This window comes from Gilvibacter sp., from assembly GCF_965601605.1.
Taxonomy (GTDB): domain Bacteria; phylum Bacteroidota; class Bacteroidia; order Flavobacteriales; family Flavobacteriaceae; genus Gilvibacter.
The window spans coordinates 1-57671 of the sequence record NZ_CBFCWJ010000038.1; the positions used below are offsets into that span (position 1 = coordinate 1).

At 44.0% G+C, this 57671-nt stretch carries 56 protein-coding genes, 1 tRNA gene and 1 pseudogene (1 of these 58 running past the window's edge); 14 read left to right on the top strand and 44 right to left on the bottom strand.

Features of this window, described 5'->3' with window-relative positions; all coding sequences use genetic code 11:
* Both ACSLP7_RS10755 and ACSLP7_RS10760 read left to right on the top strand, forming a co-directional pair.
* Positions 1–1283, top strand: a pseudogene (locus tag ACSLP7_RS10755) (hypothetical protein); the annotation flags it as partial.
* 123 nt (positions 1284–1406) lie between these two features.
* Positions 1407–4592, top strand: coding sequence for a T9SS type A sorting domain-containing protein (locus tag ACSLP7_RS10760; RefSeq protein ID WP_435579302.1), 3186 nt, complete (start codon positions 1407–1409; stop codon positions 4590–4592).
* Between the two features lie 51 nt (positions 4593–4643).
* Here the strand turns inward: ACSLP7_RS10760 and ACSLP7_RS10765 are convergent, their stop codons facing one another.
* Together ACSLP7_RS10765 and ACSLP7_RS10770 are read right to left on the bottom strand one after the other, a co-directional pair.
* The gene (locus ACSLP7_RS10765) at positions 4644–5228 is read right to left on the bottom strand and encodes a hypothetical protein (protein ID WP_435579303.1); all 585 of its coding nucleotides are present in this window, start codon (positions 5226–5228) and stop codon (positions 4644–4646) included.
* Positions 5229–5239: 11 nt separating this feature from the next.
* Positions 5240–5998, bottom strand: coding sequence for a hypothetical protein (locus ACSLP7_RS10770; protein WP_435579304.1), 759 nt, complete (start codon positions 5996–5998; stop codon positions 5240–5242).
* A 159-nt stretch (positions 5999–6157) separates the two neighbouring features.
* On the opposite strand from ACSLP7_RS10770, the gene ACSLP7_RS10775 reads away from it, so the two are divergent.
* From ACSLP7_RS10775 to rpe, 6 genes are all read left to right on the top strand, one after another.
* Positions 6158–7171 (top strand): hypothetical protein, encoded by a 1014-nt coding sequence (locus tag ACSLP7_RS10775; protein ID WP_435579305.1) that lies wholly within the window; start codon positions 6158–6160, stop codon positions 7169–7171.
* A 144-nt stretch (positions 7172–7315) separates the two neighbouring features.
* A complete protein-coding gene (locus ACSLP7_RS10780) occupies positions 7316–8179 on the top strand; it encodes a sigma-70 family RNA polymerase sigma factor (protein WP_034261238.1) in 864 nt (287 codons plus the stop codon).
* Between the two features lie 152 nt (positions 8180–8331).
* Entirely contained in the window at positions 8332–8877 is a 546-nt protein-coding gene (locus tag ACSLP7_RS10785) for an RNA polymerase sigma factor (protein WP_435579306.1), read from the top strand.
* 10 nt (positions 8878–8887) lie between these two features.
* Positions 8888–9421, top strand: coding sequence for a hypothetical protein (locus ACSLP7_RS10790; RefSeq protein WP_435579307.1), 534 nt, complete (start codon positions 8888–8890; stop codon positions 9419–9421).
* A 591-nt stretch (positions 9422–10012) separates the two neighbouring features.
* A complete protein-coding gene (locus ACSLP7_RS10795; RefSeq protein ID WP_435579308.1) occupies positions 10013–10423 on the top strand; it encodes a BLUF domain-containing protein in 411 nt (136 codons plus the stop codon).
* A gap of 27 nt (positions 10424–10450) precedes the next feature.
* A complete protein-coding gene (gene rpe, locus ACSLP7_RS10800) occupies positions 10451–11119 on the top strand; it encodes a ribulose-phosphate 3-epimerase (RefSeq protein ID WP_435579309.1) in 669 nt (222 codons plus the stop codon).
* Here rpe and ACSLP7_RS10805 read toward each other — a convergent pair.
* From ACSLP7_RS10805 to ACSLP7_RS10815, 3 genes are all read right to left on the bottom strand, one after another.
* Positions 11116–11949 (bottom strand): zinc-dependent peptidase, encoded by an 834-nt coding sequence (locus ACSLP7_RS10805; RefSeq protein WP_435579310.1) that lies wholly within the window; start codon positions 11947–11949, stop codon positions 11116–11118. The two genes, rpe and ACSLP7_RS10805, sit on opposite strands and share 4 nt — an antisense overlap.
* Positions 11950–12057: 108 nt before the next feature.
* On the bottom strand, positions 12058–12780 hold the full coding sequence (locus tag ACSLP7_RS10810) for a Bax inhibitor-1/YccA family protein (RefSeq protein ID WP_435579311.1): 723 nt from the start codon (positions 12778–12780) through the stop codon (positions 12058–12060).
* Positions 12781–12795: 15 nt separating this feature from the next.
* Complete coding sequence (locus tag ACSLP7_RS10815; RefSeq protein ID WP_435579312.1) at positions 12796–13329, bottom strand: hypothetical protein; 534 nt, start codon at positions 13327–13329, stop codon at positions 12796–12798.
* A 143-nt stretch (positions 13330–13472) separates the two neighbouring features.
* Here ACSLP7_RS10815 and ACSLP7_RS10820 point away from each other — a divergent pair, with 143 nt between their 5' ends.
* Entirely contained in the window at positions 13473–13787 is a 315-nt protein-coding gene (locus tag ACSLP7_RS10820) for a heavy-metal-associated domain-containing protein (protein WP_435579313.1), read from the top strand.
* Between the two features lie 567 nt (positions 13788–14354).
* Here the strand turns inward: ACSLP7_RS10820 and ACSLP7_RS10825 are convergent.
* The 15 genes from ACSLP7_RS10825 to mraZ form a co-directional block, all read right to left on the bottom strand.
* Positions 14355–14428, bottom strand: a tRNA-Arg gene (locus tag ACSLP7_RS10825).
* 97 nt (positions 14429–14525) lie between these two features.
* Positions 14526–14975: a GatB/YqeY domain-containing protein gene (locus ACSLP7_RS10830; protein WP_435579314.1), complete on the bottom strand. Its 450-nt coding sequence runs from the start codon at positions 14973–14975 to the stop codon at positions 14526–14528.
* A gap of 100 nt (positions 14976–15075) precedes the next feature.
* Positions 15076–17049, bottom strand: coding sequence for a cell division protein FtsZ (gene ftsZ, locus ACSLP7_RS10835; protein WP_435579315.1), 1974 nt, complete (start codon positions 17047–17049; stop codon positions 15076–15078).
* Between the two features lie 24 nt (positions 17050–17073).
* Positions 17074–18399 (bottom strand): cell division protein FtsA, encoded by a 1326-nt coding sequence (gene ftsA / locus ACSLP7_RS10840; RefSeq protein ID WP_435579316.1) that lies wholly within the window; start codon positions 18397–18399, stop codon positions 17074–17076.
* A gap of 3 nt (positions 18400–18402) precedes the next feature.
* Positions 18403–18966, bottom strand: a complete 564-nt coding sequence (locus ACSLP7_RS10845; protein ID WP_435579317.1) for a cell division protein FtsQ/DivIB — start codon at positions 18964–18966, stop codon at positions 18403–18405.
* 145 nt (positions 18967–19111) lie between these two features.
* Positions 19112–20464, bottom strand: a complete 1353-nt coding sequence (murC, locus tag ACSLP7_RS10850) for a UDP-N-acetylmuramate--L-alanine ligase (protein ID WP_435579318.1) — start codon at positions 20462–20464, stop codon at positions 19112–19114.
* Complete coding sequence (gene murG, locus ACSLP7_RS10855) at positions 20461–21561, bottom strand: undecaprenyldiphospho-muramoylpentapeptide beta-N-acetylglucosaminyltransferase (protein WP_435579319.1); 1101 nt, start codon at positions 21559–21561, stop codon at positions 20461–20463. The genes murC and murG overlap by 4 nt, the downstream gene beginning before the upstream one ends.
* Entirely contained in the window at positions 21548–22750 is a 1203-nt protein-coding gene (locus ACSLP7_RS10860; protein ID WP_435579320.1) for an FtsW/RodA/SpoVE family cell cycle protein, read from the bottom strand. The genes murG and ACSLP7_RS10860 overlap by 14 nt, the downstream gene beginning before the upstream one ends.
* Positions 22751–22753: 3 nt before the next feature.
* Positions 22754–24085, bottom strand: a complete 1332-nt coding sequence (gene murD / locus ACSLP7_RS10865) for a UDP-N-acetylmuramoyl-L-alanine--D-glutamate ligase (protein WP_435579321.1) — start codon at positions 24083–24085, stop codon at positions 22754–22756.
* Entirely contained in the window at positions 24085–25305 is a 1221-nt protein-coding gene (mraY, locus tag ACSLP7_RS10870; RefSeq protein ID WP_435579322.1) for a phospho-N-acetylmuramoyl-pentapeptide-transferase, read from the bottom strand. Before mraY ends, murD begins: the two co-directional genes overlap by 1 nt.
* A gap of 12 nt (positions 25306–25317) precedes the next feature.
* Positions 25318–26772, bottom strand: coding sequence for a UDP-N-acetylmuramoyl-L-alanyl-D-glutamate--2,6-diaminopimelate ligase (locus tag ACSLP7_RS10875; RefSeq protein WP_435579323.1), 1455 nt, complete (start codon positions 26770–26772; stop codon positions 25318–25320).
* A complete protein-coding gene (locus ACSLP7_RS10880) occupies positions 26769–28772 on the bottom strand; it encodes a penicillin-binding protein (protein ID WP_435579324.1) in 2004 nt (667 codons plus the stop codon). Before ACSLP7_RS10880 ends, ACSLP7_RS10875 begins: the two co-directional genes overlap by 4 nt.
* Positions 28762–29082 carry an FtsL-like putative cell division protein gene (locus ACSLP7_RS10885; RefSeq protein WP_435579325.1) on the bottom strand — a complete coding sequence of 107 codons (321 nt, stop codon included), beginning with the start codon at positions 29080–29082 and terminating at the stop codon, positions 28762–28764. Before ACSLP7_RS10885 ends, ACSLP7_RS10880 begins: the two co-directional genes overlap by 11 nt.
* Positions 29083–29084: 2 nt before the next feature.
* Complete coding sequence (rsmH, locus tag ACSLP7_RS10890; RefSeq protein WP_435579326.1) at positions 29085–29981, bottom strand: 16S rRNA (cytosine(1402)-N(4))-methyltransferase RsmH; 897 nt, start codon at positions 29979–29981, stop codon at positions 29085–29087.
* On the bottom strand, positions 29968–30441 hold the full coding sequence (gene mraZ, locus ACSLP7_RS10895) for a division/cell wall cluster transcriptional repressor MraZ (protein ID WP_291187976.1): 474 nt from the start codon (positions 30439–30441) through the stop codon (positions 29968–29970). The genes rsmH and mraZ overlap by 14 nt, the downstream gene beginning before the upstream one ends.
* Positions 30442–30721: 280 nt before the next feature.
* Here mraZ and ACSLP7_RS10900 point away from each other — a divergent pair, with 280 nt between their 5' ends.
* Both ACSLP7_RS10900 and yihA read left to right on the top strand, forming a co-directional pair.
* Positions 30722–31486 (top strand): alpha/beta fold hydrolase, encoded by a 765-nt coding sequence (locus ACSLP7_RS10900; protein ID WP_435579327.1) that lies wholly within the window; start codon positions 30722–30724, stop codon positions 31484–31486.
* A gap of 9 nt (positions 31487–31495) precedes the next feature.
* Positions 31496–32110: a ribosome biogenesis GTP-binding protein YihA/YsxC gene (gene yihA / locus ACSLP7_RS10905; protein WP_435579328.1), complete on the top strand. Its 615-nt coding sequence runs from the start codon at positions 31496–31498 to the stop codon at positions 32108–32110.
* Here the strand turns inward: yihA and ACSLP7_RS10910 are convergent.
* The 3 genes from ACSLP7_RS10910 to gldB are packed head-to-tail and all read right to left on the bottom strand — an operon-like array spanning position 32101 to position 33784.
* On the bottom strand, positions 32101–32481 hold the full coding sequence (locus tag ACSLP7_RS10910; RefSeq protein WP_435579329.1) for a GTPase: 381 nt from the start codon (positions 32479–32481) through the stop codon (positions 32101–32103). The two genes, yihA and ACSLP7_RS10910, sit on opposite strands and share 10 nt — an antisense overlap.
* Before the next feature lie 5 nt (positions 32482–32486).
* Positions 32487–32819, bottom strand: a complete 333-nt coding sequence (gene gldC, locus ACSLP7_RS10915; protein WP_435579330.1) for a gliding motility protein GldC — start codon at positions 32817–32819, stop codon at positions 32487–32489.
* Positions 32819–33784, bottom strand: coding sequence for a gliding motility lipoprotein GldB (gene gldB / locus ACSLP7_RS10920; protein ID WP_435579331.1), 966 nt, complete (start codon positions 33782–33784; stop codon positions 32819–32821). Before gldB ends, gldC begins: the two co-directional genes overlap by 1 nt.
* Positions 33785–33896: 112 nt before the next feature.
* Between gldB and nadE the strand changes: the two genes are divergently transcribed.
* Both nadE and ACSLP7_RS10930 read left to right on the top strand, forming a co-directional pair.
* Complete coding sequence (nadE, locus tag ACSLP7_RS10925) at positions 33897–34685, top strand: NAD(+) synthase (RefSeq protein ID WP_435579332.1); 789 nt, start codon at positions 33897–33899, stop codon at positions 34683–34685.
* A gap of 143 nt (positions 34686–34828) precedes the next feature.
* Positions 34829–35461, top strand: coding sequence for a response regulator (locus tag ACSLP7_RS10930; protein ID WP_087523289.1), 633 nt, complete (start codon positions 34829–34831; stop codon positions 35459–35461).
* Positions 35462–35464: 3 nt separating this feature from the next.
* Here the strand turns inward: ACSLP7_RS10930 and dnaG are convergent, their stop codons facing one another.
* The 18 genes from dnaG to ACSLP7_RS11020 form a co-directional block, all read right to left on the bottom strand.
* A complete protein-coding gene (gene dnaG / locus ACSLP7_RS10935; protein WP_435579333.1) occupies positions 35465–37426 on the bottom strand; it encodes a DNA primase in 1962 nt (653 codons plus the stop codon).
* A gap of 96 nt (positions 37427–37522) precedes the next feature.
* Positions 37523–38575, bottom strand: a complete 1053-nt coding sequence (locus tag ACSLP7_RS10940) for a coiled-coil domain-containing protein (protein ID WP_435579334.1) — start codon at positions 38573–38575, stop codon at positions 37523–37525.
* 85 nt (positions 38576–38660) lie between these two features.
* The gene (locus ACSLP7_RS10945) at positions 38661–39476 is read right to left on the bottom strand and encodes a hypothetical protein (RefSeq protein WP_435579335.1); all 816 of its coding nucleotides are present in this window, start codon (positions 39474–39476) and stop codon (positions 38661–38663) included.
* Positions 39463–40029 (bottom strand): RNA polymerase sigma factor, encoded by a 567-nt coding sequence (locus ACSLP7_RS10950; protein ID WP_435579336.1) that lies wholly within the window; start codon positions 40027–40029, stop codon positions 39463–39465. Before ACSLP7_RS10950 ends, ACSLP7_RS10945 begins: the two co-directional genes overlap by 14 nt.
* A 71-nt stretch (positions 40030–40100) precedes the next feature.
* The gene (locus ACSLP7_RS10955) at positions 40101–41081 is read right to left on the bottom strand and encodes a polyprenyl synthetase family protein (RefSeq protein ID WP_435579337.1); all 981 of its coding nucleotides are present in this window, start codon (positions 41079–41081) and stop codon (positions 40101–40103) included.
* A gap of 30 nt (positions 41082–41111) precedes the next feature.
* Positions 41112–42152 carry a 23S rRNA (adenine(2503)-C(2))-methyltransferase RlmN gene (rlmN, locus tag ACSLP7_RS10960; RefSeq protein WP_435579338.1) on the bottom strand — a complete coding sequence of 347 codons (1041 nt, stop codon included), beginning with the start codon at positions 42150–42152 and terminating at the stop codon, positions 41112–41114.
* Positions 42153–42231: 79 nt separating this feature from the next.
* A complete protein-coding gene (locus ACSLP7_RS10965) occupies positions 42232–43890 on the bottom strand; it encodes a T9SS type A sorting domain-containing protein (RefSeq protein WP_435579339.1) in 1659 nt (552 codons plus the stop codon).
* A 169-nt stretch (positions 43891–44059) separates the two neighbouring features.
* Positions 44060–45109, bottom strand: a complete 1050-nt coding sequence (queA, locus tag ACSLP7_RS10970) for a tRNA preQ1(34) S-adenosylmethionine ribosyltransferase-isomerase QueA (protein WP_291185552.1) — start codon at positions 45107–45109, stop codon at positions 44060–44062.
* A 78-nt stretch (positions 45110–45187) separates the two neighbouring features.
* Positions 45188–46417, bottom strand: coding sequence for a 3-phosphoshikimate 1-carboxyvinyltransferase (locus tag ACSLP7_RS10975; RefSeq protein ID WP_435579340.1), 1230 nt, complete (start codon positions 46415–46417; stop codon positions 45188–45190).
* A complete protein-coding gene (locus ACSLP7_RS10980; RefSeq protein ID WP_291185556.1) occupies positions 46414–46650 on the bottom strand; it encodes a hypothetical protein in 237 nt (78 codons plus the stop codon). The genes ACSLP7_RS10975 and ACSLP7_RS10980 overlap by 4 nt, the downstream gene beginning before the upstream one ends.
* Position 46651: 1 nt before the next feature.
* Entirely contained in the window at positions 46652–46978 is a 327-nt protein-coding gene (locus ACSLP7_RS10985; protein WP_435579341.1) for a nucleotide pyrophosphohydrolase, read from the bottom strand.
* A gap of 3 nt (positions 46979–46981) precedes the next feature.
* The gene (locus tag ACSLP7_RS10990; protein WP_435579342.1) at positions 46982–48997 is read right to left on the bottom strand and encodes a transglutaminase; all 2016 of its coding nucleotides are present in this window, start codon (positions 48995–48997) and stop codon (positions 46982–46984) included.
* 19 nt (positions 48998–49016) lie between these two features.
* Positions 49017–49469 carry a D-aminoacyl-tRNA deacylase gene (gene dtd, locus ACSLP7_RS10995; protein ID WP_435579343.1) on the bottom strand — a complete coding sequence of 151 codons (453 nt, stop codon included), beginning with the start codon at positions 49467–49469 and terminating at the stop codon, positions 49017–49019.
* A complete protein-coding gene (gene rsgA / locus ACSLP7_RS11000) occupies positions 49466–50419 on the bottom strand; it encodes a ribosome small subunit-dependent GTPase A (protein WP_435579344.1) in 954 nt (317 codons plus the stop codon). Before rsgA ends, dtd begins: the two co-directional genes overlap by 4 nt.
* Positions 50420–50505: 86 nt before the next feature.
* On the bottom strand, positions 50506–51588 hold the full coding sequence (locus tag ACSLP7_RS11005; RefSeq protein ID WP_435579345.1) for a chorismate mutase: 1083 nt from the start codon (positions 51586–51588) through the stop codon (positions 50506–50508).
* A 7-nt stretch (positions 51589–51595) separates the two neighbouring features.
* Positions 51596–52453, bottom strand: a complete 858-nt coding sequence (locus ACSLP7_RS11010) for a prephenate dehydrogenase (RefSeq protein ID WP_435579346.1) — start codon at positions 52451–52453, stop codon at positions 51596–51598.
* Complete coding sequence (locus tag ACSLP7_RS11015; protein ID WP_435579347.1) at positions 52450–53610, bottom strand: pyridoxal phosphate-dependent aminotransferase; 1161 nt, start codon at positions 53608–53610, stop codon at positions 52450–52452. Before ACSLP7_RS11015 ends, ACSLP7_RS11010 begins: the two co-directional genes overlap by 4 nt.
* A complete protein-coding gene (locus ACSLP7_RS11020; protein ID WP_435579348.1) occupies positions 53607–54482 on the bottom strand; it encodes a prephenate dehydratase in 876 nt (291 codons plus the stop codon). Before ACSLP7_RS11020 ends, ACSLP7_RS11015 begins: the two co-directional genes overlap by 4 nt.
* Positions 54483–54706: 224 nt before the next feature.
* Here ACSLP7_RS11020 and gldA point away from each other — a divergent pair, with 224 nt between their 5' ends.
* A complete protein-coding gene (gene gldA, locus ACSLP7_RS11025; protein WP_435579349.1) occupies positions 54707–55609 on the top strand; it encodes a gliding motility-associated ABC transporter ATP-binding subunit GldA in 903 nt (300 codons plus the stop codon).
* Here gldA and ACSLP7_RS11030 read toward each other — a convergent pair.
* The 3 genes in view from ACSLP7_RS11030 to ACSLP7_RS11040 are tightly spaced (at most 33 nt apart) and all read right to left on the bottom strand, a layout consistent with a single transcriptional unit that may run on beyond the window.
* Positions 55593–56342 (bottom strand): head GIN domain-containing protein, encoded by a 750-nt coding sequence (locus ACSLP7_RS11030; RefSeq protein ID WP_435579350.1) that lies wholly within the window; start codon positions 56340–56342, stop codon positions 55593–55595. The genes gldA and ACSLP7_RS11030 overlap by 17 nt on opposite strands.
* A 1-nt stretch (position 56343) precedes the next feature.
* Positions 56344–57471, bottom strand: coding sequence for an acyloxyacyl hydrolase (locus tag ACSLP7_RS11035; RefSeq protein WP_435579351.1), 1128 nt, complete (start codon positions 57469–57471; stop codon positions 56344–56346).
* A 33-nt stretch (positions 57472–57504) separates the two neighbouring features.
* Positions 57505–57671: the final stretch of a head GIN domain-containing protein gene (locus tag ACSLP7_RS11040; RefSeq protein ID WP_435579352.1), read on the bottom strand. It continues 589 nt past the right edge of the window; 167 of the gene's 756 nt are visible here — the last part of the coding sequence; its start codon lies beyond the right edge, outside the window; it ends in the stop codon at positions 57505–57507.

Consider the following 57671-nt stretch of genomic DNA (forward strand, 5'->3'; position numbering starts at 1 on the left):
CTGAAACCTCCGTTGCTACAACAGGTACTACATCCACTCGTGCATCGAAAGATACTAAGACCAGTACCGCTGTAAAACAAGGAACCAATTCGCAATCGACTACTACCTCAACAGGTATTAGTACCAGCACTGTAGCTTCAACAAGGACTTCAGGCAATACTTCTACTGTGACTGGCTCTACAAATAGTACTGAATCAAATAATAGTACGGGGACCAGTAATACCACAACAGGAATTACAAGCTCTGGGGTGAGTTCAGACACACCTAACAATACCAGCACTGCGAATTCATCTACAGCAACTACTACTTCCTCATCAACAACAAGAGGCACTTCCGCAGCAAATAGAAACACCACAAGCGGTCAAAGTGGACAATATCCAGCAAGAGGATATTATGTGCTTCCAAAAAATACTGTAGGTGCAGCAGGCATTGATGCCACCAGTTTTGCCGCAGATGTTGAGATCACAGCGACTGGAGAAGCCACTCCACTTCCAGTGATTAAGTATGAGGAGCAAAAGGTTAAAAAGACCAAAGAATTCAAGGCATTTGAACGAATGCTTCGCCGAGAAGAACTGACCAACTACAGCTGGTCTGTAGGCGCCGTGATCGCTCCAACTACTTATGGCTCGTTAACACGTGCCTCTATGTTGGATGCTCGTTTGGAAGGCAACACCCGTGAAGGGGAAACCAATTTGAGCTACGGTTTACAGATCAAAAACCAGGTCAATGAAAAATCAGCTTTGCGTTTTGGCCTCAACCGTGTCAACCTGGGTTACAACACTCAGAACTTCCAAGTCAATATCATTGATAATGTAGTGAACATCTATCAATTGACCGGTATTGATGCAGGGGCTGAGATCACTGATGGTGGAATTCCTTTGGACCCGAGTGCAACTGCATTCTTTGAATCTAATGATGTGGTGACTATAGACCAGGATATTTCCTATTTAGAAATACCTGTGGAATATCAGTATTCGTTCATCAACAATCGTTTTGGTGCTAATTTGATCGGAGGAGCCAGCCTTATGGTTCTAGATGACAACCGCATTTTTGCCGTTAATGATAACGGACAAAGCGTTCGCGTTGGAAAATCGAACAATTTGACCAACCTGGGATACACCTTAAATCTTGGACTTGGTTTTAAATACGAGATCACCAAACACTTCCAGCTGAACTTAGATCCTATGTTTAAGATTCAAATGAACAAACCAGAAAACACAACGGTGAATAATTTTAGACCCTTTTTCTTCGGAGTTTTTAGTGGTCTTCACTTCAAATTTTAACATTTTATCATTGAACCACACCCCTGATTGTGGTTTAAGATCGTTTTTTCTGCAGTTCGTCGAAAAGTAATCTTTTTCCTACTTTTTCTATCTACATTCGTGGTCAACTTAAACGAACCACCTATGAAGAAATTCTACCTTTGGGTAGTGGCACTCCTATGCAGTGCAACTGCCTTCCCCCAAGATGGTGCCATGCAGGCAACCTCTTTTTCAACTGCCACTTACGTGCGTGAAATCCCAGCCCTCAGCAGCATGGACAACATTATTGCTGCTGCAGGATTTGAGGACGTTGCGCCGCCAAAACGCCGTGGAACCAATACCTTTGTTGAAGGTAAAGGTCTCCCTGCTGGAGCTGATCCATTAGCCCGTAACCAACAGCTTGTTCCTAGAGCTGCTGCCCGTGCTCCGATCACCTCTTTTGACGCTCACGTGGGAACCGTACTCAATGACCCTACCGGAGCCATTGGACCGAACCACTATGTTTATGCATTTAACAGCGGATTCGGAATTCTGGATCGCGCCGGAAATGTACTATTACCTGAAGCGTCTTTAGGAACTATTTTCCCTGGAGAAACTCTGGGTGACCCCGTAGTGCTTTATGACCGCTATGCAGACCGTTTCATCATTATGGAATTTAGTGATACCCCTAACGGTTTCTTAGTAGCTATAGGGCAAGGACCAGACCCGATCAATGACGGTTGGTACACCTACAGATTCAACACAGGAAGTTTCCCTGATTATGAAAAAATGTCCATTTGGGCAGACGGATATTATATCACGGCTAATAAGGATGCTAATAATCCTACAGCCAATGATGTGATCTTTGCTTTGGAGCGCGATGAGATGCTCGTGGGTAATCCTTCTGCACAAGTGATTGGATTCCCTTTACCAGGAGTGACCACTAGCGGCTTTTACAGCCCAGGTGGATTCAATGTTGTTGGACCCAATCTTCCCCCACTGGGTACACCGCATCCTTTAGTCTATATGCAAGACGACGGCTGGGCTGGCGTTTCTTCAGATCACTTGAAGATCTGGAACGTGAGCGTTGACTGGACAAATCCTTCTGCATCATCAATTTCAACACCACAGGAGATCACAACGGCTCCTTTTGATGCTGTTTTTGATGGAGGTTCTTTCCAAAACTTGGAGGAACCGGGATCTGGACCAGATATCGATGCCATCCAAGCAACCATGATGTATATGACCAACTACCGCCGTTTTGGAACGCATAATTCTGCGGTGATGAATTTTGTAGTCGATGTGACCGGGACTGATTCTCAAGCGGGAATCCGTTGGTATGAACTGCGCCAAACTGCAGACGGTGCTCCTTGGACCATTTACCAAGAAGGAACTTATGTGCAACCTGATGGACACAGTGCATTCTGTGGTAGTATTGGAATCGACGCTGCTGGAAACATCGGAATGGGATACACCATTGTAAGTCCAACAGTATATACGTCCTTAAGATACACTGGGCGTCAAGCGGGAGATCCACTAGGAACCATGACTCTAAATGAACAATTTATTGTAGACGGTGATCAACCGACTGCTTTTAGACCTGATGGTCGATACGGAGACTATGCTCACCTTACTGTGGATCCACTTGATGATATGACCTTCTGGCATATTGCCGAATACATGAAAGGAACCACAAACACGCGTAAGAGTCATGTGGCAGCCTTCAAAATCAACAGCGGACCAACCGACACAGAAGCGCCTTCAGCGCCTTCAGCTTTAGCGGCTTCAAATGAAACTGCCGTGAGCGTAGATTTAACCTGGACAGCTTCTACAGATAATGTTGCTGTAGTTGGCTACGACATTTACCAAGACGGAGTTAGTGTTGGTACTGTTGGTACGCCAGGATTTACTGTAACTGGATTGAGTCCGGAGACCAGCTATGATTTTTACGTTGTCGCTAAAGACGCTGCTGGAAATCAGTCTGGGCAAAGTAACACAGTGAACGCCACTACCCTAACCGCAAGCGGTTGTACTGGTGGTGTAACTAGCTACCCTTATACAGAGAGTTTTGAAAATACAATCGGAGCTTGGACGCAAAGCACAACTGACGATCTGAATTGGACTGTGCTTTCTGGAAGTACAGGATCTTCAAACACAGGACCTGCTGGAGCTCAAGATGGTAACTACTATATCTATGTAGAAGCCTCTGGAAACGGAACCGGATATCCAAATAAAACTGCCGTGATCACTTCACCTTGTTTTGATTTGAGTAGCCTTTCAACGCCGAGTTTTAACTTTAGAGTGCACCAATTCGGATCCTCTGATATGGGAACCATTTTGCTTCAAATTTCCAATGATGATGGAATTAATTGGACCACTTTATGGTCGCAGTCCGGAAATCAAGGTAATGCTTGGAGTGCTCAAAATATTGATCTGACCACCTATGCTGGACAAAGTGTTCAATTACGATTCAGCCGTACAACGGGAAGTACTTGGCAAGCAGATATCGCCTTAGATAACATTTCATTGACTGATGGCGTACCTACCACCACAAGTTGTTCTGGAGGTATTGACAGCTATCCGTATAACGAAGGATATGAGAACACCATTGGAGCTTGGTCTCAAAGTGGTGCCGATGATTTAGATTGGCGCGTTCAAACCGGAAGAACGCCTTCTGGTAATACTGGGCCTTCATCGGCCAACCAAGGCAGCTACTATATTTACGTAGAAGCTTCTGGAAATGGAACGGGATATCCTAACAAACAAGCAGTGATCACTTCCCCTTGTTTTGATCTTAGTGGAGCGACTTCTGCCAGCTTTGAATTCGATTACCACATGTATGGTTCATCGAATATGGGTACCTTTTTACTAGAGGCCTCTGCCGATAACGGAGACTCTTGGAATGCCATCTGGAGTCAATCTGGAAACCAAGGCAACCAATGGAACAGTGTAAGCGTTGATCTTGCTGACTACTTGGGCAGCGGGCTTCAATTGCGATTCAACCGAACTACCGGAAGCACTTGGCGTGCCGATATCGCTGTGGATGCTGTTTCACTCATCAGCACTTCTAGCCGATCTCAAGATGATGGACCGTTGCGCACCTACGCTTTGGATAAGGCAGATATCTTTAGTCTTTATCCAAACCCGACAAAAGATGTGTTGCATTTGGAGACTTCTGGGATTCAAGTAAATGAATTGCAAGTATTCTCTGCCCTTGGAAGACAAGTAATGAGTCTAAAACAACTTAACAGCGGCATGACGATCAACGTATCTCACCTGCCTGCTGGAACTTATTTTGTACGTTTTGTTGCCAACGAACAAGTAGTGACAAAACAGTTCATCAAAGAGTAACTATTTCATTGACTACCTAAAACAGAAAAGGCCGCTTGAAGCGGCCTTTTTTTATTGACGTCTTTTGTTCCATTGCAGCACAATGCCCCAATGGGCAAAGTTGACTAACTTATTGAAGTGATATCCACCTTGCAAGCCCAGAGAGAATCGCGGCCCTGTTGGGATTCTAATTTTTACCAATAAAGGCACACCTAGCAAATACTTTCCTACTAAACCTGCATCGGAAACCTGAGTGCTTTTTGGCGCTTGAACAAAGAACGTATCCAATCCAGAAAACAAATCAGTTCCATTACTTTCAAATCGTATGACAGACAAACCAATTTGCAAATCAAGTTCTACTCGGGGAATCGGTTTAAAACTGTAACCATAGAGTCCTTCAAAACTCACAAATTCCCCACTTGCGCTAAGAAAATTTGCCTCAGAACCGGCATGTGCCGCCAAAGAGATTCGCTTTTTTCCAGTTCTAAAATTCAAATCAACACGACCGGAAATTCCCTCTTGATTCAATTGTCCTTTGTACAAACCCAGCGGCTGAATAGAGAAAGAATCGTACTGAAAACGTTGGTCTTCCTGAGCTACTAAGAAAGTGGTAGCCATTAGTGGAACCACCAATAAATATTTATAGATCGATTTCATAAGTTCTGTTTTTAGTATTCAATGACGACCCGATTTAGGCCCGTTGTGTTCACCGGAGTTAAGTCCGTACTGTTCTCTGTCCACACCCCGTTCTTTCTAACATTCCATATCACCTTGTACTCCGTGGCTTCTTGGAGTCTACCAAAAAGGGTAGTATCAATGGAATCTCCCAACCATTCGGGTCGTAAGCCGTCGTCATCTGCAGGGGGATCCCAAGGCAAATTGACACCCGATCTGTTCTCAAAGGCATAGAACACATTGTGGAAATAGCGGGCATTGACCTCGTTATTATTCTGTTGGACCGTAAAAAAGACGGACACCCCTATAAAGTCGTTTTCATCAAAAGGGGTAGTGTTTTTAATTTCAATTTCTAGCGGATGAAATTCACGCACGTATAGCAAAACTGGACCTTCTTCTAAATCATCCATATCAAAACGCGGTATCAAATTGAGAATGGCTGTGCTTTGATCTTCATCGGGTTTCACAAACCACACCCAGTCCTTTCTGGATTCGTAACCGACGTTGAATTCAAATTCCCCGTTGGCATCTGTGACAATTTCTGCTCGGCCTAAATCTACAGTATTACTAAAAAAACCACTTCCACTTGATTTTTGTACCATTCCATCCACGCGGGTATTGGGTATCCCCTCCCCGCTCACCTCACTTACTAGTTTTCCGCGAACGCGCTGAGAGTTTTCTTCTTCTAAGGCGCAATTGGAGAAAACGCCAAAGAAGAGGGCTGTGACTAAAACTAATTTTAAATATCTCATAATTCAACTGTTTTTAAGAGCTCAATGACACTGGGGAAAAGCCAATCAAACTCAAAATTCCAATCGAAAATACAAGCGAATTACACAAACTAAATGTGATATTCAGGCTTTGAAGCCTCAATTTTTTGCATATATTGAAAATAAATAGATGATTTAGCTATGAGTTTGCATATTTCACAAGAAGCGCTTTGGGCCAATCTCAAAACCCATATTCCGGCAGAAAGATCCTTTGTGGACGAGGTGGCCAACGTTTTAGACATTAGCTACGACGCGGCCTACAGACGCATCAACCTGAAATCACAACTGAGCTTAGATGAAGCAGTAACCTTAGCGCGACACTACAAGATCTCCTTGAATAGGCTCTTTGAGGTGGGACAACAAAACACTTTGCTGGTAGAAAAGTCACCGCCTATAACCAGTCTTGAGGGTTTAGAACAGTACTTCCTGGTCTCCATGAAAAGTATTGAACCACTCATCAATGCCAAAGGGGTTGAGATCATCTATTCTGCCAAAGACATTCCCATATTCTTTACCCTGACCAACACTTATATCACTAAATACAAGTTTTACGTTTGGCTTAAGTTTTTGGATGAAGACGGCAGCATGGCCAAGATGAGCTTTGAAGAGTTTCTACCTACCATCCCGGCAAGCCTCATAGAAACCACCATGCAATTGGCGGAAACTTATAATTATTTAGACATCACCGAATTTTGGAATGACAATACCATCAACGGAACCTTGCAACAGGTTTACTATTATTTTGAGTCCGGTCATTTGAGTAAGACCTTGGCAGAACACCTTTGTAAAGACCTGCATGAGATCATCGATCGCGTGGAACAACAAACCATTCAACAGGCCATCATCAATTCCAAAAACAATGCGCGTTACCTACTCTACAAAAGTGATCTTCTCACTATGAGTAATACCGTGATGTTCAGAACACCTAAACAGAGTCTGTTCTTTACCCCATTCACTGTATTGACCTATTTAAAAGTGGTAAACCCGGCCACCTGCGGAGAAATGCTCAAATTTTTCAACAAGCAAAAAAGCAACTCAAAATTACTGGCCAGTGCCGGTGAAAAGGATCGTGGAATATTCTTCAACAAAATGCGCCAAAAAGTGGATTTGCTTTTGGCCAATATTCAAGCGGACAGAGATTTAAACCTTTTTTAAAAGACTCGAAATCAAAATGGTAGAAAATCAGGCCACACAAATATTAAAAAATGATCAACTATTTGTAACATTTTTGGGTATATTTACGTATAACTAGGTACAGCGTGCAATTAAGCACGTGAGTTAGAAGAGAGGATTTATTAGATGAGACAACTCAAAATTACCAAGCAGGTCACCAATAGAGAGACCGCTTCCTTAGACAAGTACCTACAAGAAATTGGAAAAGTCGACCTTATTACCGCTGACGAAGAGGTAGAATTGGCACAACGAATCAAAGCCGGAGACCAACGCGCTTTAGAGAAGTTGACCAAAGCTAACCTGCGTTTCGTTGTATCGGTAGCTAAGCAATATCAAAACCAGGGACTCACATTGCCGGATTTGATCAACGAAGGAAACTTAGGATTGATCAAGGCTGCGCAGCGTTTTGATGAGACTCGTGGTTTTAAATTTATTTCATACGCCGTATGGTGGATCCGTCAATCGATTCTTCAAGCTCTTGCAGAGCAGTCTCGTATTGTACGTTTGCCACTGAATAAGATCGGATCGATCAATAAGATCAACAAAACCTTTGCTTTCTTGGAGCAAGCGCATGAGCGCCCACCAAGTGCAGAGGAGATCGCCAAAGAGCTAGACATGACCATCAATGATGTGAAGGAGTCTATGAAGAACTCCGGACGTCATGTATCCATGGATGCTCCTTTGGTAGAGGGTGAAGATTCTAACCTTTACGATGTACTTCGTTCTGGAGAATCTCCAAACCCAGACCGTTCTTTATTGCATGAGTCTTTGCGCACTGAGATTGAGCGCGCACTGGAAACTCTGACTCCTCGTGAAGCAGATGTTATTCGTTTGTACTTCGGATTGGGAGATCAGCATCCAATGACTCTAGAAGAGATCGGCGAGACCTTTGACCTGACACGTGAACGTGTGCGTCAAATCAAAGAAAAAGCAATTCGCAGGCTAAAACACACCTCGCGAAGCAAAATATTGAAAACTTATCTAGGTTAATACGACTTAGATTACAGTAACAAACAGTTAAACTAACTGTTCGTTTTTTGATTGATGAATGAAACCCCTGCCACTGGCGGGGGTTTTGCTTTTTTACCTCCGCCACGCAACCTTTCTATTATTTCTGTACATTACAGCAAAGAACAATCTAGATGTCTTCTTCCTTAACGGAGCTTATTGCAGCTTGTAAAAAAGGCGACCCTAAGGCTCAGGAACAACTATTCCTGGAGCATAGAGATGCCATTTACACTACTTCACTGAAGTATTGCAGGAATGTGGAGGAAGCACAGGACAATGTACACGATGCCTTTGTGATCGTGTTTGAAACCATTAAAAAGTATAAAGGACAAGGTTCCTTTGCGGGTTGGATGCAACGCATTGCCATTAACCAAGCAGTGAAGAAATACCGTAACAAACGCAAGGAGCATTTGACAGAGGACCCAAGTTGGTTTGCCGTTCAAGAAGAAGACGACCATTGGGCACAAAGTTGCGATCTGGACCAACTTCTAGAAGCAATTCAGCAGTTGCCCGATCAGTATCGCCTTGTTTTTAGCCTTTATGTTTTGGACGACCACAGCCATCAGGAGATCGCGGATAAACTGAAGATCAGTGTTGGCACTTCCAAATCAAACCTACACCGCGCGAAAGTACTTTTAAAAAAAAGCTTGACCGTACAACTAATGACTAAACCAGCCTAATTAGCTACTTATGAAAACGCAAGATCCCTTAGAAAGTACTATCAAAGATCGCCTGAAAGATCTTCAGAAGAGCACCGAAGTCCCCAATTGGAATGATGTGGCACAGAGTTTGGAGCGCAAAAAACGCAAGCGCTATGTTATTTGGATTTGGAGCTCGGCAGGATTGATGGCCCTTTTAGCACTTGCTTTATGGACTGGTAGTGGTCAATCAGAAGCAGAAGAGACAAATACAACAAGTATTGAGGTCCAATCAGAAGCTGTTCAAGCGCAAGAAATACCACAAACAGAAACTACAGAAACCGCAGCAAATCTAGAGGAAAACACAGAATCGACAGAAACCACAGCCGTAGAAACTACTCCTACGACCACAACTGCCACTCCAAAAACGCAAAAAACTGCAGAAAGTGACTTTACAGAAGGAGCAGAACCTGTACCTACGTACTACTATTACGACTCCAAAACGGGGAAACAAATGAGCACTAAGGACAAAAAAGTGATCGATTCCATCCTCAAAGCACGGTCTGATGGAAATAATTTACATTAAATATTATTATGTATTACATAAGCTAAATTTATGCATTACAAGCAACTATAAGCTACCATCACTCCTCATTTGACTTGAACAAATAGCTTAGTTTAAGCGTTTTATTCGCAACTTTGTTGCAATAACGAAAATTTCAAAACTACTAATGTGTACTTAGTACACATAAATATTCATTTATACTTCAACTTAAGTCGAGCTCCGAAATTTACCTTGTACGGACAAGCCCTCGTTTTTATGTGGATTCCTCGTAATTACTTGATAGATAAGGATTTTGAGTCAATCGTTCCAATAAACAGGAGGATCAACACCATTCTATTGAGAAATGGTCTAAATAAAAACAGTTGAGATATCCAGAATTTCAACTAAAATATTGTAGGAAACCTCGAAGCGCTTTCAATCAATTAATGATGTAAAAAGAAGATATTATTTGTTTAACATTTATCCGAGTCATGAGTCTTTCAATAAATGACTAACATCTGTTAGCATTTTGACTATCAGATAGTTAGATTGTAATTTCTTTAACATTTCTATAACAATCTTACTTGTAGAACTGATGGTCATTCAGTAACTTTATTACAAATCATCCCCACGATGAAAACGCAATTACATACTATCTGTTATGTAAGTACCGCGGTTTCAACAATTACCCAACATAATGTTAGCGATGTCTTTGAAGGCATCGTTGAAAATAACTTGAGTTTAGGTATCACGGGTGTATTGTTGTATTCTCACGGTAACTTCATGCAAATTCTGGAAGGTCCTTCAGAGGCTATGGCGTCTGTATATGATTCGATCAAAAGAGATCGGCGTCATCATCATATCATAGAGATCATGAATCAGCCTGCAGAAGAACGCATGTTTGAAAACTACATGTCTGGTTTCACTATTATTGATTCTCCTAAAGAAATCTTCCATCTTCAAAAGTATGTCCGCTTCTTAGAAGACAATTTTGACGAAGCGGTTAAAAATCGCGCGGAAATGGTTAGACCCTTCATTTATTGATTATTTTTGTCGGAAATAAAACTTCCGATGAGCACCCTAATTGCACCTTCTATTTTAGCTGCCGATTTTGGCAACCTCCACCGCGACGTTCGCATGGTCAATGACAGCCAAGCAGACTGGTTCCATTTAGACGTTATGGACGGCGTTTTTGTGCCGAATATCTCCTTCGGTATGCCTGTGATCAAATCGATCGCTCAGGAGGCTAAAAAGACCTTAGACGTGCACTTAATGATCGTTGACCCGGATCGTTATATTCAAACCTTTGCAGACCTCGGCACTGACGTACTAACGGTGCACTATGAAGCCTGTACGCACTTGCACCGCACCATCCAAGCCATTAAATCCGCCGGCATGAAAGCTGGTGTAGCGCTTAACCCGCATACACCCGTTCACTTATTGAGCGACATCATTGCAGATCTTGACCTGGTTTGTATCATGAGCGTGAATCCTGGGTTTGGAGGACAGTCTTTCATTGAAAACACCTATGATAAGGTGCGCACCTTACGCGGAATGATCAATGACAAAGGAGCTTCTACCCTTATTGAGATCGATGGTGGCGTAAAGGATAACAATGCTGCTGCCTTAGTAGAAGCTGGAGCAGATGTTTTAGTGGCCGGAAGCTTTGTGTTCCGATCTGAAGATCCAACGGCAACCATCAGCAATTTAAAGTCTACCACAGCGGCGGTCTCTTATTAATAGCCCAAAAATTTAAAATTGAGTAGTTTCCGCGTGTAGTCATACAGCTGCGGAAAGTTGGCTTTAAAAGTACCCGGAGATTCCATGAAATACTCGGACAATACCGCCATGAATTCATATTCATTAGTAAAAGCGTATTCTCTAAAGTAACGCGTTTGATCCAAGCGATCTTTAACTTCCTGATGAGTGAGGCGTTTTAAGATATTTTGAAACTGCAACTGAAAGCGTGCAGAATCGGTATCTCCTCCCCGTTTGGCCTCCAACTGCATGGCATGCATAAATTCATGAATACCCAAATTGATGTTGTCATGTCCATCTGCTAAACCCGCTTCAAAGTCCTTCCAAGACAAGACCAATGCACGACCACCAGGATTAATTTCTCCTTTGTGGTAGGCCTCGTTGATATTGCTGTAGAATTCCTCTGGATAGATCAGAATAAAGTGAATTAGACTATAGGTATAATTCTTCCGTCCGAAGCTTAACATACAACCCACGGCTGCAACTAAGACCTTCATCCTGTCGGTCAATTCAAGATCTTCCCGAGGGATAAATTCTTTGTCTTTTATAAAGGTAACCACCCGATGCTGAAACTGCCTGCGGTGTTTTCGATTGAGTTTGCGGTAGAAAGGAAACTCTGTCTCTAAGATCCGCAATTGTTCCCGCGGCAACTTTCTATAGGAAAAATACTGTCTAACTAAAGGCCTGCCGAAGTGCTCGGCATAGAAGTTTTCAAAGACGCGAAAGAGAAACAAGAGAATCCCCAACACAACTATACCATAGGCATAGGGCGCCAGCCAAGCTATATTTTCATCAGGTTGTTGCAGTAGCATGGGGGATTGTTTGGGAGGTGTAAGATATGTAAATTCCTTTTAATCAATGAAAAAGCAGGCTCCAACAAAGAACCTGCTTTTTATAAATACGTTTAATCAAGCTTTTTACTAGTCGCTGGAAAGGATGCTCAATACATACCAGAACAACAACATCAAAGCACCGAACAGTCCTAAAGAAGCAGCCACATATTGCTCTTGCTTGTACTTGTGAACCATTTGAGAGGTCTGGTATAAAATGGAACCAGCAGCCAAAACGATCATTCCCACACTGAACCACAATCCTAAGTCAAAACCAAAGAGCGTACCGGCAATGATTAGCCCTAAGGCAATAAAAAACCCAATGGTCAATCCAGTCTTTAAAAAGGAGAAGTCTTTCTTTGTAAGCAATACAGCAGCCGTAAGCCCAGAGAATAAAGACAGCGTTATAATAGCAGCTTGGTTCAGCAGCTCTGCCGCACCTTCCCCAGCAACGTAAAGCGCTATTCCAATCAGCGGAATAAAAATAAAGGCCTCTGCAACCACATAAAGCACCAATGCGGCGTACTGCGTGTTTCTGTCTGTAGTACCCATGGCCATAGATTCTGCCTTAGAGGTAGCAAACATAAAACCTCCTAAAAGCAACAGCCACGTCCATCCTTCTGCTAAGGAAAAGGCAAAGTTCACGATTGCCGGAATCTGAAAAAAGATAGCCTCTACTGCAATGAAAAGCAGTACGGCTCCTGCAACGTGCCCGTAGGTTTTTCTGTAAAAAGCAACCTGCTCTTCTTGAGCAAGGTCCGCCACCATAGGCTCTTGCACCTGAGGTTCATTAAATTGTCGAATTTCTTCCATATTGTTTAGTCTTAATTATCGTTTGGATGATTCACCAACAAACTGCTGGCTTTTATTTTTAAACAACACATTAAAGGTTGTAAGACTCCCGTAACAGCGGGTAATGTATTGCTGAATGTCAATCTTTTCTTCTTCGTCCAAGCTCTTGTTGGAGTTGATCTTTTGCTCCAAAACGCGCAGACGGTCGCGCAGCATCACTATCTTATTAAAAAAGGTTTTAACCGGGATTTCTTTAGCCGCAAGATTGGGGTCAGCAGGCTGCAGGGTCATGGTCCCTCCGTTCCATTTATCGCCCAAAGGAACGATCTCAGTGATATCACTCCACTTTTGCAAAATCTCTCGCAGGCTTTTCTCGATCTCGTAGAAACTTACCGTGTCCACTTCATCGTCTACTGCTTCAATCACCTCAAATTCGTCATTGACACCAATGGTTTCCAAACCGCCATCAATAAAAGTGACCCAATACATTTTAGCTGTCACGTTAGTCACTACTCCTTTTCCGTGATCGGAGTGTTCAATTCTAGAGCCTATCCCTAAGATTCTGTTCATGCGTTATTGTTTTCTTCTAAATTAATCACTTTCTACTTACTTGCCAACCCCTAATTCAAATTCGCAAGTTACACTTCAACTGACCGTTGTCATAGATTCCTACGCAATCGCCACCTAATTTTACCCAATAAAACCCCAAGGTTATGAAAACAGTCTTTAAAGTTCAGAATTTGCGATGCCACGGCTGCGCCAAAACTATCAGTAATCGCCTAAAACGCATTCACGGGGTTTTGGGTGTACAAGTAACTCCCGAGGCAGATGAGATCAGTATTACTCACAACAACAATTCCACGCTCAATGCTGCTATTTACAAGTTGAGCAAAATGGGCTATCCCTTAGAGACTGCAACCAACTCTTTTGGTAAGAAAGCAAATGCACTGGTGAGCTGCGCCAAAGGCAGATCTTCTGGACTTGTGGATATGCTGTATCATGTGCAGAAGCAGAAGCAGGGGGTTTAATCTGGGTGGTTTTTGGGCGCCTGCTGCTTCGCAGCACCACGCTCTTCACTAAATCTTTTTGTGAGCCAAAAAGTATGCCGTTGCGATCGCTGGCGCAGAGTTGCTAAAATGCTCCGCGACAAATGAGGATTACTCGCTTCGCGAATATCCCCCAACGCTCCGTGACAAATAAGGATTGTTCGCTTCGCAAACATCCTTCAACGCTCCGCGTTGAGAATCAAAAAAACATATTTTTCGCTTCGTCCAAAAAAAGAAGCGAGCTAATAAAGGATTCTTTGCTTCGCAAAGTTCCTTACAACGCTCCGCGACTAATGAGGATTGTTCGCTTCGCGAACATCCTTCAACGCTCCGCGTTGAGAATCAAAAAAACATATTTTTCGCTTCGTCCAAAAAAAGAAGCGAGCTAATAAAGGATTCTTTGCTTCGCAAAGTTCCTTACAACGCTCCGCGACTAATGAGGATTGTTCGCTTCGCGAACATCCTTCAACACTCCGTGTTGAAAGTGCAAAAAGCCGCAAAAAAGAAAAAGCAAGCTATTCTTTTTTGCTTGCTTTTTCCACTTATTCGTGACCGCGGAAGGATTCGAACCCTCAACCCTCAGAGCCGAAATCTGATATTCTATCCAGTTGAACTACGCGGCCGGTATGCTAATTCGGGCGAGTAGGTCAACTGAAATCGCCCAAAGGGCAGTTGAACTACGCGGCCTAAAACTCCTGTGTGAACAGGCGCCTAATATCTTTACGCCAACTTGGCTTTTACGAGTTTGGCAATGGTGCTTCCGTCGGCTTTACCGGCGAGTTTGCCGTTAGCCATGCCCATTACTTTCCCCATGTCCTTCATACTAGAAGCACCAGTTTGCACAATGATCTCTTCCACTACTTTGGCGATCTCTTCTTCAGACATTTGCTCTGGAAGGAACTGAGCTATAATTTCTGCCTGCGCCAATTCAGGAGCAGCTAGATCATCTCTTCCTTGCTCGGTGAAGATCGCAGCGCTATCCTTGCGCTGTTTTACCAGCTTTTGAAGCAATTTAAGCTCTTCTGCTTCACTCAATTCTTGCTTCGCTCCAGACTCGGTCTGAGCCAATAAAATGGCAGATTTTACCGCGCGAAGCGATTCCAAAGCTTGGCTGTCTTTGGCTTTCATTGCAGTCTTCATGGCCTCCATGACCTCAGTTGATAAACTCATTGTTTACAGGCTTTAAAATAGAGTGCGAAGATAAAAAATAAACCCGAAAACGGCGAACCGCTTTCGGGCTTACGGGAAATGTAACACTAAACAAAAAATCTTAGTCGACGTTGTCGTGCAAGAAGGAATTGTTGTTTCTCAACGAGACATCGTCGTCATCTAAATTGACCGTAGTGCGGGAAATATCAGACTCTGAAGTATCCGCATCTTCCAATTCTATACCCATGCGCTTATAGGCAGGTTGCTTTTCAATATCGTCGATCTTAGAAGCGCTGTTTCTAAACTTGTAGTTGAACTCTTTTAGCTTGCGCTTGCGCTCCTCAGTTCTGTCTTTTAAGATCTTAGAGATCGGGCTGTTCATTGGATCGCCTTCTTCCTCCTCCTCTATTTCTGTTTGAGGCGCAGTTTCAACAACCTTCTTTTCCATCACCAACTCTTCATCCAAAACCTCTGGTTCTGCCTTAGCCGCTGTCAAAGCAGTCTCCATTTCTTGGTAATCATCCAAGCTGTAACGCTTCACTCCTTCTTGAGTAAATTCAGTTACCGGAACCACTTCAATAGCCTCATTGACTTCAATTTCTTCAATGGGCTTTCTCAGCACAGGCTCTTCAGATAATTCTGCTGCTGGTTGAGCAACTTCTTCCTCAGGAGTCTCAGACAACGGCAGATCGAACATTAACATTTGCTCTTGCTCTTCTACCACGTCTTCCTCTACCTCTGGCTTAACTACTTCTGTCTCGGCTTCTACAATCTCAAAATCGTGAACTTCCATGGCGTTAATCACCACTTGCTCAAACTCGGCAATATGGTGGATATCCACCTCGTCATAAACCACCGGAATCTCCTTTAGTAGGGCGGTAGTTTCAATATATCCTTCAAAAGGCAACTCTGGAGTTTCCTCTTCTTCAAATAAGGTGTGTTTGATGATCGGCTCCGGAGCTGGCTCTTTTACAACCTCAGGCTCTGTAATAAGCGGACCACTCACTGTGGTATCCGTGCGATCTTCAAGTACTTGCTGTGCTACTTGATCTTCTTCTAAAGTATGGACAATACGCTTGGTTTCTGTATTGACGATCTCGTTCTGCTGTTCAGCATTAAAGCCTGTAGCAATCACGGTGATCGCAATAGCACCGTCCAAACTTTGATCCTCTCCCACACCCATAATGATGTTGGCAGAATGCCCTGCCTCTGTTTGGATGTAGTCACTGATCTCACCAATCTCATCAATAGTGATCTCTTCCTGACCGGAAACGATCAGCAATAACACGTTCTTAGCACCGGTGATCTTATTATCATTGAGCAATGGAGAATCCAAGGCTTTGGTAATCGCTTCATGCGCACGATTAGCACCTGCAGCCTGAGCGCTTCCCATAATGGCAGTTCCGCTATCGGCCAAAACAGTCTTCGCATCGCGCAAGTCAATGTTTTGGGTATAGTGGTGGGTAATTACTTCGGCAATACCACGAGCAGCTGTGGCTAATACCTCATCGGCCTTAGAGAATCCGGCCTTAAACCCGAGGTTCCCATAAACCTCGCGCAATTTATTGTTATTGATTACGATCAAAGAGTCCACGTTTCTGCGCAGATTCTCAACCCCAATTTGGGCTTGATCATTTCTCATTTTTCCTTCAAACTGGAACGGAATAGTCACAATACCTACAGTAAGGATATCCATTTCCTTGGCCATTTTGGCAATAATCGGGGCTGCACCAGTTCCGGTACCGCCGCCCATTCCTGCTGTGATAAAGACCATCTTAGTGTGGGTTGAAAGCATGGCCTGAATGTCTTGCATACTTTCCATGGCGCTTTGCTCCCCGATGATCGGGTTTGCTCCAGCACCGAGTCCTTCCGTCAAGGTCACACCGAGTTGGATCTTAATAGGGACAGGGCTATTCTCCAGCGCCTGACTGTCCGTATTACAGATCACAAAGTCAACTCCTTTGATCCCTTGTTGGAACATGTGATTGATGGCGTTACTTCCACCACCACCAACACCGATCACCTTGATGACGTTCGATTGATTCTTGGGTAAATCAAACGCGATGTTGTCGAATTCGTTATTACTACTGCTCATAGTTCGTTTTTTGTGAGATTTCTGCTATTCAGCGTTGTCTAAAAAGTCTTTGAACTTCTCAGCCCATTTATCAAAAAAGCGCTTGCGCTCTTTGGGCATTTGATCGTTCTGGGGTTCTTCAATATGTTCAGGGGCTTCCTCTGTCTCTTCTGATGCTACTTCAACAGAAGCCTGCCCTTCATTTCTACTTTGCGTTTCTAGGCTGTTGAGTACCAATCCAACGGCGGTAGCGTATAACGGACTTGTGGTCTCGCTATCGCTGTCCCCAGCCAAATGTTCATTCGGATACCCAATACGCGTATCCATGCCGGTAATGTATTCCACCAATTGCTTAAGGTGCTTGAGTTGCGATCCTCCACCAGTGAGTACAATACCCGCGATCAATTTTTTCTTTTGCTCTTCGTGGCCGTAATTCTTGATCTCCAGATACACTTGCTCAATGATCTCTACCACTCTTGCGTGAATGATCTTTGAGAGGTTTTTCAAGGTGATCTCTTTGGGCTCACGACCGCGTAGACCAGGAATGGAAACAATCTCGTTGTCCTTGTTTTCTCCCGGCCAAGCCGATCCAAAACGGATCTTCAACAGCTCCGCTTGTTTCTCAATGATAGAACAGCCTTCTTTGATATCTTCTGTGATCACGTTACCTCCAAAAGGAATAACTGCGGTATGACGAATGATGCCATCCTTGAAAATGGCAAGATCTGTAGTACCACCACCTATGTCAATCAAAGCAACTCCAGCTTCTTTCTCCTCCATGCTCAAAACAGCATTGGCAGAAGCTAATGGCTCCAAGGTGATTCCACCCAAAGCTAAGCCTGCGCTCTTTACACAACGACCAATATTTCTTATGGAAGAAACCTGTCCAACCACTACATGGAAGTTGGCCTCCAAACGTCCACCATACATCCCAATAGGTTCTTTGATCTCTGCCTGCCCGTCCACTTTGAAGTCTTGCGGCAGAACGTGAATGATCTCCTCCCCAGGAAGCATGACCAATTTGTGCACTTGGTTGCACAGAGTGTCAATATCGTCTTCACCGATCACCTCGTCACTGTTGGGACGGGTGATATAATCGCTGTGTTGTAAGCTGCGGATGTGTTGCCCTGCAATCCCCACAACAACATCGGCGATCTTCATTCCCGATGAGCTTTCTGCCTCTTGAACGGCCTGTTGAATGGATTGGATGGTTTGCGTGATATTATTCACCACCCCACGATGCACCCCAAGGCTTTTGGATTTCCCAATACCGAGAATTTCCATTTTGCCGTACTCATTGGTTCGCCCGATCATGGCCACGATTTTCGTGGTTCCAATGTCTAGTCCTACTGCAATAGTTTGCTGTTCCATAAACTACTTTTTTGTGGCTACCACCTGGTGATCCATCATCAGGTTGACCAGTTGGTAATTACCGAGAGTTCCATCTTTGACTGTTTTCTGATAGAACGCTTTAAAATTTTGAAACTTCCGTTTGATATTTACTGGCTCTCCCAGTAAAATCTTAAAATCATAGGTTCGCACACGCATGATCAGGGTCGAATCTCGCTGCTGCTCCACAGCCACGATATGCTGCACCATAAACGGATCCGCTAAGATCTCCTTCAACACATGAGTTACAGGTGCTAGATTGTCCTCGGAAACACCGCTCACCAAAGGCACTCGTAAGGAATGAACTCGGGATAGGGGCATTTTGTTACCTTCATCGTCGATGTAATAAGACGGATTGGACGCCACTCGGGCGATAGGCCTTCTTTGTGTTACGCGTGCTCCAAGTACACCATCCAAAGAGAGAAAAACATCAGCATTTCGGATCATAGGATGGCTGTTTAAACGACCTTCTAATGCATTCAAATCTATTATATCTTTATCTACAGCGGCTAGGCTGTCTGCTTTTTGTATTAACAATTTATTAACCATAGCTTCAGTTATCAAAGCAGTACTACGGTCTCGAAAACTAACGTCAACAGCACTCAAATTTCTAGCGGAATTCCTTTGGTTAGAAAACGCGTAAACCACTGCTATCAAAAGGATAACAAAGATCATTCGTCCTATGTTCCACAATTTAGTTCGCATGCAAATGACGACTTATGTTTTTAACTTCAACTCCAATATCTCCAGCTCCGAGGATCAAGATCACTTCACAAGCACTTTTTTCAATCAGTTCCGGGAGGTCAATTTTGCTAACCAAGCGCTTTTTTGGATGATCAATCGCATCTAAAAGTGCTTGAGAATTCACCCCTTCTATTGGCAATTCTCTAGCCGGATAAATATCCAGCAAAAGCAGCTCATCGAACTGCCCCAAACTCTGCGCAAAACCAGCTAAAAAATCTCGGGTTCTGCTGTAGAGATGCGGTTGAAATACTACTAACTTTTTTTGCTGCGGATAGAACTCGCTTACTGCCTGATACACCGCATTGATCTCTGTGGGATGATGCGCATAGTCATCAATTACCACCCGATTGTCATCCCGATAGGCAAAGGAGAATCTGCGCCTTACACCCTTGAACTCAAATAACGCTTTGGGCAGGCAATCGGTTGGGGTACCTATTGAAATTGCCATACCCAAAGCGGTAATCGCATTGAGCAAATTGTGGTGCCCCGGCAATGAAAATCGGAGCGCCTGTAATTCACCACGAGGCGTTTTTAAGTCGAAGGTATAAGCCCCGTCCTCAACGCGGATATTTTTGGCCTCATAGTCGGCCCCGTCCTCTATGCCCACAGTAGTGCCAGAGAGCGGAAGCCCTTTAGGGTGTAAAACTAATTTGGAGTCCGGCACTAAGGCCGCAAACTCCTTAAAGGTCTTTTCTAATTCTTCTGCAGAGCCGTAGATGTCTAAATGGTCTGCATCCATGGCGGTAACACAAGCTACTGTTGGACTCAGCTGCAAAAAGGACCGATCAAATTCATCAGCTTCTACCACGGTGATCTGCTCTCCTTTGGAGATATAGTTGGAATCGTAATTCTCAGCAATTCCACCTAAAAAGGCAGTTACTGGCATATCGCAACTGGCCAACAAATGCCCTAAAATGGCAGAGGTGGTTGTCTTGCCATGCGTTCCCGCAACGGCTAAGGATTTACTGTCTCTAGTGATCATACCCAATACCACAGCACGTTTGTGGATTTGATGCACTCCAGTACTAAAAAATTGAAGTTGGTCGTGCTGTTGGGGAATGGCAGGCGTATAGACCACTAGCGTGTCGGTTTGTTCAAAACCTTCTGGAATGGCATCAAGTTGGTCGCTGGATGTGATTTTTATTCCGAGTTCCGCCAAGGAATCGGTTAGTGTTGTTCTGGTTTTATCATAGCCGGCCACAGCAAATCCACGCGCCTTAAAATAACGCGCTAAGGCGCTCATTCCAATTCCACCGATACCGATGAAATAAACGCGTGCTATATCTTTAAAAACTCCGCTCACAGTTGCTTTTCAATTAGGAGTTTGGCTACCTCTGCAACTATGGCATCCGTTGCATGAGGCTTGGCTAATTTTTTAATATTCTCACCCAAACGACGCTGTTTATCCGCATCGGCGAGCAAGTCTTTAAAGGCATCGGCAAAATGCAGATCCGCTTCTGATTCTCTCAAAAAGACACAGGCGTCTTCTGCAGCAATGGAAGCTGCATTTTTATTCTGATGATCTTCAGCTACGTTCGGTGATGGAATGAAGATCACCGGCTTACCCACCAAGCAGAGTTCCGAAACCGATAGGGCTCCAGCTCTAGAAACGATCATATCCGCAGCAGCATAAGCCATATCCATGGCATAAATAAAATCTTTGACAATGACGCGTGCACTGTTGTTGGTTTTGAATTCTTCGTAGTACAGGCTTCCACACTGCCAGATCACCTGGACCTCTTCTGCCTTGAAAAGTGGTAGATGCGCATGGATCAAATTGTTGATCTTCCGCGCTCCAAGGCTTCCTCCCAACACCAACAAAACTGGTTTATCAGCTTCAAGACCAAAGTGCTTCAAGGCAGTTGCCTTATCCACTTTGAGATCGATCAGATCTTGACGTACCGGGTTCCCTGTGAAGACAATTTTTTCCTTGGGAAACTGGTTTTCCATTCCTGCGTATGCTACACAAATGGTCTTGGCCTTAGAGGCGATCCATTTGTTGGTAATTCCCGCATGTGCATTCTGTTCTTGGATCAGACAGGACACACCTTTATTGCTAGCCACACGCAAGAGCGGTGCGCTGGCATAACCTCCGGTCCCAATGGCTACATCGGGTTTAAAATCCTTGATGATTTTGGCCGATTTTCTCAAACTGGCGAGCAACTTGAAGGGGAATTTTAAATTCTTCAAAGAGACCTTGCGCTGCAATCCTTGAATAGACAAGCCTACGATTTTATAACCAGCCTTTGGCACTTTTTGCATTTCCATCCGATCCTTAGCACCTACAAAAAGAAACTCCGCATTCGGGTATTTTTCTTTGAGCGCATTGGCAATGGCAATGGCCGGATAGATATGTCCTCCGGTTCCTCCTCCTGATATGATGAACTTAAATGGCTTCACTTAGAATATCTAAAGGGTTATCGGTTTCTTCGGATTCGTCAGAGTACTTGCGAATCTCCTCGCGCTTGGCACTTACACTTAAGATCATTCCCAAGGCCAAGCAGGTCATCCAAATGGAAGTTCCTCCACTACTGATCAGCGGTAAGGTTTGTCCTGTTACTGGAAAAAGTTCAACGGCAACGGCCATATTGGTCAGGGCTTGAAAGACTATGGGTAGTCCAACGCCGATGACTAATAGCTTTCCAAAAACAGAATCGGCTTTATGAGCAACCACTACCAACCTAAAGAGCAGCAGCATATACAGCAACATGATAGACAAGCCACCTACAAGCCCCCATTCTTCTACAATTACGGCATAGATAAAATCCGAAGAAGATTGCGGCAAGAAATTCTTTTGAACCCCGTGTCCGGCACCAACGCCAAACAGACCTCCGGTAGCGATGCCCATTTTTGATTTTTCAATCTGATAGTCGGCTTCTTTATCTGGAGTATCGTCTAAAAAGTTATCAATACGGCTGATCCAAGTATCCACACGGTTTGGGAACATGTCCGGAAACGCTTTGGCAGACATAATAAACAGGCTTAAAAACAAGGCGCCCGCTATGAGAATAATGCCGAGATACTGTAATGGGTATCCTCCTAAGAATACCAGGAGTACCACCATAGCAAAAATGATAGCCGTAGTAGAAAAGTTAGCTGGTAAGATCAGCAGCAACACAATAAATACGGGTAACCAAAGCGGCACTATGGAAGCCTTAAAACTGATCTTTTCATCTTTGATCTTAGATAAATATCGCGCCACATAGGTAAGCAGAACCACCGCTGCCAAGGTGGAGGTTTGAAAGGTCACACCCACAAAAGGAATACGGATCCAGCGGCTGGCATTGGCTCCTTCAATGGTTGTACCCTCAGCCAGGGTAATGATCAATAGCAAAAAGACCACCGGAAGCGCAATAATAGACAAGCCTCTGAAATAGCGATAGGGTATTCTGTGCACCCCATAAAGGATAGCAAAACCAAGCATGAGGTGTGCAAAGTGTTTCACCAAATATTTAAAGGTGTTCCCATCCCCGTACAAATAGGCCAAATTACTACTGGCACTGTAAACAGGAAGGAACGAAAACAAAGCCAAAAGTGCGGCAACCGCCCAAATAGCTCTATCTCCTTTTATGTTGGTGAAAAATTTCATGGATTATAATTTGCGAACAGCTTCTTTAAACTGACGTCCGCGATCTTCATAATTTTTAAATAGGTCAAAACTGGCACAAGCCGGCGAGAGCAATACCGTATCTCCACGTTCAGCAATGTGATAAGCGACATTGACAGCATCATTCATGCTGGTGGTTTCTACTAATAGATCCACTACATTTCCGAAGCTTTCAATAAGCTTGGTGTTATCAACACCTAAGCAGATCACCGCCTTCACTTTTTCGTTGATAAGCGGAAGCAACTCTGTGTAATCGTTGCCTTTATCTACACCTCCAACAATCCACACTGTTGGTGTTTCCATGCTCTCCAAAGCGTAGTAGGTTGCATTAACGTTTGTGGCTTTTGAATCGTTAATGTACTGTACATTATTGATCTTCAAAACCGATTCCAAGCGATGCTCCACCCCTTGAAAGTGTTCCAAAGAATTCCGAATGGTCTCTTTGCGAATGTCCAATAAGGTCGCTACAGTGGCAGCGGCCATGGCATTCTTTAAATTGTGTTGTCCTTGTAATCCTAATGAGGCTATTGGCATCTTAATTTGGTTATTTGCTATTGTAATTACTATGTTATCTTCTTCTATATATGCGCCTTGATCCACTGGCTTTTCCAATGAAAAAGGCAATTTTTGAGCTCGAATGGTGTGGTCTTGCATACCTGCAGCTATGTTGGGATCGTCTCCGTCATAGATCAAATAATCAGCAGCTGTTTGATTCTCACTGATCTTGAATTTCGCATCGCGATAAGCCTCAAAGCTGTATCCATAGCGATCCAAATGATCTGGGGTGATGTTAGTGATCACAGCGATGTGCGGTTTAAATTCCACAATATCATCCAACTGAAAACTGCTCACCTCCAATACATAATGACTGGCTGGCGCTTCTAACAACAAGCCTGCAAAACTGTTCCCAATGTTCCCACCCATAGCGGCGTTCAAACCACCGTCTTTGAGCAAAAAATGCGTCAAGGCTGTTGTAGTGGTCTTCCCATTACTACCTGTGATGGCAACAAGAGGTTTATCGGTATAGCGCGCCGCAAATTCAATCTCTGAGATCACTGCTATTTGATGTTTTCTCAATAGTTGAATCGGAGGAGCTTGCTCAGGAATTCCCGGGCTTTTTACTACTAGATCTGCTTGGGTCAGTTTGGCCTCACTATGGCCGCCCATCTCCCATTCGATTTCATGATTTTTAAGAACGTTTTGGGTCGTGGGGTCTATTTGTCCAAAATCAGACACAAAAACCGTCCAACCCTTTGCTTTTCCAAGCAAGGCAGCACCTAGGCCGCTTTCACCGGCTCCCAGCACTACCAAATTCATTAACGGATCTTTAAAGTGACTATCGCTAGAATTGCCAGGAATATCCCAACAATCCAAAAGCGCGTTACTATTTTACTTTCATGCATTCCCTTAACCTGATAATGATGGTGTAAAGGAGACATTCTAAAGATCCTTCGGCCTTCACCGAACTTCTTCTTGGTATACTTAAACCAACTCACCTGCATAATCACTGAAAGATTTTCTATCAAGAAGATTCCACAGAGAATTGGTATTAACCATTCTTTTCTAATGGTGATGGCAATCACCGCTATGATTCCACCAATGGTCAAACTGCCCGTATCGCCCATAAAGACTTGAGCGGGATAAGCGTTATACCATAGGAATCCTATCAGTGCTCCAACAAAGGCACTGATGAACACCGCGATCTCTCCCGTTCTTGGGATGTACATGATGTCCAGATAATCAGAGAAAATGATGTTGCCAGAAACCCAAGCAAATATGCCCAGGGTAAGCACAATTATGGCCGATGTCCCTGCCGCCAGACCATCTACACCATCGGTGAGATTGGCTCCGTTAGATACCGCAGTAATGATTAAGATCACGATCGGAATAAAGAGTAACCAGGTATACTTTGCGTAATCATCTCCCATCCATGTAAGCAGATCGGAGTATTCAAATTCGTTATTGGGGACAAATGGAATGGTGGTCTTGGTGGATTTAATCTCTTCTCCTACGGATCTAACTAGCGTAGTTTGATTCTCGGTTTCCAGCTCAATTTTTTCCTTGATGGTCACCCCGTCGTGGAAATACAGTGTACAGCCAACGGCCACACCTAAAACTACTTGCCCGAAGACCTTAAACTTCCCAGGAAGCCCACCCTTGTCCTTCTTAAAGGTTTTGATGTAATCGTCTAAGAAACCAATCATTCCCATCCATAAAGTGGTGATGATCAGCAGGATCACATAGATATTTTCTAAACGCGTAAAGAGAAGTACTGGCACTAGCGTAGCCAAAATGATGATGATCCCACCCATGGTTGGGGTTCCTGCCTTTTCACTTTGCCCAGCCAATCCGAGATCTCTCACCGTTTCTCCGATTTGCTTTCTGCGGAGGAAATTGATGATACGCTTTCCAAAGACCGTAGCGATGATCAAGGACGTGATCACAGACATGGCCGATCTAAAGGAGAGGTACTGAAACAAACCAGCCCCCGGAAGGTTGTATGTGTTTTCTAAATATTCGAACAAATAATACAGCATAAAACTCCGGACTTAGATGGTTAGTAGTTGATGGATGATCTGATAATCGTCAAAGTCAAAGCGCTCGCCTTTGATCTCTTGGTAAGCCTCATGCCCTTTTCCAGCAATGAGGATGATATCGTTGGAATTGGCCATTTTACAGGCCGTTTTTATCGCTTGTTTTCTGTCTGTAATGGAAAGGGTTCGCTTAAAATGTTGCGGCTCCACTCCTTCTTCCATCGCCTCAATAATGACATCCGGATCTTCACTTCTCGGATTGTCACTCGTAAAGATGGCCGTAGTACTCATGGCCGCAGCGATCATGCCCATTTTAGGACGTTTATCAGGATCGCGATCGCCTCCACAACCCACAACCGTAATGAGCTGCTCATTACCGGTTCTAATGGCATTGATGGTCTCTAAAACATTCTTCAATGCGTCTGGAGTGTGCGCGTAGTCCACAATTGCGGTAACTTGTTCTGGATTGGTGAAATACTGGAATCGACCTGAAACACTTTCCAATTCGCTCAAGAATTGCAGGTTCTCCATAGCATCCATCCCTAACAAATCTGCAGTGGCATGAATAGCCAACAAATTGTAGGCATTAAACTCTCCGATAAGCTTCACCCAGATCTCTGAATTGTTGATTTTAAGCAGCATCCCACTGAATTGATGCTCCAGAAGTTGCGCTTTGTAATCAGCAATGGATTTTAGCGCATAGGTATATTTTTTAGCCTTGGTGTTCTGCAACATATAGCGACCGTTCTTGTCGTCTAAGTTGGTCAAGGCAAAGGCATCCTTAGGCAGCTGGTCAAAAAAGGCTTTCTTCACATCACGATACTCCTTAAAACTATTGTGATAGTCCAGGTGATCGTGAGTGAGGTTTGTGAAGATTCCGCCTTTAAATTGTAGTCCTTCTGTACGCTTCTGATGGATTCCGTGACTGGAAACTTCCATAAAGCAATAATCAACTCCGGCGTCAACCATTTGTCGCAAATAGCCGTTTATCGCCAATGGATCTGGCGTAGTATGCGTGGCTGGGAATTCTTGCTGGCCAACCTTAACTACCACAGTTGATAAAAGTCCAACGGTATAACCCGCCTTGTGGTAAAGATCATAGAGTAAGCTTGCAATGGTTGTTTTACCATTGGTTCCAGTAACGCCAACCAATTGTAATTCCTGAGAAGGATCTTGATAATAATTCGCTGCAATTTGCGCCAAAGCTGCATTGGCATCAGCCACAACGGCATAAGTTATTCCGTTGACAATTTCCGCAGGCATCTCTTCACAAACAATGGCAATGGCCCCAGCATGAGCAGCCTTGGTGATATAATCGTGACCATCTACTTGTGTTCCACGGATGGCAACAAAGACATCATTCAAGCCAATTTTGCGCGAGTCAAAGGCAACGGTATTTACGGCGACATCGGTTCCCCCGACAACCGAATCGAGTGAAACCTTATAAAGTAAATCCTTCAGTTTGATCACGATAATGTCAGGGTTATTTTTTGTCCGTCTCTTAGAGCTGTTCCGCTACTGACCGATTGTTGGATCACATTTCCATTCCCGATCAGCACCACTTCCAGCCCCATGTTTTCCAAAAGGGCCACTGCGTCCATACCAGCCATACCTTTTACGTTAGGCATTTGACTGCCGGCCTTTTGCGCCATGGCATAATACTTTTCAAAATCTCCCATGACCTGTTGGCTGGGCTCATTGAGTTCATTGACCTCATCCATCACTGGCACATCGGTATAGATCTTCTGCGCGATACGTTTAAATACTGGCCCTGAAACATCAGCTCCGTAGTACCCTTTTTTGGTACTCGGTTTGTGGATGATCACAATACAGGAATACTTAGGCTGATCTGCAGGGAAGTAGCCTGCAAAGGAAGAGATATAGCGCTTGTCATCTTCCCAATCAGACATCCAGTATTCGGTCTGAGCTGTACCGGTCTTTCCAGCCATGGAGAAATACTCGCTGTAAAGTCCGTCTCCAGTACCGCGTTTAACCACATTCTCAAGAACCGCCTGCACCTTAGCAATGGTAGATTTGGAGCAAATGGCAGGATTTAGGACTTCCGGTTCAAAGGTTTCTATGGCACGATTCCAGGTACGTACTTCTGAGATAAAGTGAGGCTTTACCATGACACCACCATTAGCGATGGCGTTATAAAATGTGAGTGTTTGCAGTGGAGTTAGCGTTAAGCCATAACCATAAGCCATAGACGGCAAGGCATTTTTACTCCATTTAGGTTTCCCAGGTTTTGGCATGTCTGGAACGCCTTCACCAAGAATACTGATCCCAATAGGTTTATCCAGATTCCATCCTTCTAAATAACGCAAGAAACGCTCTGGATCATCTTTGTAATTCTCATCAATAATGCGCGCCAATCCAATATTCGAAGAGACTTCTAAGGCACGTGCAGCAGAGATAGTTCCGTATCCTCCTGTTTTGGAATCGCGGATGCGTCTTCCGTAAAAAGTATATACACCGCGACCGGTTTCAACCACAGTAGAGGTATCGATAACTTGATCTTCTAAAGCCGCAGCAAAGGCCATCACTTTAAAAGTTGATCCAGGCTCGTGCGCCTCTCCAATAGCATAATTGTAGGATTCAGCGTAAGTCCCTTTGGAAGTTCTACCCAGATTTGAAACTGCCTTGATAGCTCCGGTTTCTACATCCATAACAATCACACATCCGTGCTCAGCCTCATAATATTCCAATTGCTTCAGCAGGGCGTGGTGCGCAATGTCTTGAATGTTCACATTGATGGTAGTCACCACATCAAATCCGTCCTGCGGCTCAATTTCATTGTCATCGCTGAGTGGCTTCCATTGGCCCTTGGCGATCTTTTGTTTCATGCGGCGTCCTTCTTTCCCGCGGAGGTAAGATCCGTAAGCACCTTCAAGGCCGATACGCGTGATGAAACCGTTTTCGTCGGTACGTTCATAACCGATGGTTCTGCTCCCGATCTGCCCCAAGGGATGTTCACGTCGTGTATCTTGATCTACAATGATCCCTCCTTTAAAAGGGCCCTTTTCAAACATGGGAAAGCCTTTGATCTTCACGTAGTCGGAATAGCCCAGGTTACGAGCAATGAGCAAATAGCGATTTTTATTAGCCCGTGCTTTTCTCAAGCGCTGCTGATAGTAATTTGGAGTTTTACCCAACATTTTAGCCAACTCCTTAGAAAGTGGCACTATGTTTTCTTCAAAGACCGTATTGGAAACGGTCACGGCATCAAATCGGATCTCATACTTTGGAACCGAAGTAGCCAATAGACTGCCGTCATCCGCATAAACATTTCCGCGATTGGCAGAGATCACAAAATTCTTCAAAGTGTTCTCCTGAGCCAACTCTCTATACTGATCCCCTTCTACAAATTGGATCTTAATGAGCTGTACCGTGATCAGCAAGGCGAATACGAACAAAGCCCCGGCAACGAAGTACAATCTGCTGAGTATGTTCTTTTCTTTAACGGCCATCGCTGCTGATTTGAATTTTTGTCGGTGGTGTTTCTGACGGAGCTAATCCGCGCGATTTCAAATTCGCCAATACACGAGATTCCATACGTGCCTGCGCCAATTTCATACGCACATCCACATATTCACTTTTGAGTTCTTTGACCTCATCATTAAGCTGCGCGATTCGGTGTACTTTTTTGTCCGCACTGTGCGAGCTCGCGATCATGATCAAGGCGAGAAACGACAAGAAAATGATGAACTTCCAATTCTTTAGCGCGTCTTCACTCACCAAAAATTTACCCCTAAGTATGTGATAGATATTATCCTTCATCCTTAAAGTTTTTCGGCGATTCTGAGCTTGGCAGACCGCGCTCTGTTATTGAGTTCAATTTCTTCTGCGGAGGGTACGATGAACTTACCTACAGGCTTGAAGGGCACCTCAGCGCGCCCAAAGACATCTTTCTCTGGCTCGCCCTCAAACATTCCATTGCGCATAAAACGCTTCACCAAACGATCCTCCAAGGAGTGATAAGAGATCACTGAAAGACGACCTCCTGGCTTTAACACCTCTTGGGTCTGCATCAGGAATTCTTCCAAGGCAGTTAACTCATCGTTTACCGCTATACGCAAAGCCTGAAAGACCTGCGCCATAATTTTGTGTTCCTTATTGCGAGGAATGAATCGCTTCAGAGTTTCTTTGAGCGTTTGGGTATCGGCTATCTCCCCTTGTTCTCTGCGTGCAACGATCAATCGAGCCATGCCTGCTGCAGGACGCAGCTCGCCATACTTTCTGAGTATTTGGGTGAGTTCAGCTTCAGAAGCACCATTGACCAAATCCTTAGCGGAAAGGCCAGCCTTTTGATTCATACGCATATCCAACTCCGCATTGAAACGGGTTGAGAATCCGCGCTCGGCTTGATCAAACTGATGAGAAGAAACTCCAAAATCTCCCAAGATGCCATCAACTTGCTTATGCCCGTGAAAACGCAAGAAGCGTTTGAGGTATCTAAAATTTTCAGGAATTAGGGTAAAACGAGGATCATCTATGATGTTGGCTTGAGCATCGGGATCTTGATCAAAAGCTAGCAAACGGCCATTTTCATCCAAGCGGCTGAGAATCTCCCGCGAGTGGCCACCGCCTCCAAAAGTTACATCGACATAAATTCCCGCCGGCTTGATATCAAGTCCTGCTACAGTTTCTTCCAGTAAAACGGGTTTATGATATTCCATCAACATCATGCGCTGTATCGCCCATTACCTCTTCGGCCAGATCGGCAAAGTCATTCGCTGCATCCGCAATCGCGGTTTCATACTTGGCTTTGTCCCAGATCTCAACTATTGTGATGGCCGAAGCAATTACAATTTCTTTTGACAGACCCGCAAATTGCATCAGGTCTTTAGGGATCAACAATCTTCCGGTGCTGTCCAGCTCTACCGTTCGAACACCTGCGGTAAATCGACGAATGAAATCATTGTTCTTTCTATTGAACCGATTGAGCCCACTCATCTTATCCATCAAGGCATTCCACTCGCTCATCGGATATAACTCCAAACAAGGCTGAAACACAGCACGCTTGATCACAAAGCCATCGGCCAGTGAAGGAGACAGTTGCTTCTTCAAACCAGCAGGGACCATTACGCGACCTTTCACGTCTGCCTTACAATCGTATGTTCCTATGAGATTGAGCACGAGATTTCCCGGAAAAATTTGTTTAGTTGGTCAAATATATCAATATTTTACCACAATTTACCACATTTTACCACATTGTTGATAAGTTTTACCACCCCAGTGTAGAAACCCGCATAAACCTTTGATTTTTAATATTTTGAACGCAGAACTTTGGCTGTTTATTGTGAGATACTCAAGGGCTTTGAAGCCCTTGTAATTAGTTGTATTTTAGACCGACCAAGCCTCCGATGTATTCCCTGAATATTACCTATATTTGCGACAGTCAACTAGCAGCAACCGAATGGCTCACGAATTAAAAAAAGAAGGCAAATTCAGCTACCTTGAGAAAGGAGAAGGGACCCCGGTAATTATCCTTCACGGATTGATGGGAGGGCTTTCTAACTTTGAGGCAGTTACTGAATACTTCCCCGATTTTGGATACAAAATCCTGATTCCGGAATTGCCTATTTATACCATGCCCTTGCTAAAAACCAATGTCAAGACATTGGCGGTTTATGTCTCTGATTTCATTGATCATATTGGAGATGAGCAGGTTATTCTTTTAGGAAATTCACTCGGAGGCCACATCGGGCTGTTGTGCACAAAACTCTATCCAGAGAAAATCAAAGGATTGGTCATTACCGGTAGTTCTGGATTGTATGAAAGCGCTATGGGAGAAAGCTATCCAAAGCGTGGCGATTACGAATACATCAAGCAAAAAGCGGAGAATGTATTTTACGATCCAAAGGTTGCTACTAAAGAGATCGTTGACGAGGTCTACGCTACGGTAAATGACCGCAATAAGTTGATCCGTACTTTGGCTATTGCCAAGAGCGCCATCAGACACAATATGGCAAAGGATCTTCCCAATATGCCTAATCCAACCTGTATTATCTGGGGAAAGAATGACAACGTTACACCACCAAATGTAGCCGAGGAATTCCACGAGCTCCTGCCAGATTCGAACCTTTATTGGATCGATAAATGCGGACACGCTGCCATGATGGAGCATCCGGATCGATTCAACGAACTACTGCATACCTGGCTCAAAGAGCGTCAGATATAAGCCCATTCCATGGATATTAAATCCGCATCTTTTGTAATGAGCAACAGCGATGTTGCCAAATGTCCGAAAAGTAATTTGCCGGAATACGCCTTTATTGGCCGATCTAACGTTGGGAAGTCATCATTGATCAATATGTTGACCAACAGAAAGAGCTTGGCAAAAACATCCGGGAGACCTGGGAAAACACAGCTGATCAATCACTTTCTCATCAATGAGAATTGGCATTTGGTAGATTTGCCTGGCTACGGTTATGCACGCGTATCTAAGTCAGACAAAAAAACCTTTCAGAAGTTTATAACGCAGTACTTTGAACGCCGCAAACAATTGGTTATGGGTTTTGTGTTAGTGGATTGCCGTCACGATCCACAGCCTATTGATCTGGAATTCATGCAATGGCTGGGCGAGAATAACTTGCCTTTTGGAATCATTTTCACCAAAGCGGACAAGCTCAAACCCAATGCGCTTAAACGCAATGTAGACCTTTACCTGGAACGCCTGTTGCAAACCTGGGAGAGCCTACCTCCCTACTTCATCACCTCGAGCTCTAAACGCCTAGGAGCGGAAGAGTTATTGGATTATATCGATACCATAAACAAAGAGATTGCTGAGGAATCTCAGCTATAAAGCGTCCACTTTTCTTTGACCACTGCAATGAGTGCATCAACCTCGTTGAGAGCTTTAAGTTCATCAGCAGCGATCATCAATTCCAAACCGTGCTCAGATTCTAAAATTACCGCTGGGAAATCGTATTTGGGAAGCCATTTGGAACGGAAGGTCTTTTCAAATTCATCCCGATGGTGAAAATGCATGGGAATATCCGCGGATTCGCGAAAAGCTTTCCAGGCTTTATTTTCTTGAAAAGCATCATGGGTAAGTGCGCAAAGGTCGCAATCGTAGGTTTCTGGCGATAACCATTTGCGCAAGCTGTCCTTGACTGCATTGAGGGTACCAGAATCGGCATTATAAACAAAGTGCAAGGCGCGCTCTGACTGCATAAGACCTATTTAATGCCAGTTTTATCAGCAAAATAATCCACAAAGTCCAGCATGGTATCGGCCATTTTATCATCATTGGTGGCGCGCTTGTAGGTGCCTGCCATGCCTTGCAAGGTTTGGTAAAAGAAAACCTTCATTTCCTCAACAGGCATGTCTTTGGTCCAAAGATCAATGCGCAAAGCTTCTTTCCCTTTAGGATCCCAAACGGAGATCAAAGCCGCCTTAGATTCTTGATCGGTCACACCGCCATCTGCAGCACTCCAATGAATTTTCTCAGGGACTCTGTTCTCGTCTAATTCAACTTTAAAAGAGATTTCTGAAGTGTGATTGTTCGCCATTACTTTTTGGGTTTGTATTTGGACTGCTGATACAATTGATCCGCAGGTGTTGTTAATATTTCTGCTAAAGAACTGTCGGTATTTTCCGCGAAGGCTTTCACCATTTGTAAGCCCATATAGCGACCTATACGGCCTGGAGATTCATTGTCGATCTCTAAATAGAATTTAGAAAAAGGTGCTGGATTTATAAACTGGTTCAACAGTTTAGGATTGGTATCATAGAGTACTTCTCGCTCAACAAAGTAACGCCAGATGTCCATTTCATTCTCTGTAGCCCACTGGTATTGAGCCTCTGAATAACCCATTAGGGTTGCCTCAGATTCTAGCGGCATCAACAGAGTTTGTAAATAAAGTAACTTCCCGTGATAGAGCATCTGCCCTAAAAAACTGCGGTTCCTGGCTGGTGGAACATAAGCGCGGCTGGCCAGATTCGCAACGTCTGCCACAATCTGCTCCGACTTCATATTTGCTGATATATATAAAGGAATCCCTTCATAAAAAGGATGATCTGCCCCTAAATAATTGTCTAGGCCAATGCTCATTTGATCTCCAGCCCACAGTACAGGATCCTTATAATCAACTTCTGAAATAACAGTAAATATTGTAGGCGCTTGAAAATCTGGGAAGTAATACTTTATATGTTTAAAAAGCAGATTGAGCTCTTCTTCCTGCTGAGTGAAATCAGGAAATGCTGCTTGAACCTCTTGAGCCAAAGCCTGTAATAAGGTGTCGCGTTTTTTAGCTACCCAAAAACTGTCTGGGTATTGCTGCGGAAACAAACGCGGATACTTAGTCTTTAATTTGGGAATCTCAGATTCCTGAGCACGATCAAATTCCAGATCAAAGCGAACAAACTCTGCTTGCAGGGCAATGTCCAATACTTCAGGCTTTACCTCAGGCGAATCGGCACAGGAAAAAAGCAGGCCGAAAACCAAGGCAAGACCCCAATAAAAACTCGATTTCATTATAGATTTCTGGATATTCATAATCGTATAACGCGAAGGCAAAAAATAAATTTTAAAATCCGTAATTTTGCTAGGCAAAGGTACGTTAAATCAAGCTAAAAGAAGGCCAAAAATGCAAGTAGATAAAGTAACAGAACACATCGTTTCATGGCTTAAGTCCTATATTGAAAATGCAGGCCTTGACGGCTTTGTGGTAGGCGTGAGCGGTGGCATTGATTCTGGAGTTACCTCTACCCTATGTGCCATGACGGGCTATCCAACCCTTTGTTTGGAAATGCCGATTCACCAAGCTGCGTCTCAAGTGTCCCGAGCAGAAGAGCATATTGCCCAACTTAAAGAGCGTTTCCCAAAAGTCTCTTCACACCGCGTGGATCTCACTCCAGTTTTTGAAGGCTTCAAAGACCAAACACCTCCTGTAAAAGACGATAGTCTATTGGATCTGTCTTTAGCAAATACACGTGCGCGCTTGCGGATGACTACACTCTATTACTTCGCCGGACTTCACCGTTATTTGGTGGCCGGTACTGGAAATAAAGTAGAGGATTTTGGTGTTGGATTCTATACTAAATACGGTGACGGCGGTGTAGATCTCAGCCCAATTGCCGATCTGATGAAAAGTGAGGTTTACGCTGTTGGAGCTCATATTGGAGTTCCTGCGGCGATCATGAATGCAGCTCCAACCGATGGTTTGTTTGGAGATAGTAGAACCGATGAGGATCAAATTGGCGCCTCCTATGACGAATTAGAATGGGCCATGGCCATGCAAGATCAGGGTAAAAAACCCGAACATTTTGAGGGTCGTGAGCAAGAAGTCTACAAGATCTACTTACGGTTAAACCGTATCAATCAGCACAAAATGCAGCCCATCCCAGTCTGCGAAATCCCGCATGAATTGCGTTAATCCGTGCTTTATCGAAAATTTAGGACGTTAAACGAAATTTAATTCCACCCCTCCGGCTTTTTCCTATTTTTGAAATTGTAGTATTTCTACTACACATATTTAAACCGTGAATTTGATGTTCACGGCAACATAACCTCACAATTATGACCAAAGTATTAATAGCGGATCATCACCCCGTAGTACGCAAGGGAATTGAATGTCTGCTCCAAGGACACGAAACGATTGAAATCGTAGATAAAGTCCACAACGGAACAGAGCTTTATAAAGCATTGCGTGAAGAAAAACCGGATGTACTTGTAATGGAAATTGATATTCCTCAAGTGAACGGGATCACGGCGCTAAGAACTATCAAGGCAGAATTCCCAGACGTGCGTGTGTTGATCTACTCCACCAATCCAGAGGAGATCTACGCCCTGCGTTCCATCAAATCCGGAGCGGCAGGTTACGTACCAAAAACCGCATCAACTAAAGTATTTGTAGACGCCCTTGAGCTTGTAGCCAAAGGCGGAATTTTCTTGAACGAAGAATTGACATCAACTTTCACATCCCGAAATGTAGGCGAATCCAGTGCGATCAGCCGTTACAAGAAGCTTTCTTCACGAGAGATCGAAGTGCTCAATTTATTGTCTAGTGGTAAGCGAAACAAAGACATCGCTAACGCCCTTGACATTAACGAAAAAACCGTGAGTACATACAAAACAAGATTACTTAAGAAACTTAAAGTAGACAACTTGGCGGATCTGATCCACCAGTCTCGTATGTTTCAATTCAGATAAGCTTTAGAGCACGCGACCGAGCTTGTTACTCAAAACCTTTTTAAGCCCCTGGTAATCAATTATGGTTTCTAGGGGTTCTTTTCTTGCAGCATCGTCAGCATCTTTGACGATATTGGCCAACTCTTCTATCTTTTGTGAGATCAGCAAGCGACGCAAATTCAATATGGTTTGACTCACATACTGCCCGATGGAATAGGTCTTATCTTTGACATAGATTTCCTTGGATTCCCAATTTCCTAACTGATAGCGTTCGTCATCCATTAAAATACTCGTAGCCATAGATGCGGGCCCCGGCTCTAAGGTGTGAATCAGCGAATCGATCTTTTCTCCTCCTTGATTGAGATGCTGGATCAAAGCATAATATAAGGCTCTAAAGTCTGGATTAGCCAACTCGACCTCATCGTCCTGCAAATCCAAATACACCTTTTCAAAAACTTTGGCAGTATGAAATTCAGGTTTGTGTTGCATTTCGCCTTGATCGTCCATTTCTATGACCAAATCCTCAAACTCAGCCTCTAGGTTTCCGTAAAGTAACAGGATCTCTAATATTTTACGCTCGTATTCGTAGAGCGGATCTACCTTTTGCGTAGGAAGCTCCTGATTGGCAATCACCTCAAAAGGCGGCTGCTCCGGTTTTCGAGCTGCCTTTTTCTGCTCTTTTTGCTCTTTACTGAGCAGTTGTGCCAGCGCATTGAAAAGCACTTCCTCGCTCATCTCCATGATTCGAGAGCACTCTTGTAAATAAACTTCGCGTTGGATCACATCTGGGATCTTTGCGATACTTTGGACCATTTCGCGAATGGTCGCGGCTTTCTTTACAGGATCATTGGCAGATTCCTGAGCGAGCAATGAAGCTTTGAAATTGATGAAGTCCTGACTTTCTCCCTCCAAAAATTTGATCACCTGATCTTGCCTATGCCCTTTTGCAAAACTGTCCGGATCCTCGCCTTCTGGGAAGGTGCAAACTCGCACGTTCATACCTTGCTCAAGAATAAGATCTATCCCTCGCAGAGAAGCTCTCAATCCGGCTGCATCACCATCAAAGAGAACCGTGATGTTTGGTGTCAATCTACGAATCAAGCGTATTTGATCCGGAGTCAAGGCCGTACCTGATGAAGCCACCACATTGGTCACTCCGGTTTGATGCATTTGAATCACATCTGTGTACCCCTCAACGAGATAACAGCGATCTTCTTTGGCTATGGTTTGTTTGGCCTGATAAAGACCGTAAAGGATCTTACTTTTCTGATAGATCTCGCTCTCTGGAGAATTCACATACTTGGCCGCCTTTTTATCGTTGGTCAAAATACGACCACCAAATCCCAAGACGCGACCACTCATACTGTGGATCGGGAACATCACCCGACCCTTAAAACGATCGAACTGCTTGTCTTCTCGGACAATGGTCAGTCCTGTTTTGTCCAGATAGTCGAGTTTATAACCCTTTCCTAAGGCCTCTGAAGTAAAGGCATCCCAACTGTTGGGATTGTAGCCGAGTGCAAAATCTTTAATGGTTTGGTCTGTAAAGCCACGCTCTTTGAAATAGGTCAACCCAATGGCTTTGCCCTCTTCACTGTGCAATAAGGTTTTATGAAAATAGTCCTTGGCAAACTCACTAACCAAATACAAACTCTCTCGTTCACTGGCCAGTTGTTTTTGCTCATCGGTTTGCTGGGTTTCTTCTACCTCTATGCCGTATTTCTTGGCGAGGTACTTAATCGCCTCCGGATACGAAAAATGCTCGTGTTCCATCAAAAAGGCCACGACATTTCCACCCTTACCACTGGAAAAGTCTTTCCAGATCTGCTTTACCGGAGATACCATAAAACTCGGAGTGCGCTCCTCAGTGAACGGACTCAAGCCTTTAAAATTCGAACCTGATTTTTTGAGTTGCACAAAGTCACCGATCACCTCTTCCAGGCGAGCGGTTTCATATACTTTGTCTATGGTGCTTTTGGAGATCAATACTCAGGTCTAAGAGGATAAAAATAGCAAAATAGCCCCTATTTACACTAAAAAAGGCACCCTAAGGTGCCTTCTTTTTTACAAATGAGAACGGGTTTAATCCACGTCGAATCGTAAGCCGACAGAAATATTGCGCTGTTCCACCGGATTGTCTTTAAAGATCGGGTTGAGATCGTACTTCACATATAGGGCCATTCCGGTCCATCCTATGTATCCGCTCAAACCGTACGCAAAGTTGTTGGTGTTGAAATTGCCGGTTTGTTTTTGCTCCACTTCATTACCGTCCGGACCGTCAAAGCGAAGCTTTTGAACAGTGCGCAATCGGAATCCTGCATATCCACCCAAACCAATTTTAAGCTTGTTGCGGGTTGAATAACGGAAGTAATCCTCCTTTTCTATCTTTCTTGATGGCCCAAATTCAAAGTGCATTGGGAACACCAAATAGTCATTTCTCAGTTTTGATTTATCCAAGTTTGCACCAAATTCGCGAACCACAGTCTCTGTTCCGGTATCTTCAAAGAAGCGGTCATCAGTCAGTTTGAGTCCATTGAACTGAAAGGAGAATCCATACTTGAAACGCAGCCAGTTTGAGTTTTTAAACACACGAGTTTTCCAAGCCCATCCCAATTCAAAAAAGCGACTTCCTGCAATTTTAAAATCAGTATCCCCAAAGGACTCGCCCTCCGTGATGGCATTGTTCAAACCAAAGGCCAATACTAAGTCGCTGGTAGTCCTGCGGTCGTACTTACGTTCTTTTGGGGTATAGTCAAAATCAAGGACCTTCCCTTTAGAAAAAACTACCAATTCAAAATTATCTGTGGACGTCGTGTTCAAGGAACCGTTGCGTTCTAAAAGATCGATCTGATTTTGAATGATCACCACGCGATTCTCAATATTCAAAGCGCGCTTTTCTGCTGCTTCTTGTTTGAGCTGAGTAGCTTCATCTTCTGTGATCTCACCCTTATCCAAGCGATCGTTGATTGCAATGACCTCATCTTTTAAGGCTTCTTTTTCTTCGGTTTGGACCGCTTCTATCTTTCCTTGTAGATAGTCGATCTGTGCCTGTGCATCGTTGGCATCCTGCGCTGATAGTGATACTGTAGCGAGCAACCAAATAACAACAGCAGTACTGTAAGTAATGATTCTCATAACGTTTTTGATTTTAAGTCGAAGCAAACCCCACCCCTACCACCGCAGGGGTAGTGCTATGCTTCCAGATTGATGAATGAATGAATTAATTATTGCGAGTGGCCATGGCCGTTCGAATCTTGTTGTAACCGTCGCCTAAGGCATCAAAGACCTTATCTCTAAAGGAGCGCTCTAAATCATACTCCACGTCCATAAGTAGTGCATTGGCGTCTACCTTGAGGGTCTCCATATTGATCATGGATTTGGTCTTGAGTTCCCGTTGGGCTTGCAGCAAAAGATCCGCGATCTCTTCCTCGGAAACTTCAGCATTAGCCGCTTCCAAGTCCTTAATCTTTCCAACGACCTCCTCTACTTTGGCAGCTACCGCATCCTGATCTTGTGTCTTCACATCTGCAGTATTCACTGCAACGGCTGTATCTTCAATTTCTCTTGGATCTACAAAGATCACTTCGGATTCTTTCGGAGCTTGTTCTACCGGAGTCTGAGCAATTGAAGTCTTCTTCTGCTCAACTACTTCTTCCACTTGGATTTCCTTTTCAGGAGCAACCTCTTGCTGCTGATCTTGTGCAGCAACCTCTGTCACTTCTTCTTGTTGTTCTAGATCATTCTCTAAAGGAATCGCAGGGATCACGTTTTCTGTCTTTGGAGCTTCTGGAGCAGGCTCTTCAATAACGATCTCATTTTGCTGCTGGGCTGGATCTCCACTCCAGATCAAAGAACCTATTAATGCCAATCCAGCAATTCCTGCTGCAATTGCCCACCAGATTCCAAAGCCTTTCTTTTCGCGCTTTGGAGCCTCGTCTAAGCGAGCCGCCAGTTTATCCCAGGCCTCGGCACTTGGCTTGATCTCGCGATTTTTAAACTGATCGCGTATGTTGTCTTCAAATTTAAGGGGTGCCATAACTTGTCTTGTTTTGAGCGTTTAATTGGCGCTGTAATAATTTGCGCGCCTTAAACAATTGGCTCTTTGAGGTGCTTTCACTGATCCCGAGTGCTTCGGCGATCTCACTGTGCTTATATCCTTCTACAGCATACATCACAAAGACCATTTTGTAACCTTCTGGCAACTCATCTATAAGGAGTTGCAAATGTTCCACTTCCAAGGGACTGTCTAGATAAACGGCGTGTTGCGTGGTGTGATCAATAGCTTCTTCTGATTCGAAGTGAAGTTTTCGCTCTTTGCGCAACCAAGAGATAGATTCTCTAACCATGATTCGGCGCAACCAGCCTTCAAAACTTCCGCTACCTTTAAAAGAATCCAAGGCGGTGAAGGCTTTAAAAAATCCTCCAACCATCACCTCTTCTGCTAGAGATATGTCTTTGATGTATTGTCGACAAACACTGAGCATCTTTGGTGCGAACATCTCATACAATTGCTGTTGGGCCTTCCGATTGTTTGTTCGGGCCTTTTCCAAAAGCTGTTCGAGATTCTTATGTAACGTGATCACTTTCACTAAAGCAGACCTTGTTGGGTTTCGCTATAAAGACGCAAATAGTTTCCCAAAGGTTGCCTGAGGTTTAAAAATTATTTTTTTCTGTCGATAACATAGTCCACCATCAGCACCAAGGAATCCTTGTAAGGCGAGTTTGGATAAGGCTTTATAAGCTCCATGGCTTGCTCTTGATAGGCCTTCATTTTTTTTACTGCATAGTCCAAACCACCTACCTCTTTTACATACGCAATCACCTCTTTGACACGTTTTTTGTCTGTATTGTGGTTTTTAACTGAGTTGATCAACCAACGTTTTTTGTCAGCCGGAGCTGTATTGAGCGCGTGAATCAGCGGCAGGGTCATCTTTTGTTCTTTGATGTCTATTCCTGTGGGCTTCCCGATCTTAGCTTCTCCGTAGTCAAACAGATCATCTTTGATCTGAAAGGCCATCCCGATTAATTCTCCGAACTTCTCCATAAGCTTCACCTCGTCCTTGGTGGCCCAAACAGATTGTGCTCCCATGGCACAACAAGCGGCGATTAGCGTTGCCGTCTTTTTGCGAATGATCTCATAATAGATCTCCTCTGTGATATCTAGTTTTCGGGCCTTGTCTATCTGAAGCAATTCTCCCTCTGCCATCTCCCGAACCGCTTTAGAAATGATACGCAATAGATCAAAATCGTCATTGTCAATACACATCAGCATCCCTTTAGAAAGCATAAAATCTCCTACCAGCACGGCGATCTTGTTCTTCCACAAGGCATTGATAGAAAAGAACCCACGACGCTTGTTGGAATCGTCCACTACATCATCATGCACCAAGGTAGCTGTATGAATGAGCTCAATAACACTCGCACCCCGATAGACGCGATCACTCAAGGGGTCATCTCCGTGAATCATCTTGGCAATGAGAAAGACGAACATCGGGCGCATTTGCTTGCCCTTGCGATTTACCACATAATGGGTAATACGATTAAAAAGCGGTACACGCGATTGCATGGAATTGGAGAATTTCTTCTCGAAGAGTTCCATTTCGTGTTCAATGGGTAATTTGATTTGACTGACCGCCTTCACCTTACAAAGATACGAGAAAAGCGCGCTATACTAGTGCTTATTAGCCAGTTGTCCACAGGCGGCATCTATGTCCTTCCCGCGGCTTCTTCTCACGGTAACAGGGATTCGTTTAGCCTCCAGTTTTTGAATGTAGCGATCCAAGGTGGCGTCATCGGCTTGTTTGAATTGATCGTCACCAATGGGATTGTATTCAATGATATTGACTTTACAAGGAACATACTGACAGAAGCGTACCAAGGCGTTAATAGCTTCTTCGGAATCGTTAATATCCTTCCACACCACATATTCATAAGTGATTCTGCGCTTGGTCTTGGCATACCAATACTCCAAGGATTCTCTGAGATCTTCCAAAGTAAAACGCTTAGCAAAAGGCATAATCTTTTCTCGAGTCTCTTGAATGGCGCTGTGAAGCGATACGGCGAGGTTAAACTTCACCTCATCATCTGCCAACTTCTTAATCATCTTAGGCACCCCAGAAGTAGATACTACGATCCTCTTGGGAGACATTCCCAAACCTTCTTTACTGGTGATCTTCTCTACAGCAGCCAAGACATTGTTGTAGTTCATAAGCGGCTCTCCCATGCCCATAAAGACGATATTTGACAGCGGTCTGTTGTAATACAACTGACTTTCCTTGTGAATGGCCATGACTTGATCGTAGATCTCATCCGGATTCAAATTGCGCATTCGCTTGAGTTGCGCTGTAGCACAAAAGGCACAATCCAGACTACAACCTACTTGAGACGACACACAGGCTGTGGTTCTGGTCTCCGTTGGAATCAAAACTGATTCAACGATCAGGCCATCGTGTAAGGCTACCGCGTTCTTTAACGTACCGTCCTCACTTTTTTGAATCTGATCTACGGCAATGTGATTGATCACAAAATGTTCATCCAAGAGCGCACGAGTCTGTTTGGAAAGGTTGGTCATGGACTCAAAGTCATGTGCCCCTTTGATCCAAAGCCATTCATAGACCTGATTTCCGCGAAAGGCCTTATCACCTTGTGCTACAAAAAAGTCGCGCAGTTCCTCTTTGGTCAATGCTCGTATATCCTTTCTCTTGGATTCCATGCTGCAAAATTACCACAATTAGGCATAAAAAAACCCTTTCTGCTTCCAGAAAGGGTTTTGAATGTTATTCGCGTTGTGATTAATGACGAACGACGATCTTTTTAGTAAGACTCGCTCCATTCTCATCATCAACGATTTTTAGGAAGTATACTCCGTTCTGAAGACCAGAAACGTTCAACTCGTTGTTAACTGCTCCAAAGCTTCCGCGCTCCACAACCTGTCCTAAGATGGTGTAAAGTTCATAATCTAAGTCACTGCTTCCAAAGTGAACCACATTAACCAGTGAATTCGCAGGGTTCGGGAAAATCGAAAGATTGGACTCGAACTGGAAGTCTGTTGTAGAAAGTGTCTCTAAAGTATCACCCGCAGTTCCGTCTGGATCTAACCAGAAGCGAACACTGTTAGAAGCAGAAGAACCAAAGTCCCAAGAAACATCAAAACGTCCGTAGATATCAAATCCGCTGTTGTCTGAAGTTCCTGAACATGCAGCAGTACCTCCAGCCAATTGACCAACAATTAGTCCGTTTTGGTCAAAAAGTGGAGATCCAGAAGATCCACCTTCAGTAACACCTATTTCCCAGCCGCCACCGCCGCCGCCGCCGACGCCGTTGATTCTCCACATTTCTGTAGATGGGTTACCGTTGAAATTGTAAATAGCTCTAGATGGTGAGTTGTTATCACGACATACCTTCATAATGTCCCCGCTTGGGTGGTGAATACCTACAGAGTAGTTAGGAATAGCAGTTGTACTGCGGTTCCAACCTGCCCAAACCAAGTTCCAAGAATCTGGAATAGCACTGTTGAGCTCTACCAGACGAACGTCTGACTCACTATTGATGGCACGGTTTACCGCTCCAGAAGTCGTGTTAAATGCGCTTGAAGTACTCGGTGTAGTGGTACCACATGAAGGTGCTGGACTTCTCCAGTTAAAACGGAAAGACCAAGTTGCAGGACTACCCGCATCACAGTGGTTGGCAGTCAAGAAATAAGGAGTTTTGTCGTTGTTGGTGTTGTTGATCAAAGCACCAGAACAAACAAATCCACCCATAATTTGAAGTGCGACAGAACGCTTAAGATCTTCTTTAAAAGGGTCCCAGTCTGCTCCTACTGGACAATCTACATCGTGGTTACAGCTTCCAGAATCGTTTAATCCTTTAGCCTGAACACCATCACTGAACAATTGCGATTTAGAACGGTATCCGTGAACCACTTTTGCCAAGTTCAACTCACCTTGTCCGCGAACGGCCTTAGGCTCGTAGTACTCAATCCAGATATTGTCACCGTCAACCAACCAAGTACCGAGCATTTTCTCAGCATTGTTTAGGTTGTCCGTGTAAGCTCCCAAAAGACTAGTACGATCATCACTGTACAAATACACTTTGGCTCCTGGAGGCAATACATAACGATCAAACACAAAGTTCAAGGTCTTAGCTCCTTCAGAAACCAAGTTGATTCTCCAGATACCATCTCCGTTTGGAAGCTCGTCCCAAACTCCAGCAGTTTCTAGTCCTAGATCTACTGAATATTCATATCCGAAACGCCAAGGACGTCCAGACATTTTATCATTTACGGCATCTTCTGCTTGAAGGGTTTCGAGGTCAATTCCCTCTAAAACCACAGGATTAAGGGCAGAACGAGTATTGAGATCCCAAGAAACTGGTTCTCCTTCGTTAGTTACCTGAGCATGAACAGTCACGCCAAGCAGCAGAAGAGCAAATAGCAAAGTAATTTTTTTCATGTAAGCATTTTTAGTCAGTTGCCACAGTCAATTGCTGTGACAGAATAGGTTATAAGCTCTAAATGTACGATTTTTTTGCAATCGATGCCGGAGAAATTCCCCCTTTCTTGAGGCACAAAAAAAGCCCATTGCAAATAGCAACGGGCTTTCAAAGTTTTTTCAGATCCTATTATAGGATTAACATGGCGTCTCCGTAGGAATAGAAACGATATTTTTCCTTTACTGCTTCCGCATACGCTTCTTTAATGAATTCATGGCCAGCAAAGGCAGAAACCATCATCAACAAGGTTGATTTTGGTGTATGCAAATTGGTGATCATTGCATTGGCAATGCTGAATTCATAAGGAGGAAAAATGAACTTATTGGTCCATCCGGCATACGGATTCAAAGTTCTGTTAGACGAAACTGAACTCTCTAGGGTTCTCATCGCAGTAGTTCCAACAGCACAAACGCGCTTTTTATTGGTCAAACCTGTGTTGATCATATTCGCCGCTTCTGGGGAAATGATGATCTCTTCAGAATCCATTTTGTGTTTGCTCAGATCTTCCACCTCAACCGGAGAAAAAGTTCCAAGTCCAACGTGCAAGGTCACTTCACTAAAGTGAACTCCCTTGATCTCTAAACGCTTCATCAAATGCTTTGAAAAGTGCAGCCCGGCAGTCGGAGCAGCAACAGCGCCCTCGTTCTTAGCGTAGATAGTCTGGTAACGCTCTTCATCTTCTGGCTCTACATCACGCTTGATGTATTTTGGAAGTGGAGTTTGTCCAAGTTCGTTAAGCTTCATACGGAACTCTTCATACGATCCGTCGTAAAGAAAACGAAGGGTACGCCCTCTAGATGTAGTATTGTCTATAACCTCTGCTACTAGGCTTTCATCCTCTCCGAAGTACAATTTATTACCGATACGGATCTTACGCGCAGGATCAACCAAAACGTCCCAAAGACGGGTTTCAGCATTGAGTTCACGCAATAAGAAAACCTCGATACGCGCTCCTGTCTTCTCCTTATTTCCAAACAAACGAGCTGGGAACACTTTGGTGTTGTTGAGTACCAAAACATCGTCCTCATTAAAATACTCGATCAAATCTTTGAACATACGGTGTTCAATGGTTTGCTTCTCGCGATCCAATACCATTAAACGCGATTCGTCACGATTGGCAGAGGGATATTCAGCAAGTAATTCGGTTGGAAGATCGAAGTTAAAGTTAGAGAGCTTCATAGGCCTTCAGCGGGTTTTTTAGTTTACAAAGGGGCAAATATACAACCTCGGCATAGGGGTTGTCAAGTAAATGGCGGTTTATCTTTGATTTTCAATCTGAAAACCCAAGGTTTCGAGATCTTCCCAAAATTCTGGATAGGATTTAGACACTACTCCCGCCTCCTCGATAACCAAATCCGTTTTCAAAGCCAAGGGCGCAAAAGCCATGGCCATTCGGTGGTCCTGATAAGTAGCAACACGCACTCCTGACTTGATTCCCTGAGATGGCAACAAACTCAGGTGATCATCGGTGATATTAACCCGAGCACCAAACTTCTCCAGTTCGTTCTTCAAGGCCTGCAATCGGTCGGTCTCTTTGATCTTTAGCGTGTGCAATCCGGAGAGCTCGCAACCAATACCCAACCCAAAGCAACAGACCGCAATGGTCTGGGCAAGATCAGGCGTGTCTGCCAGATCTGCGGTATAGATCTCTGGGAGATCGACTGCAGATTTGGTCAAGGTCAAACTGACTTCATCAGCATCAAAGGAGCTTTGCACTCCTAAGGATTCAAAGAGATTGACAAGAGCTGAATCGCCTTGTAAGCTATCGGATTTATAACTGCTGAGGGTAATTGAATCCGCTTGGCCTAAAGCCATCAGACTGTAGAAATAAGAAGCGGAACTCCAATCAGACTCCACCGTAAATTCTTTCGTTTTCAAAGCTGTGATGGGCCCAACAAATACTTCCGTATCGGTCAAGCGTGTCTCGGCTCCAAGTGCCTCCAATAGTGTCAAAGTCATTTGTAAATAAGGCACAGAGGTGAGCTTACCTTCTAGCTCTAAGACCAAGCCAGAGTCTAGCTTGGATCCCGTCAGCAATAAAGAAGACAAATATTGACTGGAAATATTAGCGGCGATTCGCACCCGATTTCCCGTAGGTTTTACTCCGCTTATCCGCAAAGGTGGATATCCTTCCTCTTTCTCGTATGCAATTTTTGCTCCGAGCTGTCTCAAGGCATCTACCAATACGCCTATCGGACGTTGTTGCATCCGCTGGCTTCCTGTAAGCACACCTTCAAACCCAGGTTTGAGCGCGAGATAGGTCGTTAAGAAACGCATGGATGTGCCCGCGTGATGGATGTCCAAAACGGATCCATCGCTGGCCAGTGCAGCTTGCAAAACATCGGTATCATCACTGTTAGATAGATTGTCTATGCGTAAATCCGGATAGAGTGCTTTTAAAATGAGCAGTCGGTTAGATTCACTTTTGGAACCCGTGATCTTAAGGGTTCCAGCATTCAATTGAGAAGCGCTAAGCTTTAGGTTCATTGCTGTTCGCGTTTGTATTTTGCCCAAAATTTTCCGTAGGTCACAAAGAAGCCGTAAAACAAGCCACTGGCCAAACATACAGCTACCAATTGTACCGGGTCACGATCTTCCCAGAAAGACATTTGAAAACCATTCACTCCCCAAAAGAGAAGTACAAAGACTACGATAAATGCGGTGCCTAGAGAGACTACCGATTTCCAAAATTTGGAATCACTTAAGATTCGTTTGATCATGCTATTTCAGTTTTGGATTTTGCTGATGCCTGTCGTGATCGCGTTTGGTTTTAATGTCCATCTTTTTGTCAAAAGCAGCCTGCAGGTCTATCCCTGTTTGATTGGCCAAACACAATACCACAAAGACCACATCGGCGAGTTCCTCGCCCAAGTCTTTCTCCTTGTCCGACTCTTTTTCACTTTGCTCCCCGTAACGGCGGGCAATGATTCGGGCCACCTCCCCAACTTCTTCCGTAAGTTGGGCCATATTGGTCAATTCATTAAAATATCGAACGCCGTGAGCGTTGATCCAATCATCTACAGCTTTTTGAGCATCTGCCAAATTCATAGCTTAGGATTTACTTATTATTACCTTTTCACTCTCCTTAGCCACCCGTTGACCGTAAAATTCCTTTAAGGTGTCATAGTATAAAGAAGGTACTACCGCCTGTTTCATGGTAATGGAACACACCACATTGAGTTTTCCATTGGATTGGCCAATATTAAAAGTGTAAGCTCCCAAACCATCGGGAAGAGAGATATTTAAGGCTTCGGGGATGCTGGTCACCGAATAGCCTTCTGGTAAAGTTATGTTTATGATCTTTCTGTGCATATACGGATGCACAAAGTTAATGGGATAGTTGCGCTCATCCAGTTTAAATGGATTCTCATACATCCCCAAAAAGAACATCGGATTCAAATAGATATCGCCATCAATGATCTCTACGGCACCTTCTTTTTCAAAGCTGTAACTCATGCTCACTGGCTTGGAGGTATCGTTGAGATTCTTGAGCTCAAGATCACTCACCAAATCTAGATTGTAATCATCCATCAGGTCTTCTTCTATTTTTGAAGAACTTTCGTTCTCAAAAGCACGGCGTTGATCCAAAGCCTCCAAAAGAGTTCTATTAGCGCGCACACTTCCACTGATATCTCCAAAGTCATCCAACTCCACATTGAGCATAGTACTCACCTGACTGATCGTTTTTGGATACAGGTCCACACTCATAGACAGCCCGTTCTCCATCACCATGGTTCCACTCCAATTCAGCACGCGATTAGGCAAAACATTAGGCGCAGCCATCTTTTCTGTGGCATCCAACAAATAACGTTGTCCGTCAATCTCAACGGCGGCGATCACATAGTTAAAGCCATCAATTGTTGGGTAGGCAGGAATCCCATGACTACGTGTACTTACCAAAACAGGGTTTGCGTTCAAACCAGCTTCCTTAAGCATAGCGGTGAGCAATAAATTGATATCTCCTGTATTACCCGTTTTTTCACGATAGGCCTTTGCAATTCCGCTTGCGGCACTCATTCCGTAGCGTTTGTTCCAGTTCATGTGAGATTTCACATAATCAAAGATCCGGTTCATGCGGTCCATATAACCACTAGCTGCATCTAGCACTCCGGCGAGATCATCTTTAAAGAAATTGGTACGCTCCAGCTGTTTTCCAAAGCCGTCGTATTTGTAAATGGTAGCCACAACATCTTCCCAACTCTTAGAATACTCTTTCACTACCCCAGATTGACTCTTAGTACTGCTGAGCTCATAGACCACAGTGAACCTGTAATTGTCAATATTATCCACGTAGCGCTCCTCTTTCAAAGCGGGAACGTGCATGTATTCGTACTCAGAGATAAACTCTTCAAATATTGCTGCAGCGTCTTTGGTAGTCGAGGTAAGCCCTCCTCCTTGCTCATAAGTAAAGTCAATTCTACGTGTATCGGTGTAATCTTTTGGGTTGGCGTTAAAGTTCCCTTTGATCAAACGACTGAACTGGAAATACTCCAAAATCTGAATCTTGGTATAGTGGTGGGCCGTGGGAATATCCTCTTGAATCACTACATCATCTATGGAGGTGAAGAAAGGAGAAACAATGCGGTAAGAAATCTCAAGAACAGATCCTACTTTAACGGCTGGCATGGTAAGACTTACCTCCAGGCGATTGTCAGTCTCCATATTCTCAAAGATTCCGGACTTGCTTAGTTTTTCTGATTTGACCTTTCCGTCTTCCAGATTAAAGGTAAAAGCTTTGATGCTTTCAACACGCTCTTTTAAACGCCCTTTGAGATATAGATTGATCTTTCTTGTGGCGTAATCCAAGCCGTCTTTATTCAAGATCTTGATACGCTCATGAACGTCTGTGTACAGCACCCAACCTTTTACTTCGTCATCTTCATAATAGGTGTTTCTCGATTTGTGAAGATAAACGGCAGGAGCAGCGGTATCTTGCGGATACACACTCATGCTCAGTTCTTCTTTAGAAACTTTCTTGAATTCGTAGTCTTGGGAGAACGCATTGTGACTTAAGCCCATGAAAAGCAATATCACAATACATCCTACTTGGGATACTTTTTTAATCATTTTGCGCTAGTTAGTGGAGTTATTCTTTGTTTTTTGTGTCGATGATCAAGGTCACGGGGCCGTCATTGGTTAGTTGCACGTCCATCATGGCTCCAAAGGAACCTGTACCTACTTTTTTACCAACTACTCTCTCAAATGTACTAATAAAATCCTCATAAAGTGGCTCAGCAATGGAGGGATGTGCTGCCTTTATAAATGAGGGTCTATTGCCTTTTTTGGTTGAACCGTGTAAGGTAAACTGACTCACTATAATAGCGTCGCCATTTACATCACCAAGAGCCAAATTCATAGCTCCTTGTTCATCACCAAAAATTCGCAATCGCGCGATTTTTCCTGTCAACCAATCAATATCTTCCTGCTTGTCCTCGGCTTCAATTCCCAAAAGAATCAACAAGCCTTGTTCTATTGACGAGATCTGCTCTCCGGCCACCGTTACCGATGCCTGACTTACTCTTTGAATTACTGCTCTCATGTTTGTTGAAACTCGTCTTTACGGTAGGATTGATCCTGCTCTTCTTCTAACAAGGTCACATAACTTTTGTAGCGGGACCAAGAGATCTCGTCGTTTTCTAAAGCTTCTTTCACGGCGCATTTCGGCTCTTCCAAATGCAAACAATTGTTGAATTTACATTCGGATTTTAGGGCGAAGAATTCCGGGAAATAATCACTGATCTCGTCCTTGTCCATATCTACAATTCCAAAACCTTTAATCCCTGGAGTGTCTATAATTCTAGCATCAAAATCCAAATCAAACATCTGCGCAAAGGTAGTGGTGTGCTGCCCTTGCTTGTGTTGATCTGAGATGGCTGCAGTAGCCAGATTCAAGCTCGGAGAAACCGCATTGACCAAAGTGGACTTACCCACACCGCTATGCCCGGCAAACATGGAGGTCTTGCCTTCCATCATGGCTTTTACTTCATCCACGCCCTTTCCGGTCTTGGCACTGATGGCCAAACAAGTGTATCCGATCTGTCGATACATATCCATCAAATAGAGCTGCTCGGCTTTCTTTTCAATATCGTAGGTATCCATCTTATTAAAAAGCAAAACAGCCGGAATGCTGTAAGCCTCTGCAGTGACCAAAAAACGATCTATAAAAATGGTAAAGGTGGGCGGATTGTCATGAGTGATCAGCAAAAACACCTGATCGATATTACTGGCAATGATGTGGGTCTGCTTGGAAAGATTGACCGACTTGCGAATGATATAGTTCTCGCGGTCGTCAATCTTTTTGATCACACCAACGGTCTCATCACCGTTGGTCTCCAGTTCAAACTCCACCCGATCTCCAACAGCCACCGGATTGGTACTTTTGATTCCTTTGATGCGGAACTTGCCTTTAATACGGCATTCGTGGAATGTACCGCTTTCATCTTTGACGGTATACCAGCTGCCGGTTGATTTATAGACTGTTCCCTTCATAGGTGTCACAAAAATAGGGAGTTTGCCCCGATTTTATTTACAACAAAACTCCAAACAGCAAAAAACCCGCAAAACGCGGGTTTAGGCTATTGCTTGTAGATTTTTTCTTGGTGATTGATCGATTCTTGGTGGATCGCTTTAAACACACGTAGAATAAACTCTTCGCTGAGTTGGTGCTGCTCTCCTTCTAAGATCATCTTGCCCAAAATCTCGTTCCAACGCTTGGTCTGTAAAACAGCCACGTTGTTCGCTTTTTTAAGCGTTCCGATCTCATCGGCAACCTTCATACGTTTCCCCAAGGTCTCAATAAGTTGGTGGTCAATTACATCAATTTGCGTACGCAGGGTGTTCAGCTTGTTTTTAAACTCCTGCTCTTGCCCTTCTTCTTTTCTGATAGTAAGTTCTACCATGATCTCCTTCAAACGGTCTGGGGTGATCTGTTGTTTGGCGTCACTCCAAGCGTTGTCTGGATCGTAATGGGTCTCTACCATAAGACCATCGTAGTTAAGATCCAAAGCCATTTGACACAGATCAAAGATGATGTCTCTGCGCCCGGCAATGTGAGACGGATCCAAAATTAGCGGCAGATCCGGGAAACGGTTCTGCAGATCCACAGCAATTTGCCATTCTGGATTGTTTCTGTAGCGGGTCTTTTCATAGGTAGAGAATCCGCGGTGAATCACTCCCAAATTAGCAATATCAGCCGTGTGAAAACGCTCAACGGCTCCCAACCAAAGGGAAAGATCCGGATTCACAGGGTTCTTGATCAAAACCGTTTTATCCGTTCCTTTTAGCGCGTCTGCAATTTCTTGTACAATGAAAGGCGATACTGTGGTTCGTGCTCCAATCCAAAGAATATCCACATCGTGTTGTAATGCTAGATCCACGTGGTTCGCATTGGCCACCTCTGTAGTGGTCAACAGGCCAGTTTCTTCCTTAGCCTTTTGTAGCCATTTTAAACCTAAAGCCCCTACCCCTTCAAAGTTACCTGGACGCGTTCTGGGCTTCCAGATCCCTGCACGCAATACGCTAACGTCACTGTCTTTGAGTTCATGAGCTATCTTGAGGACTTGGTCTTCGGTTTCCGCGCTACAAGGCCCTGCGATCACTAGTGGGTGCTCCAGCCCAAAGGCGTCTAACCAATTTCTGAGTTCTTTTTTATTTTCCATAGTCTTATTAATTCTTCTTGATTCCGTTTAATATATGTTTGATGCTATTGATTGCTGTCATTTCCTGATGCATAGCGGGTTCGTCGTCGCGCTCTAACAAAGCTTTAAAAGCTTCCAGATTTTCTATATAGGCATTGAGACTGTCCAACAAATGATCGCGGTTTACCGAAAAGATCGGTGCCCACATATTGGGACTACTCTTTGCCAAGCGAACGGTAGATTCAAATCCACTGCCAGCTAAGTCAAAAATATCTCGCTCGTTCTGCTCAATGTCCATGACTGTTTTGCCCAGCATGAAAGAACTCACGTGAGACAAATGAGACACATAGGCCAAATGCTTGTCATGAGCTTCCGGGTCCATATAGCGAATACGCATCCCCAATTCTCTGCAGAGTTCCTGTCCTTTCTCTTGAAGGGTCAAACTGGTTTTTTCTACTTCACAGATGATGTTGGTCTTGCCTTCAAATAAGCCAGTAATAGCGGCCTTAGGCCCTGAATATTCGGTACCGGCAATAGGATGCATGGCCAAATAATTTCTGCGCTTAGGATGTGTTTTTACTGCGGAGCAGATCACGGCTTTGGTGGAGCCCATATCAGCTACTAAGGTTTGGTCACCCACTTGATCCAGAATACCACCCAAAATTTGTGCAGTGGCATGTACAGGGATAGCGAGAACAACCAGATCAGCTTTGGAAAGATCTTTCTCTGTAGCTTCCGAATCCACTAATCCTAGATCCTGAGCTTGCTCTAAATGATCCGGATTTTGGTCCATACCTTGCAGCAACACCTTGGGGTATAGCCGTCTCAAGTCTATAGCCAAAGAGCCTCCAATGAGTCCGAGTCCTATAATAACTACCCGATTCATAGTTGTATATTTTTTTCAATGATTCTGCGATGCGCAGCTTCCAAATCTGTCAGCGATACACAAAGCGAAATTCTTATATAGCCTTCACCCGCAGTTCCAAAAACTGTTCCTGGAGTGATGAAAAGATCCACTTCATCTAAGAGGCGATCTGCAACGGCTTCTGCAGAAGTTCCCGCTGGTAATTTCACCCAAACAAAAAGTCCTTGTTGACTATCACTAAAATCTCCACCCAAAGCATTGGCGATCTTCCACGCCCATTCGCGACGTCTGGCATAGGTGCCATTGAGCTGTTCAAACCAAGTCTTATCCATACCCAAGGCAGCAATTGCACCTCTTTGCAAACCGTAGAACATCCCGCTGTCCATATTGCTTTTTACTTTAAGAACAGCCTGGATAAACTCCGCATTACCACAGAGCATCCCTACGCGCCAGCCAGCCATATTGAAGGTCTTGCTCAAAGAGTTCAGTTCTAAAACCACCTCTTTGGCTCCTGGAACCTCTAAAAGCGATACAGGCGTATCGTTGAGAATAAAACTGTACGGATTGTCATTGACAATTAAGATCTGATGCGCTTTGGCAAAGGCAATGAGCTCGACAAAAAAGTCTTTAGTAGCAGTAGCCCCAGTTGGCATATGCGGGTAATTGACCCACATAATCTTAACCTTACTCAGATCTGTTTGGGCCAAAGCATTGAGATCCGGTAACCAATTTTGTTCCGCGCTGAGATCATAGGTACGAATATCAGCCTCTACCAAACGTGCCACGGCAGCATAGGTCGGATAACCGGGATTTGGTATCAAGACCTCATCGCCTGGGTTTAAAAAAGCCATGGAAATGTGCATGATCCCTTCCTTAGACCCCATCAAAGGCAATACTTCAGTCTCAGCATTTAAAGCAGCCTTATAATGCGCCTTGTAGAAACCAGCAATAGCCTCGCGCAATTCCGGAATCCCCTGGTAGCTTTGGTATTGATGCGCTTTAGGATGTGCCAAAGCGTCTTGTAATGCAGCAGTTACCTCTGGTGCAGGCGGCAGATCTGGCGATCCGATCCCGAGGTTGATCACCGGCCTGCCATCAGCAATACGCTGACGTACTTCTCGTAATTTTCTAGAGAAGTAGTACTCTTTGGTTTGTGCTAAACGACTTGCAGTTATCATAAGTTTATCTTCTTGTCGTTATACGTACCCAAAACCTTAAAATGTTTGGCCATAATTCCTAACATGGCGGTTGCTTTTTCAAAATCCGCAAGACTTTCAAAGACCACATCCACAAAAAAGGAATAGCGCCAAGGCGTTTCAATTATGGGAAGGGACTGAATCTTGGTCAAACTCAAATTGCAATCGCTCATTACATTCAATGCAGTTGCTAAACTCCCTCTTTTGTGATCTAATTCAAACTTCAAAGACGCTTTATTGATGGCAACTCCCGGCTCTTGTACTTTGGTTTTACTCACCATGACAAAACGCGTTGCATTTTTTGAAATAGACTGCACATCTGGTGCTAAAACATTCAAACTATACAAAGAAGCTGCTAGTTCCGGTGCCAAGGCAGCAATGCCTTTTAATTGGCCATCGGCGATCTCTTTTGCAGCTAGTGCAGTATCAGAAGCTTCAACCAATTTGATATGCGGATGCTGACTAAAAAATGCCTTGCACTGCAAAAGCGCCATATAATGGGAGTGAACTTCTTTGATCTCACTGATATCTTGCCCCTCCAAAGCCAAGAGGTTATGACTGATGTTCAAATAATGCTCGCCACAAACGTGCAGATCATTGGTGTCAATTAAAGCGTAGTTGGGCAGAATGGACCCAGCGGTAGAATTCTCTACAGCCATGATTCCAAAATCTACTTCTTCCGCTACAAGTTTAGCGATCAGACTATCAAAGGTCTCGCATTCTACAACGCTGGCCTCGGGACCGGCCCATTGCGTAGCGGCCAAATGGTGGTTGGAACCACGAACTCCCTGAATAGCGATCTTCGCCCCTGGATGCGTTATGGAATCTTGTACCGTTTTGGTTTCTTCGTTCATATCAAAAAAAAAATCCCGAGACGAGCTCGGGATTTATATGTGTTTCACTTTAGTTAACTACATAGGCTACCCGATCTCCTTTCGGAAATAAAAAAACCAATAGTTATAAAAAGTACTAAAGTTGTTCATTTTCTGTTATTGAAGTGCTAAAGTAGCCAATGCAGCTTATGCAGCAAAATTTTTTTGAGATTTTTATAATTCCTAGCTTTACACAAACGATAAATATGTCAATTGCAGTCACAGATCTTACCAAATTCTACGGAACCCAAAAGGCCTTAGACGGCGTTAGTTTTTCTGTGGATAAAGGAGAGATTGTTGGTTTCCTGGGACCTAACGGTGCAGGAAAATCAACTTTGATGAAAATTTTAACCACCTATTTGGAGCCGAGCTCGGGGAGCGCTAGCGTAAACGGACAGGCGGTCTTGGACAACCCAATGGCGGTGCGCCAGAGTGTTGGATACTTGCCTGAGCACAATCCGCTGTATCTGGAAATGTACGTCAAAGAATATTTGAGCCAACACGCGCAATTGTATAAGAGTCCAAAGAACAGAATCGCGGAAGTTATTGAGCAAACCGGTCTTAGCCCGGAAGCTCATAAACGCATTGGCAGCTTGAGTAAGGGATACCGACAGCGTGTTGGATTGGCAGCAGCCCTGCTCCACGACCCTGAAGTTTTGATCCTAGATGAACCTACCACAGGGTTGGACCCCAATCAAATTTTGGAGATCAGAGAACTCATAAGAAATGCAGCAAGCTCTAAAACGATCTTTTTATCTACACACATCATGCAGGAAGTTGAAGCGCTTTGTGACCGCGTTATCGTGATTGACAAAGGACAGATCGTTGCCGATCACAAGCTCAGTGAACTCAAAGGTGATCAACAACAAATTGTTGAAGTGGCTTTTGACTTTAGAGTTGAGGAGGTCGCTTTAAACCGTTTGCCTAAAGTAAGCAAGGTGGAAAACGTTCATGAGTTTACGTATTTGATCCATTTTGACACCAAAGAGGATATGCGTTCTACGGTTTTTGATTTCGCTCACGATAATGGCCTTAAGATTCTTCAGCTGAATCAGAAGAACAAAAACTTGGAAAGTCTATTTAGAGAGTTGACTAATCCAGGAAAATAAGACGGCCCGTATAGAACTCAGTCACATCAACAACAGGCGGTGTATTGGAACATATCACGTCTCCCACACTGCGAATCTCTCCGCTGATTTGTTGCTGCGGATTTACAAACATCTGATTCGTCCCACGGTGGAAAACTTCTAGATTCTGCACAATGAGTTCCTGGGCTTCAATGCGACAATCTCCACTAAATATCTGAATATAAGCATCCGTTGCACTTCCCCTCAAAAAGAAATTGGACAGATTGTTGGTCAAGATCCTAAGTTCTTCAACCTCTAGATCCATATCAAAATCTCCATCGACATTAATACGATCATTCTCTGTAAAATCTTCTGATTTCAAGCTGAGTTCCGGGTATTGCAAGATGCCATCGCTACGAACCGTTCGCCCCGATTGATTACTCACCACGGTTATATTAGGACTGGTCACATAGGCAATAGTGGGTTGGTAATCTCGAGTCAGATTACAGGCGTTGGCGTCGCGCAAAATAAGCTCACCGTCCTCTACTATTGCAGAGATGTCTGGAAGAAGATTGGAGCCAGCAACTATACGAACTTCATGACGATCACCCTGTTTAAGCACAAGTTCAATACGCTCCCGAACGCGAATGCGATCAAAAGCTGCAACCTCATAGTTGACCTCTATCCGATCCCCATTAGTTTGGAAGCAATCAAAAGCATTTTCGCTGTTACAAGACAGCAGCGTCAACAGAAGAAGTAAAGTCCAAATTCTCATCTTACAGCTTGTTAAATCTAATTCCCACCGCAAATTCCACGGCTTCTGCTTTAGCTCCATGAGCTTTCACTGTGACACCTGCAAAAACTCTGTCGTTCTTACCGAAATACCTTTTTAAACCCAGACGATTGTACAATTGCCCTTCAAAATCATAAGGATAATACACATAATAGCCCAATTGCGATACAAAGGCCACTCTGTTAAACCGCAATTCATGACCTATAAAAATACCGACGCGTTTCCAGTCTTCGTCTCCCGTGACATTTTCTTCAGGGAAGGCCACTGAACGGAAATAGATCAACTCTTTTAAAAATTCAGCAAAGAAAAGATCAACTCCTGCCTGGAGCGTCGATTTGTGATTGATTCGCTTGTCTGCAAAAGCAGAGACCACATAAAAGGGAAACTGCCCCTGGCCTACAATGTCGCTTTCATTGACACCACCACGGAGCACCAAATTGAAATGTAGCGGCTCGCTATAGGGCGTTTTACCTTCAAAAGGAACATAGTCCGGAAAATTATCGTGATCAAACTGATAATTCAAACCTGCACTGAAGGCAAAGGTATTGGTGCTGTTGTTGGGGGCTTTTAAATTGGCGTTGGAATAATGTATTACTGTAAAACCAGCTTGGAGGCCCAAACCACGCCAAAGTCGCTCTTTTACGTAATCAAATTTGAGCATGGTAGAACTCAATAAATGCGTTCCATAGGCATTGTTGAGAAAGTTCTCATCCCGATCATAAGGATTGCTGGCGTAGGCAATTCCCTGTCCTATCCGAAGCACCAAAGAACGTTTTAGGAAATAGAAATTGAAGTGACCATACAGCCCATAATTCTCACCCAAAGCCTGATTCTTAAAGTTCTGGTAGGTAAAGGTGAACCCCCAATCCGGGTAATTATAACGCCGTTCCCACGCATTAAAACCATAGGTTTTTCTATTGTAACTCAAAACAAAGCCTTCCGGATGATCCGTTATCAAATGACTCAGATCTGGATTGTGCTCCATGATCGTTCCGTAGAAATAGTCGAACTGCAGCGAAAAAGGCTTTTGCTCCTCTTTTTCTTGCGCCAGACTGTCTGCAGCACATGCAAACAGAACAAAGAGGAAGAAGAGAAGAAATCGCGGGTTCATAATTAGTATACGCAAATGCAGTACTGCTTGGTTTTAGTCTTCAAAAATCAATGTTCCAGTAAATAATTCTTCTACCTCGACAAGGGGTGGGGTATTTACAGAAATGACATCACCCGTGCCTCGGATCACACCGATTATAGATTGCTGTGGATTCACGATCATTTTATTGGCGCTTACTTGAACGATTTCCAGATCTTGTA

What these genes read in the sequence shown, in the direction of transcription:
- ACSLP7_RS10770 (WP_435579304.1), bottom strand. Translation starts at nt 5,998, where the DNA reads ATGAGATATTTAAAATTAGTTTTAGTCACAGCCCTCTTCTTTGGCGTT.
- queA (WP_291185552.1), bottom strand. Translation starts at nt 45,109, where the DNA reads ATGAAGCTCTCTAACTTTAACTTCGATCTTCCAACCGAATTACTTGCT.
- ACSLP7_RS10790 (WP_435579307.1), top strand. Translation starts at nt 8,888, where the DNA reads ATGAAAACGCAAGATCCCTTAGAAAGTACTATCAAAGATCGCCTGAAA.
- dtd (WP_435579343.1), bottom strand. Translation starts at nt 49,469, where the DNA reads ATGAGAGCAGTAATTCAAAGAGTAAGTCAGGCATCGGTAACGGTGGCC.
- nadE (WP_435579332.1), top strand. Translation starts at nt 33,897, where the DNA reads ATGCAAGTAGATAAAGTAACAGAACACATCGTTTCATGGCTTAAGTCC.
- ACSLP7_RS11020 (WP_435579348.1), bottom strand. Translation starts at nt 54,482, where the DNA reads ATGAACGAAGAAACCAAAACGGTACAAGATTCCATAACGCATCCAGGG.
- ACSLP7_RS10885 (WP_435579325.1), bottom strand. Translation starts at nt 29,082, where the DNA reads ATGAAGGATAATATCTATCACATACTTAGGGGTAAATTTTTGGTGAGT.
- ACSLP7_RS10805 (WP_435579310.1), bottom strand. Translation starts at nt 11,949, where the DNA reads ATGCTACTGCAACAACCTGATGAAAATATAGCTTGGCTGGCGCCCTAT.
- ACSLP7_RS10820 (WP_435579313.1), top strand. Translation starts at nt 13,473, where the DNA reads ATGAAAACAGTCTTTAAAGTTCAGAATTTGCGATGCCACGGCTGCGCC.
- ACSLP7_RS10930 (WP_087523289.1), top strand. Translation starts at nt 34,829, where the DNA reads ATGACCAAAGTATTAATAGCGGATCATCACCCCGTAGTACGCAAGGGA.
- ftsZ (WP_435579315.1), bottom strand. Translation starts at nt 17,049, where the DNA reads ATGAGCAGTAGTAATAACGAATTCGACAACATCGCGTTTGATTTACCC.
- ACSLP7_RS10830 (WP_435579314.1), bottom strand. Translation starts at nt 14,975, where the DNA reads ATGAGTTTATCAACTGAGGTCATGGAGGCCATGAAGACTGCAATGAAA.
- ACSLP7_RS10845 (WP_435579317.1), bottom strand. Translation starts at nt 18,966, where the DNA reads ATGGTTAATAAATTGTTAATACAAAAAGCAGACAGCCTAGCCGCTGTA.
- yihA (WP_435579328.1), top strand. Translation starts at nt 31,496, where the DNA reads ATGGATATTAAATCCGCATCTTTTGTAATGAGCAACAGCGATGTTGCC.
- rsgA (WP_435579344.1), bottom strand. Translation starts at nt 50,419, where the DNA reads ATGAAGGGAACAGTCTATAAATCAACCGGCAGCTGGTATACCGTCAAA.
- ACSLP7_RS10965 (WP_435579339.1), bottom strand. Translation starts at nt 43,890, where the DNA reads ATGAAAAAAATTACTTTGCTATTTGCTCTTCTGCTGCTTGGCGTGACT.
- ACSLP7_RS10910 (WP_435579329.1), bottom strand. Translation starts at nt 32,481, where the DNA reads ATGCAGTCAGAGCGCGCCTTGCACTTTGTTTATAATGCCGATTCTGGT.
- rsmH (WP_435579326.1), bottom strand. Translation starts at nt 29,981, where the DNA reads ATGGAATATCATAAACCCGTTTTACTGGAAGAAACTGTAGCAGGACTT.
- ACSLP7_RS10900 (WP_435579327.1), top strand. Translation starts at nt 30,722, where the DNA reads ATGGCTCACGAATTAAAAAAAGAAGGCAAATTCAGCTACCTTGAGAAA.
- rpe (WP_435579309.1), top strand. Translation starts at nt 10,451, where the DNA reads ATGAGCACCCTAATTGCACCTTCTATTTTAGCTGCCGATTTTGGCAAC.
- ACSLP7_RS10810 (WP_435579311.1), bottom strand. Translation starts at nt 12,780, where the DNA reads ATGGAAGAAATTCGACAATTTAATGAACCTCAGGTGCAAGAGCCTATG.
- ACSLP7_RS11030 (WP_435579350.1), bottom strand. Translation starts at nt 56,342, where the DNA reads ATGAGAATTTGGACTTTACTTCTTCTGTTGACGCTGCTGTCTTGTAAC.
- ACSLP7_RS10795 (WP_435579308.1), top strand. Translation starts at nt 10,013, where the DNA reads ATGAAAACGCAATTACATACTATCTGTTATGTAAGTACCGCGGTTTCA.
- ACSLP7_RS10880 (WP_435579324.1), bottom strand. Translation starts at nt 28,772, where the DNA reads ATGGCCGTTAAAGAAAAGAACATACTCAGCAGATTGTACTTCGTTGCC.
- ftsA (WP_435579316.1), bottom strand. Translation starts at nt 18,399, where the DNA reads ATGGAACAGCAAACTATTGCAGTAGGACTAGACATTGGAACCACGAAA.
- rlmN (WP_435579338.1), bottom strand. Translation starts at nt 42,152, where the DNA reads ATGGAATCCAAGAGAAAGGATATACGAGCATTGACCAAAGAGGAACTG.
- ACSLP7_RS10860 (WP_435579320.1), bottom strand. Translation starts at nt 22,750, where the DNA reads ATGAAATTTTTCACCAACATAAAAGGAGATAGAGCTATTTGGGCGGTT.
- ACSLP7_RS10780 (WP_034261238.1), top strand. Translation starts at nt 7,316, where the DNA reads ATGAGACAACTCAAAATTACCAAGCAGGTCACCAATAGAGAGACCGCT.
- ACSLP7_RS10760 (WP_435579302.1), top strand. Translation starts at nt 1,407, where the DNA reads ATGAAGAAATTCTACCTTTGGGTAGTGGCACTCCTATGCAGTGCAACT.
- ACSLP7_RS10980 (WP_291185556.1), bottom strand. Translation starts at nt 46,650, where the DNA reads ATGATCAAACGAATCTTAAGTGATTCCAAATTTTGGAAATCGGTAGTC.
- gldB (WP_435579331.1), bottom strand. Translation starts at nt 33,784, where the DNA reads ATGAAATCGAGTTTTTATTGGGGTCTTGCCTTGGTTTTCGGCCTGCTT.
- murD (WP_435579321.1), bottom strand. Translation starts at nt 24,085, where the DNA reads ATGAATTTGGTAGTGCTGGGAGCCGGTGAAAGCGGCCTAGGTGCTGCC.
- ACSLP7_RS11005 (WP_435579345.1), bottom strand. Translation starts at nt 51,588, where the DNA reads ATGGAAAATAAAAAAGAACTCAGAAATTGGTTAGACGCCTTTGGGCTG.
- ACSLP7_RS10945 (WP_435579335.1), bottom strand. Translation starts at nt 39,476, where the DNA reads ATGGCACCCCTTAAATTTGAAGACAACATACGCGATCAGTTTAAAAAT.
- ACSLP7_RS11035 (WP_435579351.1), bottom strand. Translation starts at nt 57,471, where the DNA reads ATGAACCCGCGATTTCTTCTCTTCTTCCTCTTTGTTCTGTTTGCATGT.
- ACSLP7_RS10940 (WP_435579334.1), bottom strand. Translation starts at nt 38,575, where the DNA reads ATGAGAATCATTACTTACAGTACTGCTGTTGTTATTTGGTTGCTCGCT.
- ACSLP7_RS10765 (WP_435579303.1), bottom strand. Translation starts at nt 5,228, where the DNA reads ATGAAATCGATCTATAAATATTTATTGGTGGTTCCACTAATGGCTACC.
- ACSLP7_RS10990 (WP_435579342.1), bottom strand. Translation starts at nt 48,997, where the DNA reads ATGATTAAAAAAGTATCCCAAGTAGGATGTATTGTGATATTGCTTTTC.
- ACSLP7_RS10985 (WP_435579341.1), bottom strand. Translation starts at nt 46,978, where the DNA reads ATGAATTTGGCAGATGCTCAAAAAGCTGTAGATGATTGGATCAACGCT.
- ACSLP7_RS10775 (WP_435579305.1), top strand. Translation starts at nt 6,158, where the DNA reads ATGAGTTTGCATATTTCACAAGAAGCGCTTTGGGCCAATCTCAAAACC.
- ACSLP7_RS10785 (WP_435579306.1), top strand. Translation starts at nt 8,332, where the DNA reads ATGTCTTCTTCCTTAACGGAGCTTATTGCAGCTTGTAAAAAAGGCGAC.
- ACSLP7_RS11015 (WP_435579347.1), bottom strand. Translation starts at nt 53,610, where the DNA reads ATGATAACTGCAAGTCGTTTAGCACAAACCAAAGAGTACTACTTCTCT.
- gldC (WP_435579330.1), bottom strand. Translation starts at nt 32,819, where the DNA reads ATGGCGAACAATCACACTTCAGAAATCTCTTTTAAAGTTGAATTAGAC.
- ACSLP7_RS11010 (WP_435579346.1), bottom strand. Translation starts at nt 52,453, where the DNA reads ATGAATCGGGTAGTTATTATAGGACTCGGACTCATTGGAGGCTCTTTG.
- ACSLP7_RS10815 (WP_435579312.1), bottom strand. Translation starts at nt 13,329, where the DNA reads ATGAACAGAATCTTAGGGATAGGCTCTAGAATTGAACACTCCGATCAC.
- gldA (WP_435579349.1), top strand. Translation starts at nt 54,707, where the DNA reads ATGTCAATTGCAGTCACAGATCTTACCAAATTCTACGGAACCCAAAAG.
- ACSLP7_RS10975 (WP_435579340.1), bottom strand. Translation starts at nt 46,417, where the DNA reads ATGAACCTAAAGCTTAGCGCTTCTCAATTGAATGCTGGAACCCTTAAG.
- mraY (WP_435579322.1), bottom strand. Translation starts at nt 25,305, where the DNA reads ATGCTGTATTATTTGTTCGAATATTTAGAAAACACATACAACCTTCCG.